The 56,770-nt window shown below is 73.9% G+C and carries 52 protein-coding genes and 1 riboswitch (1 of these 53 cut by a window edge); of the genes, 30 read left to right on the top strand and 22 right to left on the bottom strand.

Annotated features, from left to right (window positions below; all coding sequences use genetic code 11):
* The 9 genes from JHAT_RS14375 to cobI form a co-directional block, all read left to right on the top strand.
* Nucleotides 1-1,002 carry the 3' portion of an inorganic phosphate transporter gene (locus JHAT_RS14375; protein ID WP_077798552.1) on the top strand. The gene continues 252 nt to the left of window position 1, outside the view, so only the last 1,002 of its 1,254 coding nucleotides appear in the window; the start codon falls outside the window, past its left edge; its stop codon occupies nucleotides 1,000-1,002.
* Nucleotides 1,003-1,036: 34 nt separating this feature from the next.
* Entirely contained in the window at nucleotides 1,037-1,258 is a 222-nt protein-coding gene (locus JHAT_RS14370; protein WP_077798551.1) for a hypothetical protein, read from the top strand.
* A gap of 133 nt (nucleotides 1,259-1,391) precedes the next feature.
* Nucleotides 1,392-1,542: riboswitch (cobalamin riboswitch) on the top strand.
* Between the two features lie 113 nt (nucleotides 1,543-1,655).
* Nucleotides 1,656-2,621, top strand: coding sequence for a cobalamin biosynthesis protein (locus JHAT_RS14365; RefSeq protein WP_077798550.1), 966 nt, complete (start codon nucleotides 1,656-1,658; stop codon nucleotides 2,619-2,621).
* Nucleotides 2,618-4,126 (top strand): cobyric acid synthase, encoded by a 1,509-nt coding sequence (locus JHAT_RS14360; protein WP_077798549.1) that lies wholly within the window; start codon nucleotides 2,618-2,620, stop codon nucleotides 4,124-4,126. Before JHAT_RS14365 ends, JHAT_RS14360 begins: the two co-directional genes overlap by 4 nt.
* Entirely contained in the window at nucleotides 4,123-7,776 is a 3,654-nt protein-coding gene (cobN, locus tag JHAT_RS14355) for a cobaltochelatase subunit CobN (protein WP_077798548.1), read from the top strand. The genes JHAT_RS14360 and cobN overlap by 4 nt, the downstream gene beginning before the upstream one ends.
* Nucleotides 7,773-9,785, top strand: coding sequence for a putative cobaltochelatase (locus tag JHAT_RS14350; protein ID WP_077798547.1), 2,013 nt, complete (start codon nucleotides 7,773-7,775; stop codon nucleotides 9,783-9,785). The genes cobN and JHAT_RS14350 overlap by 4 nt, the downstream gene beginning before the upstream one ends.
* Nucleotides 9,785-10,384, top strand: a complete 600-nt coding sequence (gene cobO / locus JHAT_RS14345) for a cob(I)yrinic acid a,c-diamide adenosyltransferase (protein WP_077798546.1) — start codon at nucleotides 9,785-9,787, stop codon at nucleotides 10,382-10,384. Before JHAT_RS14350 ends, cobO begins: the two co-directional genes overlap by 1 nt.
* Nucleotides 10,378-11,760 (top strand): cobyrinate a,c-diamide synthase, encoded by a 1,383-nt coding sequence (locus tag JHAT_RS14340; RefSeq protein ID WP_107481924.1) that lies wholly within the window; start codon nucleotides 10,378-10,380, stop codon nucleotides 11,758-11,760. The genes cobO and JHAT_RS14340 overlap by 7 nt, the downstream gene beginning before the upstream one ends.
* Nucleotides 11,757-12,488, top strand: coding sequence for a precorrin-2 C(20)-methyltransferase (gene cobI, locus JHAT_RS14335; RefSeq protein ID WP_077798608.1), 732 nt, complete (start codon nucleotides 11,757-11,759; stop codon nucleotides 12,486-12,488). Before JHAT_RS14340 ends, cobI begins: the two co-directional genes overlap by 4 nt.
* 11 nt (nucleotides 12,489-12,499) lie before the next feature.
* Here cobI and JHAT_RS14330 read toward each other — a convergent pair whose 3' ends face one another.
* Nucleotides 12,500-13,228, bottom strand: a complete 729-nt coding sequence (locus JHAT_RS14330; RefSeq protein ID WP_077798606.1) for a ZIP family metal transporter — start codon at nucleotides 13,226-13,228, stop codon at nucleotides 12,500-12,502.
* Between the two features lie 86 nt (nucleotides 13,229-13,314).
* Here JHAT_RS14330 and cobM point away from each other — a divergent pair, with 86 nt between their 5' ends.
* Genes cobM through cobC form a run of 6 tightly spaced genes read left to right on the top strand, consistent with a single transcriptional unit; the run spans nucleotide 13,315 to nucleotide 19,650 of the window.
* Nucleotides 13,315-14,181, top strand: coding sequence for a precorrin-4 C(11)-methyltransferase (cobM, locus tag JHAT_RS14325; protein ID WP_375603565.1), 867 nt, complete (start codon nucleotides 13,315-13,317; stop codon nucleotides 14,179-14,181).
* Nucleotides 14,178-15,422 (top strand): precorrin-6y C5,15-methyltransferase (decarboxylating) subunit CbiE, encoded by a 1,245-nt coding sequence (gene cbiE, locus JHAT_RS14320; RefSeq protein ID WP_077798545.1) that lies wholly within the window; start codon nucleotides 14,178-14,180, stop codon nucleotides 15,420-15,422. The genes cobM and cbiE overlap by 4 nt, the downstream gene beginning before the upstream one ends.
* Nucleotides 15,419-17,101: a precorrin-3B C(17)-methyltransferase gene (cobJ, locus tag JHAT_RS14315; protein ID WP_077798544.1), complete on the top strand. Its 1,683-nt coding sequence runs from the start codon at nucleotides 15,419-15,421 to the stop codon at nucleotides 17,099-17,101. The genes cbiE and cobJ overlap by 4 nt, the downstream gene beginning before the upstream one ends.
* Nucleotides 17,098-17,682, top strand: coding sequence for a precorrin-8X methylmutase (locus JHAT_RS14310; protein WP_077798543.1), 585 nt, complete (start codon nucleotides 17,098-17,100; stop codon nucleotides 17,680-17,682). Before cobJ ends, JHAT_RS14310 begins: the two co-directional genes overlap by 4 nt.
* Entirely contained in the window at nucleotides 17,679-18,596 is a 918-nt protein-coding gene (locus JHAT_RS14305) for a sirohydrochlorin chelatase (protein ID WP_077798542.1), read from the top strand. Before JHAT_RS14310 ends, JHAT_RS14305 begins: the two co-directional genes overlap by 4 nt.
* Entirely contained in the window at nucleotides 18,586-19,650 is a 1,065-nt protein-coding gene (gene cobC, locus JHAT_RS14300) for an Rv2231c family pyridoxal phosphate-dependent protein CobC (RefSeq protein ID WP_253195493.1), read from the top strand. The genes JHAT_RS14305 and cobC overlap by 11 nt, the downstream gene beginning before the upstream one ends.
* 155 nt (nucleotides 19,651-19,805) lie before the next feature.
* Here cobC and JHAT_RS14295 read toward each other — a convergent pair whose 3' ends face one another.
* The 3 genes from JHAT_RS14295 to JHAT_RS14285 form a co-directional block, all read right to left on the bottom strand.
* Nucleotides 19,806-20,738 carry an SCO1860 family LAETG-anchored protein gene (locus JHAT_RS14295; RefSeq protein WP_171990891.1) on the bottom strand — a complete coding sequence of 311 codons (933 nt, stop codon included), beginning with the start codon at nucleotides 20,736-20,738 and terminating at the stop codon, nucleotides 19,806-19,808.
* Between the two features lie 187 nt (nucleotides 20,739-20,925).
* Complete coding sequence (locus JHAT_RS14290) at nucleotides 20,926-22,017, bottom strand: amidohydrolase family protein (protein ID WP_077798539.1); 1,092 nt, start codon at nucleotides 22,015-22,017, stop codon at nucleotides 20,926-20,928.
* A gap of 10 nt (nucleotides 22,018-22,027) precedes the next feature.
* Nucleotides 22,028-22,558 (bottom strand): hypothetical protein, encoded by a 531-nt coding sequence (locus JHAT_RS14285; RefSeq protein WP_077798538.1) that lies wholly within the window; start codon nucleotides 22,556-22,558, stop codon nucleotides 22,028-22,030.
* A gap of 169 nt (nucleotides 22,559-22,727) precedes the next feature.
* Here JHAT_RS14285 and JHAT_RS14280 point away from each other — a divergent pair, with 169 nt between their 5' ends.
* The 5 genes from JHAT_RS14280 (at nucleotide 22,728) to thpD (ending at nucleotide 27,491) form a co-directional block, all read left to right on the top strand.
* Nucleotides 22,728-23,858, top strand: a complete 1,131-nt coding sequence (locus JHAT_RS14280) for an alanine--glyoxylate aminotransferase family protein (protein WP_077798536.1) — start codon at nucleotides 22,728-22,730, stop codon at nucleotides 23,856-23,858.
* A 326-nt stretch (nucleotides 23,859-24,184) separates the two neighbouring features.
* The gene (gene ectA, locus JHAT_RS14275) at nucleotides 24,185-24,700 is read left to right on the top strand and encodes a diaminobutyrate acetyltransferase (protein ID WP_077798535.1); all 516 of its coding nucleotides are present in this window, start codon (nucleotides 24,185-24,187) and stop codon (nucleotides 24,698-24,700) included.
* Nucleotides 24,701-24,828: 128 nt separating this feature from the next.
* Nucleotides 24,829-26,100 (top strand): diaminobutyrate--2-oxoglutarate transaminase, encoded by a 1,272-nt coding sequence (gene ectB, locus JHAT_RS14270; protein ID WP_077798534.1) that lies wholly within the window; start codon nucleotides 24,829-24,831, stop codon nucleotides 26,098-26,100.
* Nucleotides 26,101-26,186: 86 nt separating this feature from the next.
* Entirely contained in the window at nucleotides 26,187-26,585 is a 399-nt protein-coding gene (locus JHAT_RS14265; RefSeq protein ID WP_004932953.1) for an ectoine synthase, read from the top strand.
* A gap of 6 nt (nucleotides 26,586-26,591) precedes the next feature.
* The gene (gene thpD, locus JHAT_RS14260; protein WP_171990890.1) at nucleotides 26,592-27,491 is read left to right on the top strand and encodes an ectoine hydroxylase; all 900 of its coding nucleotides are present in this window, start codon (nucleotides 26,592-26,594) and stop codon (nucleotides 27,489-27,491) included.
* 234 nt (nucleotides 27,492-27,725) lie between these two features.
* On the opposite strand, the gene JHAT_RS14255 is transcribed toward thpD, so the two are convergent.
* From JHAT_RS14255 to JHAT_RS14235, 5 genes are all read right to left on the bottom strand, one after another.
* A complete protein-coding gene (locus JHAT_RS14255; RefSeq protein ID WP_077798533.1) occupies nucleotides 27,726-28,811 on the bottom strand; it encodes an aminotransferase class V-fold PLP-dependent enzyme in 1,086 nt (361 codons plus the stop codon).
* A 60-nt stretch (nucleotides 28,812-28,871) separates the two neighbouring features.
* Nucleotides 28,872-29,591 (bottom strand): DsbA family oxidoreductase, encoded by a 720-nt coding sequence (locus tag JHAT_RS14250; protein WP_077798532.1) that lies wholly within the window; start codon nucleotides 29,589-29,591, stop codon nucleotides 28,872-28,874.
* A 77-nt stretch (nucleotides 29,592-29,668) separates the two neighbouring features.
* Nucleotides 29,669-30,172 (bottom strand): GNAT family N-acetyltransferase, encoded by a 504-nt coding sequence (locus tag JHAT_RS14245; RefSeq protein WP_171990889.1) that lies wholly within the window; start codon nucleotides 30,170-30,172, stop codon nucleotides 29,669-29,671.
* A 36-nt stretch (nucleotides 30,173-30,208) separates the two neighbouring features.
* Nucleotides 30,209-30,817: a DUF1349 domain-containing protein gene (locus tag JHAT_RS14240; RefSeq protein WP_077798531.1), complete on the bottom strand. Its 609-nt coding sequence runs from the start codon at nucleotides 30,815-30,817 to the stop codon at nucleotides 30,209-30,211.
* Nucleotides 30,818-30,947: 130 nt separating this feature from the next.
* Nucleotides 30,948-32,477, bottom strand: coding sequence for an aldehyde dehydrogenase (NADP(+)) (locus tag JHAT_RS14235; RefSeq protein ID WP_077798602.1), 1,530 nt, complete (start codon nucleotides 32,475-32,477; stop codon nucleotides 30,948-30,950).
* Nucleotides 32,478-32,596: 119 nt separating this feature from the next.
* Here JHAT_RS14235 and JHAT_RS14230 point away from each other — a divergent pair, with 119 nt between their 5' ends.
* The 9 genes from JHAT_RS14230 (at nucleotide 32,597) to JHAT_RS14190 (ending at nucleotide 40,195) form a co-directional block, all read left to right on the top strand.
* Entirely contained in the window at nucleotides 32,597-33,370 is a 774-nt protein-coding gene (locus JHAT_RS14230; protein WP_077798530.1) for an IclR family transcriptional regulator, read from the top strand.
* 3 nt (nucleotides 33,371-33,373) lie between these two features.
* Entirely contained in the window at nucleotides 33,374-33,844 is a 471-nt protein-coding gene (locus JHAT_RS14225; protein WP_077798529.1) for a GNAT family N-acetyltransferase, read from the top strand.
* 78 nt (nucleotides 33,845-33,922) lie between these two features.
* Nucleotides 33,923-34,147 carry a hypothetical protein gene (locus tag JHAT_RS14220; protein ID WP_077798528.1) on the top strand — a complete coding sequence of 75 codons (225 nt, stop codon included), beginning with the start codon at nucleotides 33,923-33,925 and terminating at the stop codon, nucleotides 34,145-34,147.
* Entirely contained in the window at nucleotides 34,144-35,406 is a 1,263-nt protein-coding gene (locus JHAT_RS14215) for a sensor histidine kinase (RefSeq protein WP_077798527.1), read from the top strand. The genes JHAT_RS14220 and JHAT_RS14215 overlap by 4 nt, the downstream gene beginning before the upstream one ends.
* A 94-nt stretch (nucleotides 35,407-35,500) precedes the next feature.
* A complete protein-coding gene (locus JHAT_RS14210; protein ID WP_077798526.1) occupies nucleotides 35,501-36,163 on the top strand; it encodes a response regulator transcription factor in 663 nt (220 codons plus the stop codon).
* A 65-nt stretch (nucleotides 36,164-36,228) separates the two neighbouring features.
* Entirely contained in the window at nucleotides 36,229-37,686 is a 1,458-nt protein-coding gene (locus JHAT_RS14205) for a penicillin-binding protein 2 (protein ID WP_077798525.1), read from the top strand.
* A 162-nt stretch (nucleotides 37,687-37,848) separates the two neighbouring features.
* Complete coding sequence (locus JHAT_RS14200) at nucleotides 37,849-38,415, top strand: SigE family RNA polymerase sigma factor (RefSeq protein WP_077798524.1); 567 nt, start codon at nucleotides 37,849-37,851, stop codon at nucleotides 38,413-38,415.
* Nucleotides 38,412-39,275 carry a hypothetical protein gene (locus JHAT_RS14195; RefSeq protein ID WP_077798523.1) on the top strand — a complete coding sequence of 288 codons (864 nt, stop codon included), beginning with the start codon at nucleotides 38,412-38,414 and terminating at the stop codon, nucleotides 39,273-39,275. Before JHAT_RS14200 ends, JHAT_RS14195 begins: the two co-directional genes overlap by 4 nt.
* 86 nt (nucleotides 39,276-39,361) lie before the next feature.
* Nucleotides 39,362-40,195 (top strand): pectate lyase, encoded by an 834-nt coding sequence (locus JHAT_RS14190; protein WP_077798522.1) that lies wholly within the window; start codon nucleotides 39,362-39,364, stop codon nucleotides 40,193-40,195.
* Nucleotides 40,196-40,400: 205 nt separating this feature from the next.
* Here the strand turns inward: JHAT_RS14190 and JHAT_RS14185 are convergent, their stop codons facing one another.
* The 13 genes from JHAT_RS14185 to JHAT_RS14125 form a co-directional block, all read right to left on the bottom strand.
* Nucleotides 40,401-41,522 carry a pectinesterase family protein gene (locus tag JHAT_RS14185; protein ID WP_077798521.1) on the bottom strand — a complete coding sequence of 374 codons (1,122 nt, stop codon included), beginning with the start codon at nucleotides 41,520-41,522 and terminating at the stop codon, nucleotides 40,401-40,403.
* A 79-nt stretch (nucleotides 41,523-41,601) separates the two neighbouring features.
* A complete protein-coding gene (locus JHAT_RS14180; RefSeq protein WP_077798520.1) occupies nucleotides 41,602-42,933 on the bottom strand; it encodes a polysaccharide lyase family 1 protein in 1,332 nt (443 codons plus the stop codon).
* Between the two features lie 30 nt (nucleotides 42,934-42,963).
* Nucleotides 42,964-43,764, bottom strand: coding sequence for a rhamnogalacturonan acetylesterase (locus JHAT_RS14175; RefSeq protein WP_077798519.1), 801 nt, complete (start codon nucleotides 43,762-43,764; stop codon nucleotides 42,964-42,966).
* 150 nt (nucleotides 43,765-43,914) lie between these two features.
* Nucleotides 43,915-45,279 (bottom strand): sugar ABC transporter substrate-binding protein, encoded by a 1,365-nt coding sequence (locus JHAT_RS14170; RefSeq protein WP_077798518.1) that lies wholly within the window; start codon nucleotides 45,277-45,279, stop codon nucleotides 43,915-43,917.
* 213 nt (nucleotides 45,280-45,492) lie between these two features.
* Complete coding sequence (locus JHAT_RS14165) at nucleotides 45,493-47,046, bottom strand: glycoside hydrolase 43 family protein (protein WP_077798517.1); 1,554 nt, start codon at nucleotides 47,044-47,046, stop codon at nucleotides 45,493-45,495.
* Nucleotides 47,043-47,888: a PmoA family protein gene (locus tag JHAT_RS14160; protein ID WP_077798516.1), complete on the bottom strand. Its 846-nt coding sequence runs from the start codon at nucleotides 47,886-47,888 to the stop codon at nucleotides 47,043-47,045. The genes JHAT_RS14165 and JHAT_RS14160 overlap by 4 nt, the downstream gene beginning before the upstream one ends.
* Entirely contained in the window at nucleotides 47,885-49,045 is a 1,161-nt protein-coding gene (locus tag JHAT_RS14155; RefSeq protein WP_077798515.1) for a Gfo/Idh/MocA family protein, read from the bottom strand. The genes JHAT_RS14160 and JHAT_RS14155 overlap by 4 nt, the downstream gene beginning before the upstream one ends.
* A 145-nt stretch (nucleotides 49,046-49,190) precedes the next feature.
* Nucleotides 49,191-50,087, bottom strand: coding sequence for a carbohydrate ABC transporter permease (locus tag JHAT_RS14150; protein ID WP_077798514.1), 897 nt, complete (start codon nucleotides 50,085-50,087; stop codon nucleotides 49,191-49,193).
* On the bottom strand, nucleotides 50,084-51,019 hold the full coding sequence (locus JHAT_RS14145; protein ID WP_077798513.1) for a carbohydrate ABC transporter permease: 936 nt from the start codon (nucleotides 51,017-51,019) through the stop codon (nucleotides 50,084-50,086). Before JHAT_RS14145 ends, JHAT_RS14150 begins: the two co-directional genes overlap by 4 nt.
* Nucleotides 51,020-51,164: 145 nt before the next feature.
* Nucleotides 51,165-52,895: an L-arabinonate dehydratase gene (araD, locus tag JHAT_RS14140; protein WP_077798512.1), complete on the bottom strand. Its 1,731-nt coding sequence runs from the start codon at nucleotides 52,893-52,895 to the stop codon at nucleotides 51,165-51,167.
* Entirely contained in the window at nucleotides 52,892-53,800 is a 909-nt protein-coding gene (locus tag JHAT_RS14135) for a dihydrodipicolinate synthase family protein (RefSeq protein ID WP_077798511.1), read from the bottom strand. The genes araD and JHAT_RS14135 overlap by 4 nt, the downstream gene beginning before the upstream one ends.
* Nucleotides 53,797-54,465 (bottom strand): GntR family transcriptional regulator, encoded by a 669-nt coding sequence (locus JHAT_RS14130; protein ID WP_077798510.1) that lies wholly within the window; start codon nucleotides 54,463-54,465, stop codon nucleotides 53,797-53,799. Before JHAT_RS14130 ends, JHAT_RS14135 begins: the two co-directional genes overlap by 4 nt.
* 161 nt (nucleotides 54,466-54,626) lie before the next feature.
* Entirely contained in the window at nucleotides 54,627-55,232 is a 606-nt protein-coding gene (locus JHAT_RS14125) for a TIGR03086 family metal-binding protein (RefSeq protein ID WP_077798509.1), read from the bottom strand.
* 141 nt (nucleotides 55,233-55,373) lie between these two features.
* Here JHAT_RS14125 and JHAT_RS14120 point away from each other — a divergent pair, with 141 nt between their 5' ends.
* A complete protein-coding gene (locus JHAT_RS14120; protein WP_077798508.1) occupies nucleotides 55,374-56,585 on the top strand; it encodes an MFS transporter in 1,212 nt (403 codons plus the stop codon).
* The last annotated feature ends 185 nt before the right edge of the window (nucleotides 56,586-56,770 follow it).

The raw sequence follows: 56,770 nt of genomic DNA, 5'->3' as shown, positions 1-56,770 counted from the left end.
GCGTTGGTCGGCGCGATCCTCTGGAACCTGCTGACCTGGCTGGTCGGGCTCCCGTCCAGTTCCTCGCACGCCCTCATGGGCGGTCTGATCGGCGCCGCCGTCGCATCGGCGGGCGTCGGGGCGGTCCACGGCGACGTGCTCGTCACCAAGGTGCTGCTGCCGGCCGTCGCCGCCCCGATCGTCGCGGGCGTCGCGGCGATGCTCGCCTCCCGGCTGACGTACACGCTCGGCCGCGAGGCCGACGGCAGGGCCGCGGAGAAGGGCTACCGGGCCGGGCAGATCGCCTCGGCCGGCCTGGTCTCGCTCGCCCACGGCACCAACGACGCCCAGAAGACGATGGGCATCATCACCCTCGCCCTGATCGCCGGCGGCTCCCTCGCCCCCGGCTCGAACCCGCCCGTGTGGGTCGTCCTGTCCGCGGGCCTGGCCATCGCGCTCGGCACCTACCTCGGCGGCTGGCGCATCATCCGCACCATGGGCAAGGGCCTGACCGACCTCCAGCCGCAGCAGGGCTTCGCCGCCCAGACCAGCGCCGCCACGGTCATCCTGGCCTCCTCCCACCTCGGTTTCTCCCTCTCCACCACGCACTCGGTCTCCGGCGCGGTCATGGGCGCGGGCCTCGGCCGCAAGGGCGGCGTGGTGCGCTGGTCCACGGCCACCCGCATGTTCGTCGCCTGGGGCCTGACCCTGCCGGCCGCGGCCCTGGTCGGCGCGCTCGCCGAGTGGGTCTGCGGCTTCGGGGACTGGGGCACGGCGCTCGTGGCGGTCTTCCTGGTCGCCTCCAGCTTCGCGATCTGGCGGATCTCCCGGCGTGAGGTCGTCGACCACACGAACGTCATCGCGGGCGACGAGCCGGAGTCCGAGCCGGCCGGTGTGGTGACCACGGCGATCGCCGCCGTGACCCCGCCCCCGGCGGGCGTGGGCGAGGAGCTCACCGCCACCGTCGCGGCCCCGGCCGCCGCCTCCGGCACCAAGGCCCCGTCGGCCGCCACCCCCGTCTGAGCCCGCCCGCCGGACACGAAGGAAGAGAACCGCCATGACTATCGACTGGGCAGCCCTCGGCTCCGTCTTCGGGGTCAGCCTCGTGGCCACCGTGGCCCTGGTGACCCTGTTCACCCTCGGCATCGCCGGCCTGTCCCGCCAGGAGCGGGCCGCCGCCCGGGGCGGTTCCGCGGCGCTCGCGGTCACCGGCGCCTACGCCTGCTTCGCGGCCTGCGCGGCGGCGGTGGCGTACGGGATCTACCTGATCGTCGCCTGACCTGCACGGGAGAGCACGGGGGCGCGGGACGGACTCCACCGTCCCGCGCCCCCGTGCTTTCCCGCGCCGGCGCACACCACCCGCGTGTGGGCCTTCGCACACTCCCCCGGCGCAGGTCAACGGCAAGTTGACGGCTGTTCGCGGACCGTGGTGGACTGCCGGAGCCATGACGGCGACAGGAGAGGAAGCCGGTGCAAGTCCGGCGCGGTCCCGCCACTGTCACCGGGGAGGTACGCGAGTACGGCCCCGGGAGCCAGGAACTCTCATCGCCGATTTCGTCGAACCAGGGCGTGGACACCCTGAGTGAGGACATATCGCCATGCGCGGCTGCCGCTCCAGGCTCACCAGCGACACACCTCCGCTGTCCCTTCCCACGGCTTCCACGGCCGGCTGAGCCGTGCGCGCCGAACGCGTCTTCGCGTACGGCGCCGCCGCCGGCCTCCTCGGTGACCTCCTCCTCGGCGATCCGCGCCGCGGGCACCCGGTCGCCGCGTTCGGCCGTGCCGCCGGTGCCGTGGAACGGGTGCTGTGGCGTGACCACCGGGGCTGGGGCGCGCTGCACACCGCCGTGTGCGCCGGCGGCGCCGCCGCCCTCGGGGCCGCCGCCGCCCGCGCCGTCCGTCCCTCCCCCGCCGCCTCCGTCGCCCTGACCGGCGCCGCCACCTGGGCCGTCGTCGGCGGGACCTCGCTGGCCCGCGAGGCCCGCGCGATCGGACGGGCCCTGGACGCCGGCGACGTCGAGGCGGCCCGGGCCCGGCTGCCGCACCTGTGCGGGCGGGACCCGCAGGCGCTGGACGCCGACGGGATCGCCCGGGCCGTCGTGGAGTCCGTCGCCGAGAACACCTCCGACGCGGTCGTGGGCGCCCTGGTGTGGGGCGCCGTCGCCGGAGTGCCGGGGCTGCTCGGCTTCCGGGCCGTGAACACCCTGGACGCCATGGTCGGCCACAAGTCGCCCAGGTACCGGCGGTACGGCTGGGCCTCGGCCCGGCTCGACGACCTCGCGGGCTGGCCGGGCGCCCGTCTGACCGCCGTCCTGACCACCGTGGCCGGCGACGATCCCCGGGGCGCCGCACGGGCCTGGCGCACCGACGCCGCACGGCACCCGAGCCCCAACGCCGGTCCGGTGGAGGCGTCCTTCGCGGGCGCCCTGGGCGTGCGGCTCGGCGGGACCCTCTCCTACGGCGGCCGGGTCGAGCACCGGCCGGTGCTCAACGGGGCGGCGGGGCGCGCCGTCCGGGCCGGATCCGGCGACATCGAGCGGGCCGTACGGCTGTCCCGGCGCGTGAACTGGCTGGCGCTGGGCGTGTGCGCGGGCGCGCGGCTGCTCGTCCGCGGGATCGGCAGGAAGGGACGTACGTCATGAACGGTGGCCTCCTCGTCGCCGGCACCACCTCCGACGCCGGCAAGAGCGTCGTCACCGCCGGGATCTGCCGCTGGCTGGTGCGGCAGGGCGTGAAGGTGGCGCCCTTCAAGGCGCAGAACATGTCGCTCAACTCCTTCGTCACCCTCGAGGGCGCCGAGATCGGGCGGGCCCAGGCCATGCAGGCGCAGGCGTGCCGGGTGGAGCCGACCGCGCTGATGAACCCGGTGCTGCTCAAGCCGGGCGGCGAGCGGAGCAGCCAGGTCGTGCTGCTCGGCAAGCCGGTCGGGGAGATGAGCGCCCGCGGCTACCACGGCGGCCGGCAGCAGCGGCTGCTCGGCACGGTGCTCGACTGCCTGGCCGAGCTGCGGGGCACGTACGACGCGGTGATCTGCGAGGGGGCCGGCAGCCCGGCCGAGATCAACCTGCGCCGCACCGACATCGTGAACATGGGGATCGCCCGGGGCGCCGGGCTCCCGGTCCTCGTCGTCGGCGACATCGACCGCGGGGGCGTCTTCGCGTCCTTCTTCGGCACGGTGGCGCTGCTGTCGCCCGAGGACCAGGCGCTGGTCGCCGGGTTCCTCGTCAACAAGTTCCGCGGCGACGTGTCCCTGCTGGAGCCGGGCCTCGACATGCTGCACGGCCTCACCGGGCGGCGGACGTACGGCGTGCTGCCCTTCCGCCACGGGCTCGGCATCGACGAGGAGGACGGACTGCGTGTCTCGCTGCGCGGGACGGTGCGGGAGTCGGTCGTCGCCCCGCCGGTCGGCGAGGACGTGCTGCGGGTCGCGGTCTGCGCGGTCCCGCTGATGTCCAACTTCACGGACGTGGACGCGCTGGCCGCCGAACCGGGTGTCGTGGTGCGGTTCGTGGACCGGCCGGAGGAGCTGGCCGACGCCGACCTCGTGGTCGTGCCGGGGACGCGCGGTACCGTCCGGGCGCTTCAGTGGCTGCGGGAGCGGGGGCTCGCGGACGCGATCGCCCGGAGGGTCGCCGAGCGGCGGCCCGTGCTCGGGATCTGCGGCGGCTTCCAGCTCCTGGGCGAGCACATCGAGGACGAGGTCGAGTCGCGCGCCGGGCACGTGGACGGGCTCGGGCTGCTGCCCGTGCGGGTGCGGTTCGCCCGCGAGAAGACCCTCACCCGGCCCGTCGGCGAGGCCCTCGGCGAGCGCGTCGAGGGGTACGAGATCCACCACGGGGTCGCCGACGTCGTAGGGGGCGATCCCTTCCTGGACGGTTGCCGGGTCGGACAGACCTGGGGCACGCACTGGCACGGCTCGCTGGAGTCGGACGGCTTCCGGCGGGCGTTCCTGCGTGAGGTGGCCGCCGCCGCGGGCCGCCGCTTCGTGCCGGCCCCCGACACCTCGTTCGCCGCGCTGCGCGAGGAGCAGCTCGACCGGCTCGGCGACCTGATCGAACAGCACGCGGACACGGACGCGCTGTGGCGGCTCATCGAGTCCGGCGCGCCGCAAGGACTGCCCTTCATCCCACCGGGAGCGCCTGCATGAGCACAGTGTTGTTGTTGTCGACCGCCGACACGGACCTGCTGGCGGCCCGCGCGTCGGACGCCGCCTACCGGATCGGCAACCCGACCCGGGTCGACGTCCGGGAGGAACTGCCGTCGCTGGTCGAGGGCGCCGACGTCGCCGTCGTCCGCCTGCTGGGCGGCAAGCGCGCCTGGGAGGACGGGCTCGCCGCGCTGAAGGCGTCCGGCGTCCCGACCGTGCTGCTCGGCGGCGAGTCCGTGCCGGACGCCGAGCTGATGGCCGAGTCGTCCGTGCCGGCCGGGGTGGTCGCGGAGGCGCTGCGCTACCTGGTCGAGGGCGGCCCGGACAACCTCACCCAGCTCGCCCGGTTCCTGTCGGACACGGTGCTGCTGACCGGCGAGGGCTTCGACGAGCCCCGGAAGATGCCGGAGTACGGCGTCCACGGCTCACGGACGTTCCAGGACGGCCGCCCGACGGTCGGCGTGCTCTTCTACCGCGCCCACCAGCTGAGCGGCAACACCGCCTTCGTGGACACGCTGTGCGACGCGATCGAGGCGCGCGGCGCCAACGCGCTGCCCGTGTACTGCGGTTCGCTGCGCGGCGCGGACCCCGGGCTGTACGAGCTGCTGGGCCGGGCCGACGCCCTGGTCGCCACCGTCCTCGCGGCGGGCGGCACGCACGCCTCGCAGGCCTCGGCGGGCGGGGACGAGGAGGCGTGGGACATCGGGGCGCTGGCCGATCTGAACGTGCCGGTGCTGCAAGGCCTCTGCCTGACCTCCTCCCGGGCCGCCTGGGAGGCCTCCGACGCCGCCCTCTCCCCCATGGACGCGGCGATGCAGGTCGCCATCCCGGAGTTCGACGGGCGCCTGGTCACCGTGCCGTTCTCCTTCAAGGAGCAGGGGCCGGACGAAGTGCCGGTCTACGTGGCCGACCCCGAGCGGGCCGCGCGCGTCGCCGGGATCGCCGTCCGGCACGCGGCGCTCGGGCACAAGCCGAACGCCGACAAGAAGCTCGCGCTGGTCTTCACCGCGTACCCGACCAAGCACTCCCGCGTCGGCAACGCGGTGGGGCTCGACACCCCGGCGTCCGCCGTGCGGGTCCTGGACGCGCTCCGCGACGCGGGCTACTCGCTGACCGAGTACCCCGACGGCGGCGACGAGCTGATCCACCGGCTCATCGAGGCGGGCGGGCACGACGTCGAGTGGCTGACGGAGGACCAGCTGGCCGCCGCGCCCGCGCGGGTGCCGCTGGCCGACTACCGGGCCTGGTTCGAGAAGCTGGACCCGGAGCTGCGGGAGGCGATGACCGAGGCGTGGGGCGAGCCGCCGGGCTCGCTGTACGTCGACGGCGACGACATCGTGCTGGCGTCCCTGCAGTTCGGGAACGTCGTGGTGATGATCCAGCCGCCGCGCGGCTTCGGGGAGAACCCGATCGCGATCTACCACGACCCGGACATGCCGCCGTCGCACCACTACATGGCCGCCTACCGCTGGCTGGACCACAGTTTCGGCGCCGACGCGATCGTGCACATGGGCAAGCACGGCACGATGGAGTGGCTGCCCGGCAAGGGCCTCGGGCTGAGCGCCGGGTGCGCGCCGGACGCCGTGCTCGGCGACCTGCCGCTGATCTACCCGTTCATCGTCAACGACCCCGGCGAGGGCACCCAGGCCAAGCGGCGCGGGCACGCCACGGTGGTCGACCACCTCGTCCCGCCCATGGCGCGCGCCGACACCTACGGCGACCTGGCCAAGCTGGAGCAGCTGCTCGACGAGTACGCGCTCGTCTCCGACCTGGACCCGACGAAGGCACCGGCGGTCCGGGCGCAGATCTGGACGCTGGTCAAGGCCGCCGAGCTCCACCACGACCTGCACGTCGACGACCAGCCGGACGACGACGACTTCGACGAGTTCGTCATGCACATCGACGGCTACCTGTGCGAGATCAAGGACGTCCAGATCCGCGACGGCCTGCACGTCCTGGGCGGCGGACCGGTCGGCGAGCCGCGCGTCAACCTGGTCCTGGCGGTGCTGCGCGCCTCGCAGGTGTGGGGCGGGCGGGCGAACGCCCTGCCGGGGCTGCGGGCCTGTCTGGCCGAGCACTTCGGCCTGGTGGAGAAGGAGCTGCTGGCCGAGCCGGGCGCGCCGGTGAAGGTGCCGGTGGAGCTGACGGACCTGGTGGACGGCCCGGCGCGGTCGGCCGCCGACGCGATCGACCTGCTCGAGCAGCTGTGCCGGCGGATCGCGGAGGGCATGGAGCTGCAGGCGTGGGACACGGCGGCCGTGCCGGGTCTGGTGCGCGACGTGCTCGGTACCGAACTCCCCGACGCGGTCGCGGTGCTGGAGTTCGCCTGCACGGAGGTCGTACCACGCCTCGCCCGGACCACGGACGAGATCGAACACATCCTGCGGGCCCTGGACGGCGGTTACGTCCCGGCCGGTCCGTCCGGCTCGCCGACCCGCGGACTGGTCAACGTCCTGCCGACCGGCCGGAACTTCTACTCCGTCGACCCCAAGGCGATCCCGTCCCGGCTGAGCTGGGAGGTCGGCCAGTCCCTGGCGGACTCGCTGATCCAGCGGTACCTGACCGACACCGGCGCGTACCCGAAGTCCGTCGGCCTCACGGTCTGGGGCACGTCCGCGATGCGCACCCAGGGCGACGACATCGCCGAGATCCTGGCGCTGCTGGGGTGCCGTCCGGTGTGGGACGACGCCTCGCGCCGGGTGACGGGCTTCGAGGTGGTGCCCCTGGAGGAGCTGGGCCGGCCGCGCGTGGACGTGACGGTGCGCATCTCGGGGTTCTTCCGGGACGCGTTCCCGCACGTCGTCGGGCTGATCGACGACGCGGTGCGGGCGGTGGCGGAGCTGGACGAGCCCGCCGAGTCCAACTTCGTGAAGGCGCACGCCGACGAGGACACCGCCGAGCACGGCGACCGGCGCCGGGCCACGTCCCGCATCTTCGGTTCCAAGCCGGGCGCCTACGGTGCCGGTCTGCTCCCGCTGATCGACGCCCGCAACTGGCGCTCCGACGCGGACCTCGCCGAGGTGTACGCGGTCTGGGGCGGCTACGCCTACGGGCGCGGGCTCGACGGGCGGGCGGCGCGCGGCGACATGGAGACGGCGTTCCGGCGGATCGCGGTGGCGGCGAAAAATGTCGACACGCGCGAGCACGACCTTGTCGACGCCGACGACTACTTCCAGTACCACGGCGGCATGGTGGCGATGGTGCGGCACCTGACGGGGGACTCCCCCGAGGCCTACGTCGGTGACTCCGCAACCCCTGACCAGGTGAAGACGCGGACGCTGGGCGAGGAGACGCACCGAGTCTTCCGGGCGCGGGTGGTCAACCCCCGCTGGATGGCGGCCATGCGGCGCCACGGCTACAAGGGCGCCTTCGAGATGGCGGCCACCGTGGACTACCTCTTCGGCTACGACGCCACGGCCGGGGTGGTGGACGACTGGATGTACGAGAAGTTGTCGGCCGAGTACGTGTTCTCGCCCGAGAACCGCGACTTCATGAAGAAGTCCAACCCCTGGGCCCTGCGCGGCATCACGGAGCGGCTGCTGGAGGCGGCGGACCGGGGGCTGTGGGCGGAGCCGGACGCGGGGACGCTGGAGCGGCTGCGCGCCACCTATCTCGAGCTCGAAGGCGACTTGGAGGGCGACGACAAGTGAGTACCCCGTTCCCGTTCACGGCCGTCGTGGGTCAGGACGACCTGCGCCTGGCTCTGCTCCTCAACGCGGTCAGCCCGGCGGTCGGCGGTGTGCTGGTCCGTGGTGAGAAGGGCACCGCGAAGAGCACGGCCGTGCGTGCGCTGTCGGCGCTCATGCCGGAGGTGTCCGTCGTCTCCGGGTGCCGCTTCTCGTGTGACCCCGCCTCTCCCGACCCCGCGTGCCCGGACGGGCCGCACGAGTCGGGCGCGTCCGCCGCACGCCCCGCGCGGATGGTCGAGCTGCCCGTCGGCGCCTCCGAGGACCGGCTGGTGGGCGCCCTCGACATCGAGCGGGCGCTGGCGGAGGGCGTGAAGGCCTTCGAGCCGGGACTGCTGGCCGACGCGCACCGCGGGATCCTGTACGTCGACGAGGTCAACCTCCTGCACGACCACCTCGTGGACCTCCTGCTGGACGCCGCCGCGATGGGCGCGTCGTACGTCGAGCGCGAGGGCGTCTCCGTACGGCATGCCTCGAAGTTCCTGCTGGTCGGCACCATGAACCCCGAAGAGGGGGAACTGCGACCGCAGTTGCTCGACCGCTTCGGCCTCACCGTCGAGGTCGCCGCCTCGCGCGAGCCCGACCAGCGTGTGGAGGTCGTGCGGCGCCGGCTGGCGTACGACGACGACCCGGCCGGGTTCGCCGCGCGCTGGGCCGACGAGGAGGCCGCCGTACGGGCGCGGATCGTGGCGGCGCGGGAGCTGCTGCCGTCGGTGCGCCTGGGCGACGGGGCGCTGCGGCAGATCGCGGCGACCTGTGCCGCCTTCGAGGTGGACGGCATGCGGGCCGACATCGTGATGGCGCGGACGGCGACGGCGCTAGCGGCGTGGGCCGGGCGGACCGACGTACTGGCCGAAGATGTGCGGCAGGCCGCGTTGCTGGCGCTGCCTCATCGGCGGCGACGCAATCCTTTCGATGCGCCGGGCCTCGACGAGGACAAGCTCGACGAGACGCTGGAGGAGTTCGGCGGGCAGGGCGAGGACGGGAACGGGGACGACGATCCCGACCCGGGTCCCGGCGGCGGGCCCGGTGGACAGCCCGAGCCCGATGACGCGCCCCAGGGCGACGGGGACGCGGCCGCGCGGCCCGAGGCCGGGGAGGGCGGCGAGCCGCAGCCGTCCGGTTCCGGTGCCGGGGAGCAGCAGCCGGCGCGGGCCGCCGAGCCGTTCCGGACCAAGGTGCTGAGCGTGCCGGGGCTGGGCGAGGGTTCCGCCGGGCGGCGTTCACGGGCGCGGACCGAGCACGGGCGGACCACGGGCGCCCGGCGGCCGCAGGGGTCCCTGACCAAGCTGCACCTGGCCGCCACCGTGCAGGCCGCCGCCCCGCACCAGCGGGCGCGGGGCCGCAGTGGGCCGGGGCTGGTGGTGCGCCGGGACGATCTGCGGCAGGCGACGCGCGAGGGGCGTGAGGGCAACCTCGTGCTGTTCGTCGTCGACGCCTCCGGGTCGATGGCCGCGCGGCAGCGGATGAGTGCCGTCAAGGGTGCCGTGCTGTCGCTGCTGCTGGACGCCTACCAGCGGCGGGACAAGGTGGGGCTGGTGACCTTCCGGGGTTCGGCCGCCGACGTGGCGCTGCCGCCGACCTCGTCGGTGGACGCGGCGGCCGCCCGGCTGGAGTCGCTGCCGACCGGTGGCCGTACGCCGCTCGCGGCCGGGCTCCTCAAGGCGCACGAGGTGCTGCGGGTGGAGCGGCTGCGGGACCCGGCGCGGCGGGCGCTGGTCGTGGTCGTGACCGACGGCCGGGCCACCGGGGGCCCCGAGCCCGTGGCACTGGCCTCGCGTGCTGCGCGGCTGTTCGCGGCCGAGGGCACCGCCTCCGTGGTCGTGGACTGCGAGTCCGGGCCGGTGCGGCTGGGGCTCGCCGGGCGGCTCGCGGACGAGCTGGGCGGTACGGCGGTGACGCTGGACGAGCTGCGGGCGGACTCGATCGCCGGGCTCGTGAAGGACGTTCAGGGCAGCAGGAGGGTCGCGTAATGCCGCAGGGGAAGCCGAGTGTCGTACCGGACGACGGACTGACGACCCGTCAGCGGCGCAACCGTCCGCTGGTCGTCGTGCACACGGGCGTCGGGAAGGGCAAGTCCACCGCCGCCTTCGGGCTGGCGCTGCGCGCCTGGAACCAGGGGTGGCCGATCGGGGTGTTCCAGTTCGTCAAGTCGGCGAAGTGGAAGGTCGGCGAGGAGAACGCGCTGCGGGTGCTCGGCGCCAGCGGTGAGGGCGGGTCCGTCGACTGGCACAAGATGGGCGAGGGCTGGTCCTGGGTCCAGCGCGACGCGCAGCTGGACAACGAGGAGAAGGCCCGCGAGGGCTGGGAGCAGGTCAAGCGGGACCTGGCCGCCGAGACGTACAAGCTGTACGTGCTGGACGAGTTCGCCTACCCGATGCACTGGGGGTGGGTCGACACCGACGAGGTCGTGTCCGTGCTGCGCGACCGGCCCGGGACCCAGCATGTCGTGATCACCGGGCGGAACGCGCCGGAGAAGCTGGTGGAGTTCGCGGACCTCGTCACCGACATGTCCAAGGTGAAGCACCCGATGGACACCGGGCAGAAGGGGCAGAGGGGCATCGAGTGGTGACCTCCTCCGTTCCCCGGCTGGTCGTCGCCGCGCCCTCCTCGGGCAGCGGCAAGACCACCGTCGCCACGGGGCTGATGGCCGCGTTCGCCGCGCGGGGGCTCGCCGTGTCCCCGCACAAGGTCGGGCCCGACTACATCGACCCCGGGTACCACGCGCTCGCCACCGGGCGGACGGGGCGCAACCTCGACGCGTACCTGTGCGGGCCCGAACTGGTCGGGCCGCTGTTCCTGCACGGGGCGCGCGGGTGCGACATCGCCGTGGTCGAGGGCGTGATGGGGCTGTACGACGGGGCGGCGGGGGAAGGGGAACTGGCGTCCACCGCACAGGTGGCCAAGCTGCTGCGGGCGCCGGTGGTGCTGGTCGTGGACGCGTCGTCGCAGTCGCGGTCGGTGGCGGCGCTGGTGCACGGGTTCGTGTCCTTCGATCCGGAGGTGCGGATCGGGGGCGTGATCCTCAACAAGGTCGGGTCGGACCGGCACGAGGCGCTGCTGCGGGAGGCGGTGGACTCCGTCGGGGTGCCGGTGCTGGGGGTGTTGCGGCGGGCGCCGCAGGTGGACGTGCCGTCGCGCCACCTGGGGTTGGTGCCGGTCGCCGAGCGGCGGACCTCGGCGGTGGAGGCCGTCGCCGCGATGGCGGCACAGGTGGCCGCCGGGTGTGATCTGGAGGCGCTGGCCGGGCTGGCGCGTGGTGCCGGTGCGTTGTCCTGCGGGGTGTGGGACGCGGGTGAGGCCGTGGGGTCCCCGCCCCCGTCGTCTCCGGGGGCGGCCGGCCGGGGTGTCGGAGTCGCCGTCGCCGGCGGGGCCGCCTTCACCTTCTCCTACGCCGAGCACGCCGAGCTGCTCGCCGCCGCCGGGGCCGAGGTCGTCACGTTCGACCCGCTGCGGGACGAGGAGCTGCCCGAGGGCACGCGGGGGCTCGTCATCGGCGGCGGGTTCCCCGAGGTCTACGCCTCCGAGCTGTCCGCCAACGAGGGGCTGCGGAAGTCCGTCGCCGAGCTGGCGCTCAGCGGTGCTCCCGTCGCCGCCGAGTGCGCGGGGCTGCTGTACCTGTGCCGGGACCTGGACGGGCTGCCGATGTGCGGGGTGCTGGACGCCTCCGCGCGGATGTCCGAGCGGCTCACCCTGGGCTACCGGGACGCGGTGGCCGTGAGCGACAGCGCGCTGGCCGCCGCGGGGACGCGGCTGCGGGGGCACGAGTTCCACCGGACGGTCGTGGAGCCGGGGGCCGGGGCGGCGCCGGCGTGGGGGATGCGGGCGCCCGAGCGGCGCGTCGAGGGTTTTGTGGAGCGCGGTGTGCACGCGAGCTATCTGCACACGCACTGGGCGGCCGAGCCCGGTGTCGCCCGTCGGTTCGTGGAGAGGTGCCGGACGTCATGAGCAGCAGGCTGATCGGGGTGGGGGTCGGGCCCGGGGACCCGGAGCTGGTGACCGTCAAGGGGGTCAACGCGCTGCGGGCCGCCGAGGTCGTCGTCGTGCCCGTGATGGACACGGGCGAGCGGGGCCGCGCCGAGGCGACCGTGCTGCACTACGTGGGTGCCGAGAAGGTCGTCCGGGTCGTGTTCGCGCTGAACGAGCGCACCGACCGGGCCCGCCGGGAGGCCGCCTGGGACGCGGCCGGGGAGCGGGTGGCCGGGCTGCTGCGGGAGCACGGGTCCGTCGCCTTCGCGACCATCGGCGACCCCAACGTGTACTCCACGTTCACGTATCTCGCGCAGACCGTCGGCGAGCTGGTGCCGGGCACCGTCGTGGAGACCGTGCCGGGCATCACCGCCATGCAGGACCTCGCGGCCCGCTCGGGTGCGGTGCTGACGGAGGGCACGGAGCCGCTGACGCTGGTGCCGGTGACCGCCGGGTCGGCCGTGCTCAAGGACGCGCTGAACGGGCCGGGGACGGTCGTCGCGTACAAGTTCGGCCGGCAGGCGGCCGAGGTCGCCGAGGTGCTGCGGGAGACCGGGCGGCTCGGCGACGCGGTGTGGGGTTCGGCGCTGGGGCTGCCGGAGGAGTCGGTGCGGCCGGCCGCCGAGCTGGACGGGGCGCCGCTGCCCTACCTGTCGACGCTCATCGCACCGGCGCGGCGCGAGGACGGCCGGGGCGGCAAGCTGTGAGCGCCGGCACCTCACTCGGCGAGGCCCACCACCAGCCAGATGAACGCCGCGCCGGCGACCGTGCACAGCAGGGTCGAGCGGGCGGGGTGCTCGTGGTGGGCCTCGGGCAGGATCTCGGCGGCGGCGAGGTAGAGCAGTACGCCGCCGAAGAGGCCGAGGTACGCGCCGAGGGCGCCCTCCGGGATCGTGAGGAAGAGCGTGGACGCCGCGCCGACGACGGGGGCCAGGGCGTCGGCGACGAGCATGGTGAGCGCCCGGCGGCGGGCGTTCCCGTACAGGCTGGTCAGTGTGTAGGTGTTGAAGCCGTCCGCGAAGTCGTGGGCGACCACGGCCATCGCGACGGCCGCGCCCATGCCGCCGCCGACCTGGAAGGCCGCGCCGATCGCCACGCCGTCCATCGCGCTGTGCCCGACCATCGCGGCGGCCGCCGTCAGGCCCACCTCGGGCGTGCGGTGACCGTGCTCGTCGGCGCCGTGCGCGGCGCGGCGGGCGGCCAGCAGGCGTTCCACCAGGTGGGCGAGGAGGAATCCCGCGACGAACAGCAGCAGTGCCGCCGGGACGCCGAACACCTCGTCGCCGGCCGCCTCCAGCGCCTCCGGCAGCAGGTCGAGGCCGACCACGCCCAGCATCAGGCCGCCGGCCAGGCCCAGGACCAGGTGGCGCCGGTCGGTCACGCGCTGTGCCGTCCAGCCGCCGGCCAGCGTCATCAGGAACGCGCCGAGCGCGACGAGGACCGCCATGGGCCCTTCGTATCCGATCAGCCCGCGTTCACGCGCGTCCGACAGCAGCAACCGCAGTAAATATGCGTAGGAGAGGACCGATTTCCATGGATCCCGTGGCTCCCACCCCCGGTGCCGATGCCGATGCCGCCCCCGGTGCCGGTGCCGGTGCCGGCAAGGTGACCTTCGTCGGTGCCGGTCCCGGCGCCGCCGATCTGCTGACGTTCCGCGCCGCCCGCGCCATCGCCGAGGCCGACGTGGTGATCTGGGCGGCGAGCCTGGTGCAGGCGGAGGTGCTCCAGCACGCGCGGGAGGACGCGGAGGTCCTGGACTCGGCGACGATGTCGCTGGAGGACGTGGTCGCCGTCTACCGGCGGGCCCGGGAGAACGGCCTGAGGGTGGCCCGCATCCACTCCGGTGACCCGGCCCTGTGGGGCGGTACGCAGGAGCAGCTGGACCGGTGCGCGGAGATCGGCATCGCGACCGAGGTCGTGCCCGGCGTCTCCGCCTTCTCCGCGGTCGCCGCGCTCGCGCAGCGGGAGCTGACCATCCCGGAGGTCGCGCAGTCCGTCGTCCTGACCCGGCTCGGCGGCGGCAAGACGCCGATGCCGCCCGGGGAGGAGGTCCGCGAGTTCGCGAAGCACGGCACCACCATGGCGGTCTTCCTGTCGGCGGCGCGCAGCGGACAGCTGGTGCGGGAGCTGCTGGAGGGCGGCTATCCGACCGACACCCCGGTCGTCGTCGCCTACCAGGCGACCTGGCCCGAGGAGCTGGTCGTGAGGTGCACGATCGGCACGCTGGAGGAGACCGTCAAGGAGCACAGGCTCTGGAAGCACACCCTCTTCCTGGTCGGCCCGGCGCTCGACGCGCACGGCACCCGCTCGCACCTGTACCACCCGGGGCACTTCCACGGCTACCGCAGGGCCGACCCCGAGGCCCGCAGGGAGCTGCGCGCGCGGGGTGCGAGCACGTGATCACGGTGGTCGGGGCGGGGACCGGGTCCCCGCTGCCCGAGGACGTGGCCGACGGCGCGGAGCTGGTCGTCGGCGGGCGGCGCCACCTGGACGCCGTACGGCTGCCCGAGGGCGCCGAGCGGGTCGTCCTGGGGGCGTTGGCGCCGGCGCTGGACACGGTCGCGCGGTACGTCGCGAAGGAGCGGCCGGTGCTCGTGCTGGCCTCCGGCGACCCGGGGTTCTTCGGGATCGTGCGGGCGCTGGCCGAGCGGTTCGGGCCGGGGCTGCTCGACGTGCGGCCCGGGGTGTCGTCGGTGGCCGCCGCGTTCGCGCGGGTGGGGCTGCCGTGGGACGACGCCGTGGTGGCCAGCGCGCACGGGCGGGACCTGCGGACGGCGGTGAACCTGTGCCGCGCCCACCCGAAGGTGGCCGTGCTGACGGGGCCGGGGGCGGGTCCGGCGGAGCTGGGGGCCGCGCTCGCGCAGGACGGGCGGGTGCTGGTCGTCGCCTCCGCGCTCGGCTCGGACGAGGAGCGGCTGGAGCGGGTGACGCCGGTCGAGGCCGCCGCCCGGGACTGGGGCGCGGCGGTGAGCGTGGTGCTGTGCCTGGACGAGGCGCGGGCGCTGGGCCCGGTGCGCTCGGTGGCCGGGCCGCGGCCGGGGCCCGCCGGATGGGCGCTGGACGAGGCCGCGTTCGCCCACCGCGACTCGATGATCACCAAGTTCGAGGTGCGGGCGCTGGCGCTGGCCCGTCTCGGACCCCGCCCCGGCGACCTGGTGTGGGACGTCGGCGCGGGCTCGGGGTCCGTGGCCGTGGAGTGCGCGCGGCTCGGCGCCGCGGTCGTCGCCGTGGAGAAGGCGCCGGACGGGGTCGGGCGCGTGCGCGCCAACGCCGCCGCGCACGGGGTCGACGTCCGGGTGGTGCACGGCGCGGCGCCCGCGGTGCTGTCGGATCTGGACGATCCCGACGCCGTGTTCGTCGGCGGCGGCGGGCGCGAGCTGCCCGCGGTCGTCTCGGCCTGCGCGCGGCGCGCCCGGCGGTCCGTGGTCGTCGCGATGGCCGCGCTGGACCGGGTGCCCGCGGCCCGCGCGGCGCTGCTCGACGCGGGGCTGGAGTGCGACGGGGTGCTGCTGCAGTCGTCGCGGCTCGCGCCGCTGCCGGGGGACGTGACGCGGCTGGCGGCGACCAATCCCGTTTTCCTGCTGTGGGGCGTCAGGCCCGGCAGCCGTACCGGAGAAACCGAAGAAGGAGGGGCCCAGTGATCGGCCTCATTTCCGCCACCGCGGCGGGGGCTGTGGCGCGGGACCGGCTGGCCGCGGCGTGGCCGGACCGCACGCGCGTGTACGGGGGTCCCGTCGCGGACGCCGTGCGGGCCGCGTTCGCCGAGTGCGAGCAGCTCGTGTGCTTCCTGGCCACGGGTGCCGTGGTCCGGCTCGTGGCACCGCTGCTGGACGACAAGCGGACCGACCCGGGTGTGGTGTGCGTCGACGAGGGCGGACGGTTCGCCGTGTCGCTGGTCGGCGGGCACGGCGGCGGCGCCAACGAGCTCGCCCGCGCGGTGGGCGGGGTGCTGGGCGCCGAGCCGGTGGTGACGACGGCGACCGACGCGGTGGGCCTGCCGGGCCTGGACACGCTGGGGCTGCCCGTCGAGGGCGACGTCGCCGGGGTCTCGCGGGCCCTGCTGGACGGGGAGCCGGTGGCGCTGCGGGCCGAGGTGGCCTGGCCGCTGCCGCCGCTGCCGCTCGCCGCCGAGGGGGCGTACGCGGTGCGGCTGACGGACCGTCTGGTGGAGCCGGCCGAGCGTGAGGTCGTGCTGCGTCCGCCGTCTCTGGTCGTCGGCGTCGGTGCCTCCAGGGGGGCGCCGGTGGACGAGGTGCTGGGGCTGGTGGAGGCGGCGCTGCGGGACGCCGGGCTGTCGGCGGCGTCGGTCGCCGAGCTGGCCACCGTGGACGCCAAGGCCGGGGAGCCCGGCATCGTCGGCGCGGCCGAGCGCCTCGGGGTGCCGCTGGTGACGTACCCCGCCGGGGAGCTCGCGGGCGTCGAGGTGCCCAACCCCTCCGAGGCCCCGCTCGCGGCCGTCGGCACCCCGTCGGTCGCGGAGGCGGCGGCGCTGGTGGGCGGGGGCGAACTGCTCGTTCCCAAGCGCAGGTCCGAGGCCGTTCCGGCCATGGCGACCTGTGCCGTCGTACGGCGCCCGGGGCGCGGGCGGCTCGCGGTGGTCGGGCTCGGGCCGGGCGCCCGGGACCTGCTGACGCCGCGGGCGCTGGCGGAGCTGCGGCGGGCGTCCGTGCTGGTCGGGCTGGACCAGTACGTGGACCAGATCCGCGATCTGCTGCGGCCCGGCACCCGGATCCTGGAGTCGGGGCTCGGGGCGGAGGAGGAGCGGGCGCGGACGGCCGTCGCCGAGGCCCGGCGCGGGCAGGCGGTGGCACTGATCGGCAGCGGGGACGCGGGCGTGTACGCCATGGCGTCGCCGGCGCTGGCCGAGGCGTCCGACGACATCGACGTGGTCGGGGTGCCGGGCGTGACGGCGGCGCTGGCGGCCGGGGCGATCCTGGGCGCGCCGCTGGGCCACGACCACGTGTCGATCAGCCTGTCCGACCTGCATACGCCGTGGGAGGTCATCGAACGGCGGGTGCGGGCGGCGGCCGAGGCGGACCTCGTCGTGACGTTCTACAACCCGCGCAGCCGGGGCCGCGACTGGCAGCTGCCGAAGGCGCTGGCGATCCTCGCCGGGCACCGGGAGCCGACGACGCCGGTCGGTGTCGTGCGCAACGCCTCCCGCGCCGACGAGTCCAGCCGCCTGACCACGCTGGCGGCGCTGGACCCGGCGAGCGTCGACATGATGACGGTCGTGACGGTGGGCAACACCGCGACCCGCGAGATCGCGGGGCGCATGGTCACCCCGCGCGGCTACCGCTGGCAGGAGGCCTCCCGGTGAACCGTGTGGTCCATCCCATCGAGGAGGAGTCCTACCGGCGGCTGCGCGCCCGCCTGGACACCTCGCACTTCCCGCCGCTGACCCGGTCGGTGGTGGAGCGGGTCATCCATTCCGCCGCCGACCTGGAGTACGCCACCGACCTCGTCATGGACGAGGGCGAGCTGGAGAGGGCGCACGCGGCGCTGCACGCCGGGGCGCCCGTCGTCGTGGACGTCGAGATGGTCGGCGCGGGCATCACCCGGCGGGAGACCGTCTGCCGGCTGGGGGACGCCGTCGCCGGGCCGGGACTGACCCGCTCGGCCCACGGCATCCGGCTGGCGTACGAGCAGGTCGGGCCCGGCGCCCTGTGGGTGATCGGCAACGCGCCGACCGCGCTGGAGGAACTGCTGACGCTGGACGCCTCCCCCGCGCTCGTCGTCGGGCTGCCCGTCGGTTTCGTCGGGGCGGCCGAGTCGAAGGCCGCGCTGCGCGAGAGCGGGCTGCCCGCCGTGAGCAACGTGTCCGAGAAGGGCGGGTCGGCGGTGGCCGCCGCCGCGCTCAACGCCCTGCTGTACCACCCGATTTCCGAGGAGACCCTGTGACCACCCCGCCCGCCCTGCTCATCGCCGGCCACGGCACCCGGGACGACGCCGGAGCGGAGGCGTTCCGCGACTTCGTGCGCGAGCTGGGCCGCCGCCACCCCGAACTGCCCGTCGCGGGCGGCTTCATCGAGCTGTCCCCGCCACCGCTGGGCGAGGCGGTCGCCGAGCTGGTGGAGCGGGGCGTACGCCGGTTCGCCGCGGTGCCGCTGATGCTGGTGTCCGCCGGGCACGCCAAGGGCGACATCCCGGCGGCGCTGTCCCGCGAGAAGGAGCGCCACCCCGGCATCTCGTACACCTACGGGCGCCCGCTGGGCCCGCACCCGTCGCTGCTGCGGGTGCTGGAACGGCGGCTGGCCCAGGCCGTCGACCCGTCCTGGGACCCCTCCGAGGTGACCGTGCTGCTGGTGGGGCGGGGCTCGACGGACCCGGACGCCAACGCCGAGGTGTTCAAGGCGGCGCGGCTGCTGTGGGAGGGCCGCGGCTACGCCGGTGTGGAGACCGCGTTCGTGTCGCTGGCGCAGCCGGACGTGCCGGGCGGCCTGGACCGGTGCGCGCGGCTGGGCGCCGGGCGGATCGTGGTCCTGCCGTACTTCCTGTTCACCGGCATCCTCCCGGACCGGGTCCGGCGGCAGACCGAGGAATGGGCCGCCGCGCACCCGGAGACGCAGGTGCGGTCGGCGGACGTCATCGGGCCCGAACCGGAGCTGCTGGACCTGGTGTGGGAGCGGTACGAGGAGGCGGTGAAGGGCGATCTGCGGATGAACTGCGACAGCTGCGTGTACCGGATCGCGCTGCCCGGCTTCGAGGACAAGGTGGGGCTGCCGCAGCAGCCGCACTTCCACCCCGACGACGACGGTCACCACCACCACGGGCACCCTCACGGGCATGGACACGCACACTCCCATGCGCACTGAGGCCGGGCACGATCTGCGGCACCACGGGGACGTGGAGGTCCGGGACGACGGCTCCACGCTGGTGGACCTGGCGGTGAACGTCCGCGCGGACACGCCCCCGGCGTGGCTGCGCGAGCACGTGGCCGCCTCGCTCGGCTCCCTCGCGGCCTACCCGGACGGGCGGGCCGCGCGGGCGGCGGTGGCGGCGCGGCACGGGCTGCCGGTGGAGCGGGTGCTGCTGACGGCGGGCGCGGCGGAGGCGTTCGTGCTGCTGGCGCGGGCGCTGGAGGTGCGCCGGCCGGTGGTGGTGCACCCGCAGTTCACGGAGCCGGAGGCGGCGCTGCGGGACGCGGGGCACACGGTCGGCCGGGTGCTGCTGCGGGAGGCGGACGGCTTCCGGCTGGACCCGGCGGCCGTCCCGGAGGACGCCGACCTGGTGGTGATCGGCAACCCGACGAACCCGACGTCGGTGCTGCACCCGGCGGACGCGATCGTGGAACTCGCCCGTCCCGGGCGGACGTTGGTCGTGGACGAGGCGTTCATGGACGCGGTGCCGGGTGAGCGGGAGGCGCTGGCCGGGCGGACGGACGTGCCCGGGCTGGTCGTGCTGCGCAGCCTCACCAAGACGTGGGGGCTGGCGGGCCTGCGCATCGGGTACGTGCTGGCGGCCCCGGACGTGATCGCGGGCCTGGAGCGCGCCCAGCCGCTGTGGCCCGTGTCGACGCCCGCGCTGGTGGCGGCCGAGGCGTGCGTGGCGCCGCGCGCGCTGGCGGAGGCGGCTCACGCCGCCCACCGCGTCGCCGCGGACCGGGAACGTCTCGTCGCCGGGCTACGGCGGTTCGCTCCCGCCGGACTCCGGGTCACCGAGCCTCCCGAGGGCCCCTTCGTCCTGGTCCGGCTGCCGGACGCGGCGACCGTGCGGTGCCGGCTGCGGGACCTCGGGTACGCGGTCCGGCGCGGGGACACGTTCCCGGGGCTGGGCGGGGAGTGGCTGCGGCTCGCGGTGCGGGACCGGGCCACGACGGACGGCTTCCTGGCGGCGCTGGAACGGGCGGTGCGGGCGCCGGCCGTCTGAGGCGGAGGACCCGGGCCCGGCGGCACCCGTCCGGGCCCGGCGGAACGGGACGGTCACGTGCTCCGGGCAGCCGGTTCTCCCCCGGGCCCCCGTCCCGGTTCCTCCCCCGTCCGGTTCGTGCGCCGCGCGGTGCCCCGTCGCCGTCCGTCCCTCGGTCAGCCCCGCCTGCGGCGTGCCACGACCAGGGCCCCGCCGCCCGCCAGGACCAGCGCCACGGCGCCGGCCGCGAGGTACGGGGTGGTCGAGCTGCCGCCGGTCTCGGCCAGGTCGGCCTTGGCGGGGGCGCCCTGGGGTTTCACGTCCGCGGCCGGTCCGGCGGACGGTTCCTCCGCCTTCGCCGGGGGCTGCGCGGCCTCGGCCGGCGGAGCCGCCGGCGCCTCGCAGGTGGCGCTCGCCAGGGTCAGGGTGCCGTCGACCTCGGCCACGCCCAGGTCGAGCGGGTCGACGTGCACCGTGAGTGCGAGCGCGGTCGCGGCGGCCGTGCGCGAGGTGGTCTCCGTCCTCGACAGGTCGAGCCGTACCTCGCCGACCCCGGGCACCTTCACGTCCGTCGTGCCGCCGGTGGTCAGCGTGACCTTCTTGCCGAGGACCGTGACCGCGCCCAGCAGGTTCGAGGAGGCGACGGGCTTCTTCCCCGCCTCGCAGGTCGCCGTGGAGGTGACCTGCCCGATCTCGACGACCGACAGCAGCGGCAGGCCGGGGACGTGGATCCTGGCCCGGGCCAGGTCGGTGCGGCCCTCCGCCCTGTCCGCGGTCGTCGTCGCCTGCGCGTCGGCCACGTCGGCGCGCAGGACGCTGAAGGGCCTGCCGCCGTCGACGCCGTCCAGCCGGGCGGTGAGCGCGGTCTTCCGGGCGCTCTCGGGCGCCCGGACCTCGTTGAGGGTGACCGTGAGCGGGACGTCCACGGTCTTCTCGAGCAGGGAGACGTCGAGGTCGGTGCGCAGGACCGAGGCGCTCGCGCGGCCGTGGTCGTCGGTCGCGTGGGCGGTACCCGCGCCGGCCAGGACGGCGGGCCCGGCGGCCAGGGCCGTGGCCGCCGTGACGGTGACGAGGCGGCGTGCGGGCATGCGGAAGGTGGTGCCGTTCACGGTGGTGGGACCCCCAGAAAGACATGCGTGCGGAACACGCATGAGCGACGTGCTCGGGACCCGGAAAGGATGTCCCCCGTCCGGGCCCGACCGTCAGCGATCCAGGGCCACTTCACCCCTTCGTGGGGTTTGCGCGAAACTTTTCGAATACTCCGGCACGCCTGTTCCCCGGCCTCACCCGTGTCGGCTACCCGACGACCCGTCCGTTCAGCACCACCCGGCGCGGAGCGCCGAGCACGCGCACGTCCGCGCGCGGGTCCTCGTCGTACACCACCAGGTCCGCCGGCGCGCCCTCGTCGAGGCCGGGCCGGCCGAGCCAGCGCCGGGCGGCCCAGGTGGTCGCGGCCAGGGCCTCGACGGGCGGGATGCCGGCGGTGACCAGTTCGGCGACCTCCGCCGCCGCCAGGCCGTGGGCCAGGGCACCGCCCGCGTCGGTGCCGACGAAGACCGGGACCCCGGCGTCGTAGGCGTTCCGGACGGTGTCGTAGCGGCGGGCGTGCAGCCGGCGCATGTGGTCCGACCAGCGCGGGAACCGGGCCTCGCCGCCGTCGGCCAGCGCGGGGAACGTGGCGATGTTGACCAGGGTGGGCACGATGGCCACGCCCCGCTCGGCGAAGAGCGGGATCGTGTCGTCCGTCAGGCCGGTCGCGTGCTCGACGCAGTCGATGCCGGCCTCGACCAGGTCGCGCAGCGAGTCCTCGGCGAAGCAGTGCGCGGTGACGCGGGCGCCCAGGCGGTGGGCCTCGGCGATGGCCGCCTCGACGGCGCCGCGCGGCCAGCAGGCGGACAGGTCGCCGAGGTCGCGGTCGATCCAGTCGCCGACCAGCTTCACCCAGCCGTCGCCGCGCCGGGCCTCCTGGGCGACGTACGCGACGAGGTCCTCGGGCTCGACCTCCCAGGCGTAGTTGCGGATGTAGCGGCGGGTGCGGGCGATGTGCCGGCCCGCGCGGACGATCTTCGGGAGGTCGTCGCGGTCGTCGATCCAGCGGGTGTCGGAGGGGGAGCCCGCGTCGCGGATCAGCAGGGTGCCCGCGTCGCGGTCGGTCAGCGCCTGCTTCTCGGCGACGTCCTCGGGCACGGCGCCGTGCTGGTCGAGTCCGACGTGGCAGTGCGCGTCGACCAGCCCGGGCAGCGCCCACCCCTCGACGGTGCGGACGTCGCCGGTCCCGGCGGGACGGTCGTACGAGATCCGGCCGTCGACGACCCACAGCTCGTCGCGGACGTCCTCCGGGCCGACGAGCACCCGCCCCTTCACGTGCAGCACCGTGCGATCGCTCATGCCCCGCACCTTAGACGGGGTCGCCGGGGCCGTTCGAGTGCCCGGTGACCGGCCGCCGTTCCGCGCGGGCGCGCAGCTCGGTCGCGCATCCGGCCGCGACGGCGCTCGCGACGGCGGTCAGGGCGAGGACGGCGGCACCGGGGTTGACGTAGCCGGGGACGTCGGCGGAGGCGTAACCGTCGCCGTCGCCGGTCTCGCAGCGGAACCGGAGGGGCAGGTAGGAGACCGAGTAGTCGACGACCCGTCCGGACACCTCCGGGGCCACGCCGGTACGGCAGGGCCGCATCGGCGAGGAGCCCGCGCCGCCGTCCTCCGCCTCCATGACCGCGGATCCCACGCACAACGCGCCCCAGACGTAGAGCAGAGCGGCGGCCCCGCCGGCGACCGCGGCGACGACGCGGAAGGGGGCACCCGGTCCGCGCGGCGCGGAGGCGCCCGGAGGGCCCGTCGCCGTGCGGGGGTGGCGGGGGTACGTTCCGGTGCCCCGGCCGAGGGCGACGGCCGTCACCACCGCGACGAGGACCAGCAGGAGGACGATCACGGGGTCGAGTCCATCACCCGGCGATCACCCCTGACTGTGTCGGAGGCCACAATTCCGGGCGTGGGGGCGTCGCGACGGACGGCCTCCCCCGCGAGTCGCGCCGGGAGCCGCGGTTACTCTCGACTCCGTACGCGTCGTACACCTGACCGTGAGTGAAGAGAGCACCGCTGTGACCCACCCCTTCCTGGACCTCGCCCCGCTGAGCGCCGCCCGTTTCGCCGCGATCGAGGACCGGGTGGCGCGCCTGCTCGGCACGCGGCAGGACGTCCTGATCACGCAGGGCGAGGCACTGCTGCCGCTGGAGGGCGCGATCCGCGGGTGCGCCGGGCCGGACACCGTCGCGCTGAACGTCGTCACCGGGCCGTACGGGCAGACGTTCGGCGACTGGCTGCGGGACTGCGGCGCGACGGTGCACGACCTCGCCGTGCCGTTCCACACGGCCGTGACGGCCGACCTGGTCCGGCGGGCCTTCGCCGAGCACCCGGAGATCGACTTCGTGTCCCTGGTGCACGCGGAGGCGGCGACCGGCAACACCAACCCGGTCGCGGAGATCGGCGAGGTGGTGCGGGAGCACGGCGCGCTCCTCTACCTGGACGCGGTGGCGTCGGTGGGCGCCGAGCCGGTGCTGCCGGACGCGTGGGGCGTGGACCTGTGCGTGATCGGCGCGCAGAAGGCGATGGGCGGTCCGGCCGGGGTGTCGGCGGTGTCGGTGAGCGAGCGGGCGTGGGCGCGGATGGCGGCCAACCCCGGGGCGCCGCGCCGGTCGTACCTGTCCCTGCTGGACTGGAAGGAGCGCTGGATCGACGGCGGGCGCAAGGCGCTGCTGCACGCGCCGGCGCAGCTGGAGATGCTGGCGCTGGAGGCGTGCGTCGAGCGCATCGAGGCGGAGGGTCTGGAGACGGTGATGGCGCGGCACGCGTCGGCGGCGGCGGCCACCCGGGCCGGGGCGCTCGCGCTGGGCGGCGGTCTGGAGCCGTACGTGCACGAGGCCCGCGAGGCGGCACCGGTGGCGACGACGCTGCGCGTCCCCGCGGACCTGGACGCCTCGGAACTGGTGGCCCGGGCGCTGGAGTCCGAGCCGGCGCTGCCGCTGGCCGCGGGCGGCGGTGCGCTGGCCGCGGAGATGATCCGCGTCAACCACTACGGGCCGGACGCGACGCGCGGGGTCGTGGAGGGCTGCCTGGCGGCACTGGGTGCCGCGCTGGCGGACACGGGCCGCACGACCGACCCGGCGGCGGCCCGCCGGGCCGTCGAGGACGCCTGGGAACGGCCGTCCGCCGACGGGTCTGCGGGAATGTGAATTCACGGTAATTGCCGAGGTTCACGGAAAGCAAATCAAATAATTATCCCGATAGGCTCCCGGTATTCTCCTGCCCGGTTTTCCCGGTCCTAAACCCACTGATTTCACGAAGCCCGAGCATCGGGTCCGGAGTACCTCGCAACGGGTTACATGATTGTGACCCGTTGCACATGGTGACCGTTTTGCTACTTATACACCGGTCATTTACCCCCAAATCGTCGCCGTCTCGCGCGGAAGCACGCGCCCGCGTGATAACACACGAGGCGCCCACACGTAACCCCTTTCGGCGATGCATTTTTTAATTCCACTGGGTAAATTGAATTTGCATGACCGCCGTGCAAGCAGACCTGCGAATCGATCGCCCGGAAGTGGCCGACGGAGCCGCCTTGTGGCGGATAGCGAGGGATTCCGAGGTCCTCGACCTGAACTCGTCCTACAGCTATCTGCTCTGGTGCCGTGACTTCGCCGCCACGTCGGCCGTCGCCCGCGACGGGCACGGCGTGCCGGTCGGCTTCGTCACCGGCTACCTGCGGCCGGACCGGCCGGACACGTTGCTCGTGTGGCAGGTGGCGGTGGACGAGGCTTACCGTGGACGCAGGCTCGCGGCCTCCCTGCTCGACGAGCTGGCCGCCCGGACTGTCGCGGAGTGCGGGACGGTGACCCTGGAGACCACCATCTCACCCGACAACACCGCCTCCCAGCGGTTGTTCACCTCGTTCGCCGAGCGGCACGACGCCCGGCTGGAGCGCGAGGTGCTGTTCGGGACGGACCTCTTCCCCGACGGACCGCACGAGCCCGAAGTGCTGTACCGCATCGGCCCCCTCTCCGCCGTCGGCGACTGACCGAACGGCGCCCGGGCGTCCCGGCTCCCCGGCCGTCCGGCCCTCACACTTCCCGGCGCAGACCGCTCCGGTCCCCGGATCCGTACGACCTTCCCCTCCCACCCTCACCCCACGAGGAGCGATTCGTCGTGACCATCACCCAGCCCGACCTCAGTGTCTTCGAGACCGTCGAATCCGAGGTGCGCAGCTACTGCCGCGGCTGGCCCACCGTCTTCGACCGTGCGCACGGCAGCCGCATGTACGACGAGGACGGCCACGAGTACCTCGACTTCTTCGCCGGAGCGGGTTCGCTCAACTACGGGCACAACAACCCCGTCCTGAAACGGGCGTTGATCGACTACCTGGAGCGGGACGGCGTCACGCACGGTCTCGACATGTCGACCACCGCCAAGCGCCGGTTCCTGGAGACGTTCCAGAACATCGTCCTGCGGCCGCGCGACCTGCCGTACAAGGTCATGTTCCCGGGCCCGACGGGCACCAACGCCGTGGAGTCCGCGCTGAAGCTGGCGCGGAAGGTGAAGGGACGCGAGTCGATCGTGTCGTTCACCAACGCCTTCCACGGCATGTCGCTGGGCTCGCTCGCCGTGACCGGCAACGCCTTCAAGCGGGCCGGCGCCGGCATCCCGCTGGTGCACGGCACGCCCATGCCGTTCGACAACTACTTCGACGGCACCGTCGAGGACTTCCTCTGGTTCGAGCGGCTCCTGGAGGACCAGGGGTCCGGCCTCAACAAGCCGGCCGCCGTGATCGTCGAGACCGTGCAGGGCGAGGGCGGCATCAACGTCGCCCGTCCCGAGTGGCTGCGCGCCCTGTCGGAGCTGTGCGCACGCCAGGACATGCTGCTCATCGTCGACGACATCCAGATGGGCTGCGGCCGCACCGGCGCGTTCTTCTCCTTCGAGGAGGCGGGCATCACGCCGGACATCGTCACCGTCTCCAAGTCGATCAGCGGCTACGGCCTGCCCATGTCGCTGTGCCTGTTCAAGCCGGAGCTGGACGTCTGGGAGCCGGGCGAGCACAACGGCACCTTCCGCGGCAACAACCCCGCCTTCGTCACGGCGACCGCCACGCTGGAGGCGTACTGGACCGACGGGTCGGCGATGGAGAAGCAGACCCGCGCCCGCGGTGAGCAGGTCGAGCAGCACCTGATCGCCATCACCGAGGAGAACCTCTCCGACGTCAAGGAGTACCGGGGCCGCGGCCTGGTCTGGGGCCTGGAGTTCCACGACAAGGACCGCGCGAGCCGCGTCGCCGGGCGCGCCTTCGAACTCGGGCTGCTCATCGAGACGTCCGGCCCCGAGAGCGAGGTCGTCAAACTGCTGCCGGCGCTCACCGTCACGCCCGACGAGGTGGACGAGGGCATGAAGACCCTCGCCCGCGCCGTGCGCGAGACCGCCTGACCCCACCCCTTCCGGCGCCTCGGGCCCGCGCGGCCGTGGGCGCCGGGGACCCTGCACACCCTTCACCTAGGAGGCATCGCAACACCGTGATCGTCCGTTCGTTCAAGGAGATCGAAGGTACCGACCGGCACGTGAAGTCGGCGTCCGGCACCTGGGAGAGCAAGCGCATCGTCCTCGCCAAGGAGAAGGTCGGCTTCTCCGTGCACGAGACGATCCTGTACGCGGGCACCGAGACGGACATGTGGTACGCGAACCACATCGAGGCCGTCGTCTGCACCAAGGGGGACGCCGAGCTCACCGACCGCGAGACGGGGAAGACCTACCACATCACGCCGGGCACGATGTACCTCCTGGACGGCCACGAGCGCCACACGCTCAAGGTCAAGGAGGACTTCCACTGCATCTGTGTCTTCAACCCGCCCGTGACCGGACGGGAGGACCACGACGAGAACGGCGTCTACCCGCTGCTCACCGAGGAGGTCTGAGTCATCGTGACCCTCACGACCACGAACATCACCGATCTCTACCCCACCCGCGGTGCCACCGAGGTGGCCACCCCCCGACAGGACCCGGTGGTCTGGGGCGGCCCCGACACGCCCGGCCCCGTGTCGGCCGGTGACCTCCAGGCGCTGGACCGCGACGGTTTCCTCGCCGTCGACCAGCTCATCGGGCCGGACGAGGTCGCCGTCTACCAGCGGGAGCTGGAGCGGCTGACGAGCGACCCGGCCATCCGGGCGGACGAACGCTCGATCGTCGAGCCGCGGTCCAAGGAGATCCGGTCCGTCTTCGAGGTGCACAAGATCAGTGAGGTCTTCGCGAACCTGGTGCGCGACGAGCGGGTGGTCGGCCGGGCCCGGCAGATCCTCGGCTCGGACGTCTACGTCCACCAGTCGCGGATCAACGTCAAGCCGGGCTTCGGGGCCAGCGGCTTCTACTGGCACTCGGACTTCGAGACCTGGCACGCCGAGGACGGCCTGCCGAACATGCGCACGATCTCGGTCTCGATCGCGCTCACCGAGAACTACGACACCAACGGCGGTCTCATGATCATGCCGGGGTCGCACAAGACGTTCCTCGGGTGCGCGGGGGCCACGCCGAAGGACAACTACAAGAAGTCCCTGCAGATGCAGGACGCGGGGACCCCGTCCGACGAGGCGCTGACGAAGATGGCCTCGGAGTACGGGATCAAGCTGTTCACCGGCAAGGCCGGCTCGGCGACCTGGTTCGACTGCAACTGCATGCACGGGTCGGGCGACAACATCACGCCGTTCCCCCGCAGCAACGTGTTCATCGTGTTCAACAGCGTGGAGAACACGGCGGTCGAGCCGTTCGCGGCACCGGTCCGGCGACCGGAGTTCATCGGGGCTCGGGATTTCACGCCGGTGAAGTGAGTCGACCCGGCCGGGCCGGGGGTCCGGGGGTCGCCCCCGGGAGAACACAGCATCGGGGCTCGGGATTTCACGCCGGTGAAGTGAGTCGACCCGGCCGGGCCGGGGGTCCGGGGGTCGCCCCCGGGAGAACACAGCGTCGGGGCTCGGGATTCCACGCCGGTGAAGTGAGCCGCGTCCGGGCCCCGGGCAGGGGCCTCCTCGTTGTGGGACGGGAGGCCCCTGCCCGATGCCGTATCAGCCCGCCAGGACGTCCAGCAGGCGGTCGACGTCCGCCGCCGTGTTGTAGAGGTGGAACGCGGCCCGCAGATTGCCCGCCCGGTCCGAGACCTGCACACCCGCCCGGCTCAACTCGCCCTGTCGGTGGCCGAGTCCGGGCACGGACACGATCGCCGACCCCGGCGCGGGGACCACCTCGTGGCCCAGTGAGCCCAGTCCCTCGCGGAACCGGTCGGCGAGGGCGGTGTCGTGGGCGTGCACGGCGTCCACGCCGAGCTCCTCGATGAGCGCGAGGGAGTGCCGGGCGCCCGTGTAGGAGAAGAGCGCGGGGCTCTCGTCGAAGCGCCGCGCGGAGTGCGCGAGTTCCTCGACGGGGCCGTAGCAGCTGTCCCAGGGGTGCTCGCCCGACGCCCACCCGGCGAACAGCGGCGTCAGTCCGCCGAAGTCCTCCGGGACGACGAGGAACGCGACGCCGCGCGGGCAGAGCACCCACTTGTAGCCGACGGCGGCCACGTAGTCGAAGTCGTCCGCGGCCAGCGGCAGCCACCCGTTCGACTGGGAGGCGTCGACCAGCGTCCGCGCGCCGTGCGCCCGGGCCGCGTCCCGCAGCGCCGCGAGGTCGGCGATCCGCCCGTCGGCCGACTGCACGGAGCTGACCGCGACCAGCGCGGTGTCCGGGCCCACCGACTCGGCGATCCGCTCCAGCGGCACGCTGCGCACCTTCAGATCGCCGCGCGTGTACAGCGGGTTCACCAGGGAGCTGAAGTCGGCCTCCGCGGTGAGGACTTCGGCGCCCGCGGGCAGAGAGGCCGCGACGAGCCCGCTGAAGGTGGCGACCGACGCGCCCGTGGCCACCCGGGAGGCGGGGACCTCGAGGAGGCGGGCGAAGGCGGACCGGCTCGCCTCGACGTCGGCGAACATGTCGAGGGGCTGCCCGGCCGCCGCGGACTCGGCCGCGTCACGCATCGCGGCGAGGGTCCGGGCGGGCAGCAGGCCGGTGCTGGCGGTGTTCAGGTACGTGGTCTTCGGGTCGAACTCGGCACGGACGAGGGTCTCGAAGCTCTCCATGGCACCACTGTGCGGCCCCGGAACCTCCCCGTCCATTGCGTATTTCTGCGCGATGTCCCCAAGGACTGCTTATGCGAGCCGTGCGACCTGGGGTTTTCAGTTCCGGGGCACCACGCAGCCGTCCGGGCCGCACGCGTCGGCGGACGCGCCCCCGGCGTCGACGAGCGCGAGCGGCGTGCGCTCGCCCCACGCCTGCGCCAGCGCCTGGGCGAAGACCTCGACGGGCTGGGCGCCGGAGACGCCGTAGGTCCGGTCGAGCACGAAGAAGGGCACCCCGGTGGCCCCGAGCTGCGCGGCCTCGCGTTCGTCGGCGCGCACCCCGTCGGCGTAGGCGGTGGGGTCGGCGAGCACCCCGCGGACGGTGTCCGCCTCCAGCCCGGCGCCGACGGCAAGGTCCACGAGCCGTTCGTCGTCGTCGAAGACGGAGCGCTCCTCGGCGAAGTTGCCCCGGTAGAACGCGTCCAGCAGCGCGTCCTGGCGCCCCTCCTCCTTGGCGAGGTGCAGCAGCCGGTGCATGTCGAAGGTGCTGCCGTGGTCACGGCCGCGGGTGCGGTAGTCCAGCCCCTCGGCGGCGGCCTGCGCGCCGAGGTTGTCCTCACCGGCCTGCGCCTGGGCCTCGCTCATCCCGTACTTCGCGGTGAGCATCGTCAGCACGGGCTGGACGTCGCCCTTGGCGCGACCGGGGTCCAGCTCGAAGGACCGGTGCACCACCTCGACGCCGTCCCGGTGCTCGAAGGCCGCGAGCGCCTTCTCGAAGCGGGCCTTGCCCACGTAGCACCAGGGGCAGGCGATGTCGCTCCAGATCTCGACGCGCATGTGTCGGCTCTTCTCCAGGTCGTACGGGTGCGGAGGCCTCTCCTCCGCCGCGTACGTGAACGTTCAAGCGTCGCGTCTCATTCCCCGGGCACGTCGAAGCGCAGGTACAGGTGGTGGTCCCCCTCGGCGGGCGGGTTCTCCGGGTCGGGGAACCAGCCCCGGCGGGCGTAGAAGGCCTGGGCGCGCCGGTTGTCGACGTGGACGTCCAGGACGGCCGTGCGCCTGCCGTCGGCCCGCCACCGCTCGACGCAGGCCGCGTGCAGGGCGGTGCCGATGCCGGAGCGCCAGTGGTCGGGGTCGACGTGGAACTGGTACAGCTTGACCGTGCCGGCCGGGGCGTCCTCCGGGACGCGGAAGGAGGCGAGGGCGACGATGCTCCCCCGCTCCACGGCGCACAGCACGTGTCCGTCGGGCCGCTCGACCGCGGTGCGCCAGGCGGCGGCCCAGTCGTAGCCGTCGTCGGGGAGCCCGTCCGGGTAGTACGTCGCCCGGGCGCGGGCGTGCAGCGCGGCCACGGTCCGCGTCTCGGAGGGCAGGACGGTGCGGATCACCAGGTCCTCGGTCCCGCGTTCGTCGATCATGCGGAGCAGGACGCGTGGGCCGGGCTTCCGGTTGCGTCAGCCGCCGTCGCGCAGGTCCGCCGGCCCGCCCGTCCGGAACTCCAGGTGGTCGTACGTCACCACGCAGCCCTCGCCCGTCGGCGACTGGACCAGGAAGCCGGCCAGGGCCGCGCCCGTCTCCTCCTGGTCGCCCAGGGTGAACACGCGGACGAAGGTCCAGCGTTCGCCGTCGCGGGAGGCGTGGAAGGCGAACGCCCGTCCGGTGCGGCTGACGCGCAGCCACACCGAATTCCCGTCCACGGTGAAGGAGTTGCAGTCGTCGGAGTGTCCCCGGGTGACCACCGTGCAGACGGTGGGCACGTCCGGGGAGTACTCCAGGCACAGCTTGGCCCAGGCCCGCTCGCCGACGTGCACGTACAGCACCCCGGCGTCGAAGGCGGCCTCGAAGCCGACCGTGACGCGGGCGATCAGCTGGAAGTCCCCGTCGGGGGCGCCCAGCAGCCGGGGCGCGTCGGAGGCGGGCTCCAGCGCCTCCCCGCCCGGCGGCACGAACCGGTCCTGCCGCGCCCCGGCCCGCCCGGTGAGCACCCCGTCCTCGTAGGACCAGTCGCCGTCGGGTCCGTGGGGACGGAGGGGGAAGGGCAGTTCGGGAAGTTCGATGTCCATCCGCTGATTCTCTCCGGTCCGGTACGGGTGCCCAGGGGCGCGGGGCGGTGTCGGCAGGCGGCTCCGCCGCGCGGGCGCGACCGGTCACGACGGCGCGGCACCCCGCACACGCGCCGCGCCCCCGACGGCGCTACCGCTCGAGAACCCCGTTGAACCGCCGGGGAAGCCCCAGCGGATTGTCGTCCCGCAGCTCCGGCGGCAGCAGCGCCTCGGGCGTCCCCTGGTACGCGACCGGCCGCAGCCACCGCTCGATCGCCGTGCCCCCCACCGACGTGGACGTCGACGTCGTCGCCGGGTAAGGCCCGCCGTGGTGCTGGGCCGCGGCCACCGCGACCCCCGTCGGCCAGCCGTTGACCAGCACCCGCCCCGCGAGCGGCGTCAGCTCCGCGAGGATCTCCGCCCCGCGCCCCTGCCCCGCCGCCTCCTCGGCGGAGAGCTGCACGGTCGCCGTGAGGTTGCCCGGCAGCCGGGACAGCACGCCCCGCACCTCGGCCTCGTCGTCGTAGCGGGCCACCACGGTGACCGGCCCGAAGCACTCCTCCAGGAGCAGGTCGTGCTCGCCCTCGGCGGTCAGCCGCCGGGCCGGCACGGTCAGGAAGCCGGGGCTGACGGTGTGCTCGCCGCCCGAGCCCGGCGTCACCGGGGACTCCACGTCGGGCAGGGCGGCGCGCTCGGCGACGCCCGCGACGAAGTTGTCCCGCATGCGGTGGTCGAGCAGCACCCCGGCGTCGGTGTCGCTGACGGCGTCCGTGAGGGTCTTGACCAGGCCGTCGCCCGCGGCGCCGGACGGCACCAGGACCAGACCGGGCTTCACGCAGAACTGGCCGACGCCCAGCGTCATCGAGCCGGCGAGCCCGGCGCCGATGGCCTCGGCCCGCTCGGCCGCCGCGGCCTCGGTGACGACGACCGGGTTCAGCGAGCCCAGTTCGCCGTGGAAGGGGATCGGCACGGGCCGGGCCGCCGCCGCGTCGAACAGGGCGCGGCCGCCGCGGACCGACCCCGTGAAGCCGGCCGCGGCGACCAGCGGGTGCCTGATCAGCTCGAGGCCGGCGTCGAAGCCGTGCACCAGGCCGAGGACGCCCTCGGGGATATCGTGCCGGGCGGCGGCCCGGCGCAGCACGCTCGCGACCAGTTCGGACAGGGCCGGGTGGTCGGGGTGGGCCTTGACGACGACCGGGCAGCCGGCCGCCAGCGCGCTCGCGGTGTCGCCGCCGGGCACGGAGAAGGCGAAGGGGAAGTTGGAGGCCGAGTAGACGGCGACGACGCCGAGCGGCACCTTGTAGCGGCGCAGGTCGGGCACGGGCGGGGTGGCGGTGTCGTCGGGGTGGTTGATGACGACGCCGAGGAACTCGCCCTCGTCGACGATGTCGGCGAAGGCCCGCAGCTGGTAGCAGGTGCGGGCGAGTTCGCCGGTGAGCCGGACCGGACCGAGCGCGGTCTCGGCGTCGGCCACCTCGACGAGGCTGCTCTCGGCCGCCTTCAGCTCGTCGGCGGCGGTGCGCAGGAAGGCCGCGCGGACGGTGCGGTCGGCGAGGGCCCCGCGCGCCGCGTGGGCGGCGCGGACGGCGACGTCCACCTCCTGGGCCGTGGCCTCCACCGCGACCTGTTCACGCTGCTTCCCGGTACGGGGGTCGACACTCCAGACTGGTGCTGCTGCCACCGCGGGTCCCTCCACGTGCTCTGCGTTCTCCGCATCGGGCTCGTTCGATATACTGAACGCTGTCTCCGATGATGAATACGGTGGACATTATTTCCCGTCGAACGAAGGGGTCAAGGGCGATGTCGGCTGGCGAGACGGGGGGCGGAGCGCAGGTCAAGTCCGCCGTGCGGACGGTGGAACTGCTCGAGTACTTCGCCGGACGCCCCGGCATGCACTCCCTCGCGTCGGTCCAGGAGGCCGTCGGCTATCCCAAGTCGAGCCTGTACATGCTGCTGCGCACGCTGGTCGAGCTGGGCTGGGTGGAGACGGACGCGACGGGCACGCGGTACGGCATCGGCGTGCGGGCGCTGCTGGTCGGCACGTCGTACATCGACGGCGACGAGGTGGTCGCGGCGGCCCGGCCGACGCTGGACCGGCTCTCCGACGACACCACGGAGACCATCCACCTCGCCCGGCTGGACGGCACGAACGTCGTCTATCTGGCCACCCGCCAGTCCCAGCACTACCTGCGGCCCTTCACCCGGGTCGGCCGCCGGCTGCCGGCGCACTCGACGTCGCTGGGCAAGGCGCTGCTGAGCACCTACAGCGACGAGCAGGTGCGCAAGATGCTGCCCGAGACCCTGCCGGCGCTGACCGAGCACACCATCACCGACCGGGAGAAGCTCATCGAGGAGCTGCACCAGGTGCGGGAGCAGGGCTTCGCGGTGGACCGCGAGGAGAACACGCTGGGGCTGCGCTGTTTCGGCGTGGCGATCCCCTACCGCACCCCCGCGCGGGACGCGATCAGCTGCTCGGTGCCGGTGGCGCGGCTGACGCCGGCGCACGAACAGACGGTGAAGGACGCGTTGTTCGACGCGCGCGACCGGCTGGCGCTGGCGACGCGTAGGCTCTGATCCATGCACATCGCACTGCGCGAGGTCCACGACAGCGATCTGCCCGTCTTCTTCCGGCAGATGAACGACCCCCAGGCACTGCGCATGGCGGCCTTCACCCCGCCCGACCCGGCCGACTGGGACGCGTTCGCGGCGCACTGGAACACGATCCGGGCATCGCGCGACGTCGTGCGGACCATCCTGGGCGACGGTGACGTCATCGGCAGCGCCGCGGTGTACGGGGAGCCGGGCGAGCGCGAGGTGACGTACTGGGTGGACCGGGCGTACTGGGGCCGGGGTGTGGCGACGGCCGCGCTGCGGGCGCTGCTGGCGGAGGTGCCCGACCGCCCGCTGTACGCGCGGGCCGCGGCGGACAACGCCGGGTCGCGGCGCGTGCTGGAGAAGTGCGGCTTCGAGACGAGCGCCCGGGCCCGGGGCTTCGCCCCGGCGCGGGGCGAGGTCATCGACGAGGTCGTCCTCCACCTGGCGGACTGACGTCCTCGGCCTCGCGGCGGAGGCGGATCGTCGGCGCGCAGGACGTGCCGGTGGGTGTGCGCGCGGGAGCGTGGTGCCATGACGCGGACGCTCGCACCCACCCCGCCCGCCGTGGCCGACGGCCCCACGCGGACCCGCCGGCCGCCGCTCGGCCCGCTCGCCGTGCCGGACGATCCCGCCGACGGCCCGACGCGGCCGACGCTCCTCGTCTACGCTGCCCGGGTGATCGTCGGCCTCCTCCTCGCCACCGTCGGCGCCCGCCTCCTCGCCCTGCGGCCGGCCGCGGCCCGCGTCCGGCCGTGAGCGCCCTCGCCCGGTTCCTGTTCGGCCGGCGGGCCCGCCTGCGGTGGATCCACCTGATCCTCGGCGGCGCGCTCGCCGTGCCGTACGTCCTGGTCGGCTCCGTCGTCGTCGGTCCGCTCACCGGCTCCGGCGACGTCTTCGGCTCCCTGACCCTGCAACTCACCTCGTTCGCCGTCGGGTTGCCGCTCGCCGCCGTCACCTCGCTGTTCCCCCCGACCCGGCCCCTGGAGGCCGGCGTCGTGCGGTGGCTGTGCGGGATCGAGGCGGACCGGCTCGCCTACGGGCCCGCCCGGACGAAGGGGGAGAAGGGGCGTACCTCCGCGTGGTTCACGCTGCACCTGGGCATCGGCGGGATCGTCGCGGGGATGTCGCTGGCGGTGCCGCCGTTCGCGGCCGCGCTGATCGCCCTGCCCTTCGTCCCGGCCCTGCGCGAGAGCCCCTTGGAGCCGTCCGGCCTCTTCGGTCACGGCCGGGTGCTCGCGCTCGCGCCCCTCGCGGGTGCCGCGATGCTCGTCGCGCTCGCCGGGTGCGCGGCCGGCTGCGGGGCGCTGCTGGCCCGCTGGGCCCCCGTGCTGCTCGGTCCCTCCGCCGAGGACCGGGTAGCGGCTGCCGAGGCGCGGGCCGCCGACCTCGCCGTCCGCAACCGGCTCGCGCGGGAGCTGCACGACAGCGTCGGACACGCGCTGAGCGCGGTCGGGCTCCAGGCGAGCGCGGCCCGGCGGGTGCTGGACACCGACCCGGAGTTCGTCCACGAGGCGCTCGCCGCGATCGAGGAGACCACCCGGCGCACCGTCGGCGAACTCGACGCCGTCCTCGGCGTCCTGCGGGACGGCGACGCGCCCGGCACCGCGCCGGCGCCCACCCTCGCCGCCGACCTCGACGGGCTGCTGCGCCGTACCCGCGCGGGTGGTTCCCGGGTCTCGGCCACCGTCCTGGCCGACCGGCGGGCGCTGCCGCCGCCGGTGTCCCGCGAGGCGTACCGCATCGTGCAGGAGGGGCTGAGCAACGCCCTGCGGCACGCGGGCGCACGGGTCGCCGTGGAGCTGCGGATCGACGTGGTGGACGACCATCTGCGCATCACCGTCGAGAACCCGCTCGGCGAGGCCGGCCGGACCCCCCGCGCCCCGCGCCCCGGCGGCGGCCACGGCCTGCGCGGCATCGCCGACCGGGCCCGCCTGCTGGGCGGCACCGCCGAGGCGGGCGGCGCCGACGGGGTGTGGCGGCTCCACGTCCGCCTGCCGCTCAGGGGGCCCGCGTGAACCGGAGGCACCGGCACGACCCACCCCCTGAAGAGACCCGCACGACCCACCGCCCGAAAAGACCCCGCACGACCCACCGCCCGAAGGGACCCGCATGACCCGCCCGCCGATCAGGGTCGTCCTCGCCGACGACGAGCGCATGGTCCGCACCGCCCTGCGCGCCATCCTCGGTGCCGAGGCGGACCTGGAGGTCGTCGGTGAGGCGGCCACCGGCGCCGAGGCCGTCTCCGTGGTGCGCGAGACCCGCCCGGACGTCGTCCTCATGGACGTCCGCATGCCCGAGGTCGACGGCATCCGCGCCACCGAACGGATCCTCGCCACGCTCGCCGAACCGCCGCGCGTCCTCGTGGTCACCACGTTCGAGAACGACTCCTACGTCTACGACGCCCTGCGTGCCGGAGCCGCGGGCTTCCTGCTCAAGCGCGCCGACGCCGACACGCTCGTCCAGGCCGTACGGCTGCTGGCGCGCAGCGACACGCTGCTGTTCCCGGCGGCGGTGCGGGCGCTCGCGGCCGAGCACGCACGCGCGAACCCGGCCCCGCCGGCCTGGGCGGCGCGGCTCACGGAACGCGAGGGCGAGGTGCTGCGGCTGATGGCGACCGGGCTGACGAACGCCGAGATCGCCGGGCGGATGGGCGTGGGACCGGCCACGGTGAAGACGCACGTGGCGTCGGTGCTCGCCAAGACCGGTTCCCGGGACCGCACCCAGGCCGTCGTCCGTGCCTACGAGGCCGGCTACACGAAACCGGTTTCATGAACGGATGATGAGAAAACGGGGCGCATGGGAACGATCCGCCTCCGCCCGTTCGTCCTGTGACCGGGATGAACAAGACGATCAGGCGCGCATCGGTCTTCACGCTGCTCCTGGTGTTCGCTCTGCTGGTGCGGGCGACCTGGGTGCAGTTCTACGACGGCCGGGCGCTCGCGGACGACAAGGACAACCGGCGCAACGCGATCGAGACGTACGCGGAGCCGCTCGGGAACATCATCGTGGCCGGACGGCCGGTCACCGGCTCGGCACGGACGGAGGGCGGCGACCTCGCGTACAAACGCACGTACACGGACGGAAGGCTGTACTCGGCGGTGACGGGCTACGCCTCGCAGGCGTACGCGCCCACCCAGCTGGAGGGCATCTACCAGGACCTGTTCAACGGCACCGACCCCCGGCTGAAGACGGTGATGGACACGGTCACCGGGAAGCGGCCCGATCCGGGCAACGTGATCACGACGATCGACCCGGCCGTGCAGAAGGCCGGGCTCGAGGCACTGGGCGACAAGAAGGGCGCCGCCGTCGCGATCGACCCGAGGACGGGCCGGATCCTCTCGGTCGTGTCCACCCCGTCGTACGACCCGTCGTCGCTGACCGACGCCAACACCGCGGGCGAGGCGTGGAAGAAGCTCACCGGCGACCCGGACAAGCCGCTGACCAACCGGGCGCTGCGCCAGCCGCTGCCGCCGGGCTCGACGTTCAAGCTCGTGGTCGCGGCGGCCGCGCTGGAGAACGGGCTGTACGGGTCGGTGGACGAGCCGACCGACAGCCCGGACCCGTACCGGCTGCCGGACACCCTGACGGACCTGTCGAACGAGAACCCGAACGCCCCCTGCGAGAACGCCACGATCCGCACCGCGCTGCAGTACTCGTGCAACAACGTCTTCGCGAAGATGGCCGTCGGCCTGGGCCAGGACAAGCTCCGGGCGATGGCCGAGAAGTTCGGCTTCAACGACGAGACGCAGGACGTGCCGGTGCGGGCCTACACGAGCGTGTACCCGAAGGACATGAACCGGCCGTCGACCGCCCTGACGGGCATCGGCCAGTTCGACGTGACGGCGACCCCCCTCCAGATGGCCATGGTGTCCGCGACCATCGCCAACGGCGGCACGCTGGTCTCGCCGCACATGGTGTCGCAGATCACCGACAGTGACGGCAACGTGCTGGAGGACTACGACGACGCGGCGGGGACGAAGCGGGTCGTCAGCTCCTCCACCGCCGAGCAGCTGGAGTCGGCGATGCGGACGGTCGTCGAGGAGGGCACGGGGTCGAACGCGCGGATCCCCGGCGCGACCGTGGGCGGCAAGACGGGCACGGCCCAGCACGGCGAGAACAACAGCAAGACGCCGTACGCCTGGTTCACGTCCTACGCCAAGTCCGACTCGTCGGACCGGGAGGTCGCCGTGGCCGTTCTCGTCGAGCAGTCCGACGCGGCCCGTTCCGAGGTCAGCGGCAACGGGCTGGCGGCCCCGGTGGCCAAGGCGATGATGGAGGCGGCGCTCGAGGGATAGAACCCCCACCCGGCCCGAACTCCCCTCCTCCTCCGGTTCGGTCGGCCATACGGTGTTCGACGCACCGTACGGTCGGCGCGGCCGACGCTGCTACAGTTCCGGATTCCGGCCCGGCGCACGGCTGTTCGACGCCGGGGAAACCGCTGCGAGGAGAGTCCGCCCGTGGGCACAGTCGTCGACGACGCCGCCTCCGAGGAGTTCCACGCCTTCTTCGAGCGCCACTACGCCGAACTCTCCCGGCTCGCCCGTCTGCTGACGGGTGAGCCGGACGCCGCCGACGACCTGGCGGCGGACGCCCTGCTCGCGCTGTGGCACCGCTGGGACCGGGTACGCGCGGCCGACCATCCGGTGGCGTACGCGCGCGGTGTCGTCGCCAACCTCGCCCGCAGCCGGATACGCAGCGCGGTGCGCGAGCGCCGGCGCGTCGCCCTGTTCTGGTCGCAGCGCGAGGAGGGGACGGAGAACCCGGACGTGGCGGGCGTGGTGGACGTGCAGGAGGCGTTGCGCGCCCTGCCGTTCCGCAAGCGGGCGTGCGTGGTGCTGCGGCACGCGTTCGACCTCTCCGAGAAGGACACCGCGCTCGCCCTGGGCGTCTCGGTCGGTACGGTGAAGAGCCAGACGTCGAAGGGGATGGCCGAACTGCAGCGGTTGCTGGGCACACGGGACGCGCCGCAGCGGGTGCACGCGGCGATCGCGCGCACCGGTGAGACCGCGGGAAGGAAGCGATGACCGGGCGGCGGAACGTGGACGAGGAGCTGCGTGCCCGGCTGCACGAGGCGGCCGCGGCGCACGAGCCCGACCGTGCGCGCATCCTGGCCCGGGTCGAGCGCGGCATGTCGGGCCCGGAGCGCCTCGGGCACCGAGCGGCGCGGCCGCCGCTGCTGGGCTGGGCCCGGGCGGCCGGCGCGTCGGCGGCGGTCGCGGGGATCCTCGCGGTCGGCGGGTACGCGGTGGCGTCCGCGGTGAAGGACGACCCCGCCCCGCAGCGTCCGGTCGCCGCCTCCCCCACGCCCACGCCGTCGGCGGCCGGCCCCACCGAGCGCGCACCCGAGCCGCCGCCCGCCCGCCCGGCGCCGAGCACCCCGCCGGAGACCGGGCCGGCGACCCCGGACCCGTCCGCGCCCTCGCCCTCGCGGACACCCGCCGGCACCGCGACCGCCACCACCCGGCCGCCGGCCGCCGGCGTCGAGGACGGCCCGCTGTGGTCGGACGGCTCGGTGGACCCGCACAGCAACGACTTCTGGGCGCAGAGCAACGTCACCCTGAAGACGCGCGCCCCGCTGACCGCGCTCACCGTCGAGCTGAGGGTGGCGCAGACCGGCTCGGTCGCCTCCACCGGCGCCTGGCGGTCGCTGCCCGAGGACGACTTCACGTTCACGCTCGAGGAGCGGGACGGTTTCCTCGTCCACCGGTGGACGCTCAAGGAGGGCCGTACGGTCCCGGCGGGCGAGTGGGTGTTCGCCGGCCAGTACGACCACGCGCGCGGCGGCCGGGACGCGTACGGCGACAGCTACGCGGCGACGGCCACCGCCGGCGCCGAACGGCTGTCGGTCGAGGGGGACTTCGCGCCGCGCGGCAGCGGTTCGTGAAAAAAGATCAGGAGACACGGCAACCCATCGCCCACGCGTGGCGACAGGAGGGCGAAAGGTTCCCCTCCCCACGCAAGGACACGAGCATGACTGCAGGAGCTGCACAGCGGGTCCGCCACCGCCGCCGGGTCACCAGGCGCCGGGCGGTGATCGCATCGGCCGCCGCCTTCGGCGTCACGGGCGCGGCGATCGTCACGACGACGATGCTGTCCACGGCCGGCGCCGCGTCGTCCTGGCCCTCGGACACCGGCAGCAAGCCCGTCTCGTCGACGATCCCGGTCTCCGGCACCTACGACGGCAAGATGAAGAAGTTCTACGGCACCGGCGCCCTCGGCACCTCCGGCCAGGACGAGGACCAGGGCCCGATCTTCGAGCTGGCGGACGGCGCCGTGCTGAAGAACGTCGTCATCGGCACCCCGGCCGCGGACGGCGTCCACTGCAAGGGCTCCTGCACGCTGCAGAACGTGTGGTGGCTGGACGTCGGCGAGGACGCCGCCAGCTTCAAGGGCACCTCGTCGTCGGCGGTGTACAGCGTGCAGGGGGGCGGCGCGAGGAACGCCGACGACAAGGTGCTCCAGTTCAACGGCGCGGGCAAGCTCGTGGTCAGCGACTTCCGGGTCGAGAACTTCGGCAAGCTGGTCCGCTCCTGCGGCAACTGCAAGAAGCAGTACAAGCGCACGATCGTCATCGACGGGGTGGACGTCACCGCGCCCGGCAAGGCCATCGTGGGCATCAACGAGAACTACGGCGACACGGCGACGCTGCGCAACGTCCGCATCCACGGCGACGGCAAGAAGAAGATCAAGACCTGCGTCCGCTTCCAGGGCAACAACACCGGCAAGGAGCCCAAGGAGCTCACGCCGGCCGGCCCGTACGGCAAGGTCTGCAACTTCACGGCCTCGGACGTCACGTACGAGTGACCCCCGGCGCGCCGGCCCGCCCCCCGGGCCGGTGCGTGCCGTCCGGGCCCCCACTCGGCCGGCACACCGAACGCCCCCGCCGGTGACGACCGGCGGGGGCGTTCCCCTTCCCGGCTCCTTCCGGAACCAGAACGTCCCGGCCGTTCCGTCGTCGACCGGGCCGTCGTCCGGCTCGTGCTCGAGCGCCCGGTGGGAGCCGGGCGGGTCACCGGTGGCGGGCCCACGGGCGCCAGTCGCCGAGGTACGCCTCCCTGGTGTGCGCGGCGGCCTCGGCGCGGGTCAGCTGCGGCCGGTTCCCGGGGACGGTGACCGCCGCGCCGGGGCCGGTGTTGCGGTACTCGCGAAACCGCTGTTCCTGCCACGGGTACGCGTCCCGCATGTCGGCGTAGGGCGCGGCCTCGTCGATGCCCGCGCCGAGGTGGGTCTCGCGCACGGTGAGCATCGGGCGGGCGGTGGTGTCGGAGCTGGGCACCCAGGGGCGGGCCAGCTTGTAGGAGCCGTCGGGGGCCTCGCTGCTGACGCGGCCCCGGGTCACGAGGTAGCCGCGCGGGTTGGCGCCCGCCGTGGACGGTGCGAACACGAAGCCGTAGGGGGCGGCGGCGAGGTCGGTGCGGACCAGGGTGCGGAAGTGGCAGTGCTCGTACACGGCCGTCGCCCGGCCGAAGACGAAGTCGACGTCGCCCTCGACATAGCAGTGGGCGTAGTACTGGCGGGCGAAGTGGTCGAGGGCGCGGGTGTCGGCGTAGAGGGTGTCCTGGTGGCCGAGGAAGCGGCAGTGGTGGAACGCCGTGCGGTCGCCCTGGGCCTTGAGGGCGACGGCCTGGGTGCCGGTCCAGCCGGGGTGGTCGGCGCGCAGCCAGTCGTTGGCGAAGGTGATCCGGTGGGCGGTGAAGCCGTCGGCCTGCACGGTGACGGTGGCCGAGCCGCTGGTGCCGTAGGTGCCGGAGCCGTCCGGTTTGGGGGTGCCGGCCGCGTTGTCGTACACGATGACGGTGTCGCGCGGGTCCCCGGAGGCGCCGATCCAGGTGGTGCCGGTGCGGGTGGCGTCGACGGTGACCGTCTCGCGGTAGGTGCCGGGCGCGAGGACCAGCGTCCAGCCGCTGCCGGTGGCGGCGGTGACGGCGGCCCGGACGGAGGTGAAGTCGCCGCGGCCGTGCGGGTCGACGTACAGGGTCTTCGGGGTGCGGCGGGCGGACGGTGAGCCGTGGCGGCCGAACGGACGGGGGCGGCCGGCCGCGGGGGCCGGGCCGGCGGCGAGGCCGACGGCGGCGCCCGCGGCGGCCGTCGCGAGCAGGAAGCCTCTGCGGGACGGGGCGGGACGGGGCATGCGCGTGCTCCTTCGGGAGGATGGCGGGGCCGGGGTGGGCCGGGGCGGTGCGGGCGCCCCGGCCCGGTTCGGGTGGGCGTCAGCGCAGGCGGCCGGCGCCCGCGCCGCGGTCGACGACGTGGGGGACCACCGCGGCCGGGAGGACCACGGTGCGCAGGGTGGGCGTCCAGCCCGCGCCGGTGCGCAGGGTCTCGGCGGGGATCTCCGCGTTGTGCACGGCGATCAGGTCGACCGTGCGGCCGTTGACCCGGTTGTGCGCGGCGGTGACCGGGGCGTCGTTCCACTTCTTCAGGACCTTGGCGGGGCCGACGCCCTTCGGGAGCGTGAAGGCGTTGTGCTCGGCGACGAGCGCGGACTCCTTGCCGACGCCGAAGCTGTAGGCGTAGTCGTCCGAGGCCACGAAGTGGTTGTTGTAGACGTCGACCTGGCCGAAGCGGACCCGGGGCGCGCGCTCGACGAGGTTCTTGAACAGGTTGTGGTGGAAGGTCACCTTGAGGTGGCCGCGGTCGCCGGCGGCGGTGGACTCGCTGTCGCTGTTGCCGATGAGGATCGTCTTGTCGTGCTCGGTGAAGACGTTCCAGGAGGCGGTGACGTAGTCGGCGCCCTTGACGACGTCCAGTTGGCCGTCGTGCTGCTGGTAGAGCATGCCGAAGTGGGTGGGCGCCGCGCTGTCGGGGTGCTCGCCGTCGGTGAAGGTGTTGTGGTCCAGCCAGACGTGGGTGGAGCCGTACACGACCGCGCTGTCGTACTCGGAGTTCCAGTTGCCCTTGTCCCCGTCCGTGGGGTCCCACTGCGGGAAGCAGTCCACGGGGCTCTCGAAGGCGAGGTTGCGGACGATGACGTTGTCCACGCCCTTGATCTGCAGGCTGGCGCCCTTGAACCCGGCGTTCCGGCCGACGCCGATGATGGTGGTGTCGGCGGGGACGTTCGCCTTGACCGACCGGTCCTGCCGGGCGGCGGAGGCGCGGCGCAGGCCCTCGGGGCTGTCGTCGGGCTCGGCGCTCAGGTCGGTCTCCAGGCCCCAGTTCTCGGGCGAGTACTTCTCCAGGTAGGCGTCGAAGTCGTAGCCGGGGGCGGCGAAGGCGTCGCAGCCCTCGGAGACGGCGTCGATGGTGCCCTTCACCTTGATGATCCTCGGCGCGTCGCCGCCGGCGGCGAGGGCGGCCTTGAACTCGGCCCAGGTGGTGACCGTGTACACGTGCTCGGCGTCGGCGGCGGCGCCGCCGGTGGTGCCGGTGCCCTGGGAGGCCCAGCCGTCCTTCGCCGGCAGCGTCTGCCGGGCGACGTCGTGGGGGTGGTGGCCGGGGCGGGCCTGGGCGGTGGCGGCGGTCAGACCCAGCACGAGGGCGGTGCAGCCCACCAGCGCGGCCGCTCTCTTGCTGGCATGCCCATGCCATATCCGTGTGCTCATGGTGCGGCTCTCCTTCTCCGGTACGGGGGGTTACGCGGTGGCCGGTTGCGGCCAGCCGATCCAGGACGCGGGAATCTCCTCGTCCAGCCGGCGCACGTCCCGGTGCGCCAGCACCCGGGTGCGCAGCAGCTCCCGCGCGACCAGCCGGGCCACCTCGATCGCGCCCGGCGGGTTGAAGTGGGTGTTGTCCTGCTCGGTGGCGGTCCAGTTGAAGTACGTCTTGGTCTCCTCGACGCCGAGCCGCTGCCACAGCGCGAGCGACAGCGCCTGCACGTCGAGCAGGGCCACGCCCTCCTCGGCGGCCAGCGCCCGCATCGCCGCCGGGTACGCGCCGTGGCTGGGGACCGCGTCGCCGTCCGCGTCGAACCGGCGCCGCTCGACGGGTGTGGCCAGCACCGGCCGCGCCCCGCGGGCCCGGGCGCCGTCGACGTACCGGCGCAGGTGGTCCCGGTAGGTCGTCCAGGGCTCGGTGTAGCGGGCGGGGTCCTCGCGCTTCTCGTCGTTGTGCGCGAACTGGACGAGGAGCAGATCGCCGGGCCGGACGGCGTCGAGGAGCGCCTCCAGCCGCCCCTCGTCCACGAAGCTCTTGGAACTGCGCCCGTTCACGGCGTGGTTGGCGACGGGGAGGTCCTTGCGGAGGAAGAACGGCAGCGCCATGCCCCACCCGGTCTCGGGCGCGGCGTCGGCGTACTTCTGCGCGGCGGTGGAGTCGCCGGCGATGAAGAGCGTGCGGGAACGACGCCCGCCGGCCCGTGCGGTACCGGCGCCGGCGAACGCCAGCGGAACGGCGGCGACGACCGCCGCGGTGACGTGCCTTCGGCTGAGTGACACGCTGGTCGACCTTTCGTGAAGGGGGAGTACTCGCCTCGGGGGCGCGGGGCCGCATCACCGTGCGGCTCCACCGCGCGGGTGCGACGGGCCGGGGACGGCCGGCGGTCCGCGGACCACGGGCCGTCCCACGGCGATGCCGGGCCCGGGCTCTCAGCCCGTCTGCTCGTTCCACTCGGCCTGCGCCTCGTTCAGCTGGTCCGCCATCGTGTCCAGGAAGTCCTTCGCGCTCATCTTCCCGAGCAGCACCTTCTGGAAGTTCGGCTCGTTGTCGGCCTTGGAGATGGTGTTCCAGTCCGGCAGGTAGTACGGCAGCTGGACGATGGTCGTCGACCCGTCGTTCAGCGCCTCGGCGGCCAGCTTCGTCGGCTCGGCCTTGCCGATCCACGCGTCCTTCGCGGCCTCCGTGTTCGACGGCACCTGCCCGGCCGACTCGTTGAACTTCGAGTTCTGCTCCTTCGAGGTGGCGAACTCGATGAACTTCCAGGCGGCCTCCTTGTTCTTGGAGCTCTTGAACAGGCCGAGCCCGTCGACCGGGTTGGACACCTGGACGCGCTTGCCGGAGGCGCCGACCGGCTGCGGGATGCCGCGGAACTTGTCGGCGCCGAGCGCCTTCACGTGGTCCTGGTAGGAGCCCAGATTATGGTTGAGCATGCCGATCGTGCCCGAGTCCCACTGGGCGACCATCTTGGCGAAGTCGTTGTTGACGTCGGCGGCCGGCGTGACCTTCTTGTAGAGGCTCGCGTACTTCTCCAGCGCCTCGACGTTCTTCGGGTCGTTGAGGGTGGTCTTCTTCTTCTCGGCGTCCCAGAACGAGGTGATGCCGGACTGCCCGTACATCGCGTCGAGGGCCTGGGCGATGGAGCCCGAGCCGCCGCGGATGGTGTAGCCGAACTCGTTCCTGCCCGCGTCGGTGAGCTTCTCGGCCGCCGTGTAGAAGGCGTCCCAGGTCGTCGGCGCCTCGAGGCCCGCCTTGTCGAACAGGTCGGTGCGGTAGTAGAGGACGCCGTTGTTGGCCGAGGTCGGCACCGAGTAGAGGCGGCCGTCACCGCCGCCGGCGGCCCGCAGGGACTCGATCATGTCCTTGTTGACCCTGCCGTTCAGGGACGACCCGGTGAGCCGGTTGTCCAGCGGCTCCAGCGCGTTCTGGGCGGAGAACCCGGCGAGCATCGCCGCGCCGACGCCGCCGACGTCGGGCAGGCCGCCGCCCTGGATGGCGGTGTCGACCTTGGACTGGTACTCGGTGGCGGCGATGCCGACGTACTCGACGTCGATGTCCGGGTTCGCCTTCTCGAAGTCGGCGATGATCTCCTTCCACACGGCCGTGCGGATGCCGCCGTTGTTGTCCCAGAAGACGATCTTCCCCTTGCCGTCGCCCTCGGCGCCCTTGTCGCCGCCCGCCCCGCTGCCGTCGTCACCGCAGGCGGTGGCGGTCAGCGCGAGCACGGCCCCCAGGGCGACGGCGACGGTCGTCCGGCGCCCGGCGGTGCTTCTGTTGCTGCGCATGCTGATCTTCATTGGTCGGCTCTCTTCTGCTGGATCCAACGGTGCGGTGCTGAACGACGTGGGGGGCGATCAGTGGTGCTGCGGGCGGCTCGGTGGGTGCCGAGCTGCTTCTGCGGTCCCGAGGAGCGCTTCACCGGCGGCGGCGAGGGTTCCGCCGGCTCCCGGCAAGCGCTTGCTCCGGGGATGCGTCATTGCGGCTCTCACCAGGCGTACGGATGGGGTCTGTCACTGGGGCGTGATCCGGAAGTGCGTGAACTCGGCGGTGCCGGCGTCCCCCCGGCCGGTGGGCGCGAGCGCGAACAGGCCGAGCAGGGCGCCGACCCAGCGCCACGGCGTGGCGGCGAAGACCTGGCCCGTGGGCCGGAAGCCGTCGCCGAGGTCGCAGGAGAAGCGGCAGCGCGCCCCCGGCGCCGTCTCGATCCGCAGCCGTACCCGTGCCCCGGGTGCGACGCGGGGGTGGTCGGCGTCCCGCTCGGCCTCCGCCACCGGCTCGGCGAACCGGTGCACCAGGTGCACCGCCCCGTCCGCGCCCCGCTGGAGCCCGATCCAGCGGTAGGCGTCGCCGAGCACCGCGAGACCGGCGCGGGCACCCGGCTCCGTGCTGTCCAGGCGCAGCTCCACCTCGACGGCCGACGGCAGGCCGGGCAGCCGCTGGGTGAGGACGTTCGGCAGCTTGCGCAGGTCGTGCGCGTCGGCCGTGCGGACGCAGGCGAGCCTGAGTCCGTCCCCGGAGTGCCGGACGGCCCAGCCCTCACCCGGGTTGGCCGTCCACGACCACTGGCGTCCGTACCGCCCGCCGGGGAAGTCGTCGTCGGTCGCGGGCGCGGCGGGCGGCTGCGGCGGCAGCGCGGGACGCGGGTGCTCGGTGACCGGGGCGCCCTCGTCACCGAGGACCGGCCAGCCGTCCGTCCCCCACCGCATCGGCTGGAGGTGGACCACCCTGCCGTACGCGCCGCGCTGCTGGAAGTGCAGGAACCAGTCCTCGCCGGCCGCGGTGCGCACCCAGCCGCCCTGGTGGGGGCCGTTGACGTCGGTGTCCTTCTGCTCGAGGACGACCCTCTCCTCGTACGGTCCGAAGAAGTCGCGGGAGCGGAAGGCGCCCTGCCAGCCGGTCTCCACTCCCCCGGCGGGCGCCAGGATCCAGAACCAGCCGTCGTGCCGGTAGAGCTTGGGGCCCTCCAGGGTGAACCATCCGGGGATGCGGTCGGCGTCGACGATCACCTTGCCCTCGTCGAGGAGCCCGGTGCCGTCGGGGCTCATGCGGTGGCCGGTGAGGCGGTTCTTGATGCCGGAGCGCGAGCGGGCCCAGGCGTGCACGAGGTAGGCCTCGCCGGTCTCCTCGTCCCACAAGGGGCAGGCGTCGATCAGGCCCTGGCCGGCCTTGACCAGGTGCGGTTCGGTCCACGGGCCCCGGATCTCGGGGGCGTTGACCTGGAAGACGCCCTGGTCGGGGTCGCCCCAGAAGATCCAGAAGCGGTCGGCGTGGTGGCGCAGGGACGGGGCCCAGACGCCGCAGTCGTGCCGGGGCCGGGCGAAGACGTCCGCCGGTTCCAGGCGGTCCAGGGCGTGGCCGACCAGGGTCCAGTTGACCAGGTCCCGGGAGTGCAGCAGCGGCAGGCCGGGGGCGCGGCCGAAGCTGGAGGCGGTCAGGTAGAAGTCGTCGCCGGCGCGGACGACGTCCGGGTCGGACCAGTCGGCGTTCAGGACGGGGTTGGTGTACGTGTCCGCGGTCTCGGGGGTCCCAAAGGCCCTGGGGGTCACGGAGGTCTCGGGGGTCACGGGCTCACCGCCTTCCGTACGAGGGTCGCCGCGGCGCCGGCGTCGAGGCGGCCGTCGGCGACGACGGTGACGATCCGGCGGACGAGGGTGTCGCCGGGGGCGACCGCCAGCCGTTCCTCGTGGGCCAGGGAGGATCCGACGCCCGGGTACTCCTCCGTGCGCACGAACCACGGGTCGCGCCGGGTCCGGTCGGTGGCTCCGGCGAACACCAGCGTCCAGGTGTCGCCGGTGAGGGCGAGCCAGTCGGCGGGGCGGCCGTGGACGTCCTTCTCGCCCTCGCGGTCGGCGGTGAAGACGTGCGGGGCCGTGCTCCCCTTGCGGGCCCGCCAGAAGAAGCCGCCGTAGGCCGCGCCGGGGCGCCCGTTGGTGGCGGGGCTGCCGATGGTGAGGGGGTCCGCGGTGACGTTGGTGAGGGAGAAGGTGAAGTCCAGCGCCCAGGCGGCGTCCGTGAGTCCGGTGGCGGCGACGGTGCGGCGTTCGCGCAGCAGCTCGGTGCCGGCGGCGACCCAGCGCAGCTCCTCGACGAAGCCGTCGGGGTCGCGGAGCTGGAAGGCGATGTGCCGCTGGGCGCCGTGGTTGTCGAGTTCGGTCGGCCCCCGGTCGCGGACGTAGGTGCGTCCGCCCCAGAAGTTGTGGCCCTCGACGTCGGGAACGGCGACACCGACGCCGAGGTGATGGAGGTGGTCGGCGGGGTTGAACTCGGTGACCACGGTGCCGGCCAGGGTGGTGACGGGGTGCAGGTGGGGGCGCGGGGAGAGGCGGGCGGGCAGTTCGGGCCGGACGACGTACCGGCCGACGGGGCGGCCCGCCACGCGCAGCACCGGGGAGTCGGTGCCGGTCATCGGGTGCTCACCTCTTTCAGGGGGTGCTCCGTGCGCGGCGCCCACGGGGCGCCCAGTTCGGAGTACAGGGAGAGGGTGTCGGCGGCGGCGGCCACGAGTGCGTCGACGCCGGGGACCACGCGGCGGTCCTCGCCGGGGACGCGGTGCCAGGCGCCCTCGGGCAGCGGCTCGGGGTCGGGGGCCCGGCGGATCGCCTCCACGACCTTCATGAACGCGCCGGTCCCGTCCGGCGGCACCAGCAGCGCGGCGCCGGTGGTGAGGTGGCCGACCAGGTTCTCCAGCAGGTCGGTGCGGCCGTGGTCGTACTCCTCGGGTCCGTGGCCGGCGCGCTGGAGCAGGACGCGGTCCTGCTTGTACCAGAAGGTGATCCGGCCGCTGCTGCCGTGCACCAGGACGTACGGCTCGCCGGCCCGCTCCGCGCACAGGGTCGCGGCGACGGTGACGCGGTGGCCCCGCGCGGTGGTGATCCGTACGCAGGAGGTGTCGTCGGCCTCGATGTCGTTGGCGTGGCCCAGCTCGGTCTCGATGCCGGCGACGTCCTCGGCGCGGGCGGTGCCGCCCAGCGCGAGGGCGGTGGCGACGGCGTGCGCGAGGGGGTTGGTCAGCGCGCCGTCGATCACGTCGGCGCCGTCCAGCCGCCGCCGGCCCGCCCAGGGCGCCCGGCGGAAGTAGGCCTCGTCGCGCACCCAGGCCCCGGCTCCGCCGACGCCCGTCACCTCGCCGATCGCGCCCTCGGCGATCAGCGCGCGGATCGCGGGCACGGCGTGCGAGCCCAGCGACTGGAACCCGATCTGGCAGGCGACGCCGGCCTCGGCGACCCCGTCGGCCATGCGCCGGAACTCGGCGTACGACGGTGCCGGGGGCTTCTCCAGGAGCAGGTGCACACCCCGGCGGGCGGCGGTCAGGGCGAGGTCGGTGTGGGTGGGGATCGGCGTGCAGATCACGGCGATCCGGGCGCCGGTGGAGTCGAGCAGGGCGCCGAAGTCGGCGGACTGCTCGGGGAGTTCCCCGCCGGCCTCCTCCTCGGTCAGCGGGGACAGCTCGCAGATGCCGGCCAGGCGGACCAGGCCCGCCCGCTCCAGGCGGCGGATGTTGGCGACGTGCCAGCGGCCGTGGCCGCGGGCACCGGCGAGGACGACGGGCAGCGGAGCGTTCATCGCGGCCTCCCCGCGCCCGCGTCCCGCGCCGCCGCCCGGTCGTCGTCCGGGGCGAGGGGGTCGTGGCCGACGTCCCGTGCGCCGTCGGTGCGGGCGGGGACGCGGAGTGGGGCCGGGAGTCCGGCGGCGGCCGTGTGTCGCAGTCTCAACCCTTCACCGCCCCCGCGCTGAAGCCGGTGATCAGCCACTTCTGGATGAAGGCGAAGACGATCACGACGGGCACGGCGGCGATGATGCCGCCGGCGGCGAGTGCGCCGAGGTCGACGCTGTCCGCGCTCATCAGGGTGTTGAGGCCGACCGGGACGGTCTGCTTGCCCTGGTCGTTGAGGAACATCAGGGCGAACAGGAAGTGGTTCCAGGAGTGCACGAAGGCGAAGGAGCCGACGGCGATCAGGCCGGGGCGCAGCAGCGGCAGCACGACGATCCGGAAGGCCCGGAACCGTCCGCAGCCGTCGACCCAGGCGGCCTCCTCCAGGGAGTACGGCACGTTCTTGATGAAGTTGCTGATCAGGATCATCGACAGCGGCAGCTGGAAGACCGTCTCGGCGATGATGACGCTGCCGAGCGAGTTGATCATCTTCAGCTCGGCGAAGATCTCGAACAGCGGGACCAGCAGCAGCGCGCCGGGCACGAACTGGGAGCAGAGCAGGGCGAGCATGAAGCCCCGCTTGATCTTGAAGTCGAACCGGGCGAGGGCGTAGCCGCCGGCCAGGGCGACGAGCGTCGTCATGACCAGGGTGGCGAGACCGACCAGCACGCTGTTCTGGAAGAAGGTGCCGAAGGCGCGGTCGGTCCACACCTTCTCGAAGTGCTCGAAGGTGATCGGCCAGGGCACGAGCGAGGTCGAGCCGGCCGGGCGGAGCGCGAAGAGCAGGATCCAGTAGAACGGGATCAGGGTGAAGACGAGGTAGACGCCGAGCGGCAGGTAGATCTGCCAGCGGGGGACCTCGTCCCAGGCGGGGCGCTTCTTCGCGGGACGCGGCGGTTCGTGGCCGGCCCGCACGGGCGCGGGGGCGGGCGCGGGGGCCTCCTTGGTGATCACTTGTTCTCGCCTCCGAACTTGCTCAGCCGCAGGTAGACGATCGAGCAGAAGAGCAGGATCACGAACGCGACCGTGGTGAGGGCCGACGCGTAGCCGAAGTTGTGCGCGTCGACGCTGGTGTTGGCGATGTAGAGGGGCAGGGTCGTGGTCTCGCCCGCGGGTCCGCCGCCGGTCAGGGTGTAGAGCAGGTCGACGTTGTTGAACTCCCACACCGCGCGCAGCAGGGTGGACAGGACGATGGCGTCCTTCAGGTGGGGCAGCGTGATGTGCCAGAACTGCTTGACGCGGCCGGCCCCGTCGACCTCGGCGGCCTCGTAGAGGTCCTTCGAGACGGACTGGAGGTCGGCGAGGATGAGGATCGCGAAGAAGGGGACACCGCGCCACAGGTCGGCGACCACCGCGGCGGAGAACACGGTCGAGGTGTCCGACAGCCAGCTGGTGCCGTACGAGCCGATGCCCATGTCGGCGAGGTAACGGGTGATGCCGGTCTGGGAGTTGTAGAGCAGCACCCAGATCGCGGAGGTCAGCACGCCGGAGACGGCCCACGGGGAGAAGACCAGGGCGCGCCCGATCCCCCGGCCCACGAAGGTCTGGTTGACGATGAGTGCCAGCGCCAGGCCGAAGAGCAGTTGGAGCCCGACCTCGACGAAGACCCACTTGGCGCTGAAGACGAGGGTGTCCCAGAACTGGGGGTCGTCGGTGAAGATCCTGACGAAGTTGTCGAGGCCCGCGAAGCCGTTGCGCCAGGGCTTGGTGGGGTTGTAGTCCTGCAGGCTGTAGTAGAAGACGCTGACGACCGGGTAGGCGATGAAGCCCAGCATCAGCAGGGCCGCCGGACCGATCAGCAGGTACGGGAGCCTGCGCGGCGTGGCGGAGGCACGGCGCCGCCTCGGTGGCGCGGGCGGTTTCGCCACGGCTGCGGCTTGGGCCATGACAGTTCTCCGTTCTGGTACGTCGTGCGTGGGTGGTGCGCGTACGGGGCGCCTGCGGCGCGGCGGTGCGGCGGTGCGGCGGTGCGGCGGTGCAGGAAGCGCTTTCTCCAGGTGCGTGGGTGTGCGGTGTCCCGCTGCCGCGGGGTCAGCCGGCGTAGGGGTCCTGCACCGTGCCCGGGCGGGCCAGGAACTCGAAGTCGCAGCCGGTGTCGGCCTGGGTGATCTGTTCGTTGTAGAGGGCGCCGTAGCCGCGTTCGTAGCGGGCGGGCGGTGGCGTCCACGCGGCCCTGCGGCGCTCCAGCTCCTCGTCGTCCACGTCCAGGCGGAGGGTGCGCGCCTCGACGTCGAGGACGATCGTGTCGCCGGTGCGCACCAGCGCGAGCGGTCCGCCGACGTACGACTCGGGCGCCACGTGCAGGACGCACGCGCCGTAGCTCGTGCCGCTCATCCGGGCGTCGGAGATCCGCACCATGTCGCGCACGCCCTGCTTGAGCAGGTGGTCGGGGATGGGCAGCATGCCGTACTCGGGCATGCCCGGTCCGCCCTTGGGCCCGGCGCCCCGCAGCACCAGCACGCTGTCGGCGGTGATGTTCAGGGAGGGGTCGTTGATGGTGCGCTGCATGGTCCTGTAGTCGTCGAAGACGACCGCGGGACCGGTGTGCCTGAGCAGGTGCGGTTCGGCGGCGATGTGCTTGATGACGGCGCCGTCCGGGCAGAGGTTGCCGCGCAGGACGGCGACCCCGCCCTCGCTCGCGACCGGGTTGTCGCGGGGCCGGATGACGTCGTCGTCGTGCACCTGGGCGCCGGCGATCTGCTCGCGCAGGGTGTCGTGGGAGACGGTGGGGCGGTCCAGGTGGAGCAGGTCCGGGATCCGGGACAGGAACCCGGGCAGGCCGCCCGCGAAGTGGAAGTCCTCCATCAGGTACGTCTGTCCGCCGGGGCGGACGTTGGCGAGCACCGGGACGGTGCGGGCGATGCGGTCGAAGTCGTCGAGGGTCAGCTTGACGCCGGCTCGGCCCGCCATGGCGATCAGGTGGATCACGGCGTTGGTGGAGCCGCCGAGGCCCAGGACCGTGGTGACGGCGTCCTCGAAGGCGTCGGCCGTGAGGATGTCGCTCAGCTTCCGGTCCCTGTGGACCAGTTCGACGATGCGCAGTCCGGCCGCGGCGGCCATCCGGTCGTGCCCGGAGTCGACGGCCGGGATGCTGGAGGCGCCCGGGACGGTGACGCCGAGGGCCTCGGCGGCGGCGGTGAGCGTGGAGGCGGTGCCCATGGTCATGCAGTGGCCGGGCGAGCGGGCCAGGCCGCTCTCCAGTTCCTGCATCTCGCAGTCGCCGATGAGGCCGGCCCGCTTGTCGTCCCAGTACTTCCACATGTCGGTGCCGGAACCGAGGGTCTCGCCGCGCCAGTGCCCGGGGAGCATGGGACCGGCGGGCACGAACACGGCCGGCAGGTCGACGCTGGCGGCGCCCATGAGCAGGGCGGGCGTGGACTTGTCGCAGCCGCCCATCAGGACGGCACCGTCGACCGGGTAGGAGCGCAGCAGCTCCTCGGTCTCCATCGCGAGCAGGTTGCGGTAGAGCATCGGGGTCGGCTTCTGGAAGGTCTCGCTGAGCGTGGAGACCGGGAACTCCAGCGGGAAGCCGCCCGCCTGCCACACGCCCCGCTTCACGGCCTGGGCGCGGTCGCGGAGGTGGACGTGGCAGGGGTTGATGTCGGACCAGGTGTTGAGGATCGCGATGACCGGCTTGCCGAGGTGCTCCTCGGGCAGGTAGCCGAGCTGGCGGGTGCGGGCGCGGTGGCTGAAGGAGCGCAGGCCGTCGGTGCCGTACCACTGGTGGCTGCGGAGCTGTTCGGGGGACTTCCGGGGCTTCATATCGCCCACCCCGCGGCGATGGCGGCGACCTCGGCGCGCTCGTCCTCCGGCAGCGGCTTGCTGGGCGGGCGGACCTCGCGGCGGCACAGTCCGAGGGAGGCGAGGGCCTCCTTGACGACGGTGACGTTGTTGGCGGAGCCGTTGGCGGCGCGCAGTTCCTCGAAGCGGCGGATCTGCTCCCAGACCTTCATGGCGGCCGGGTAGTCACCCGATCGCAGCGCTTCGATCATGTTCAGCGAGACGGCGGGCGCGACGTTCACCAGGCCCGAGGTGAAGCCGGTGGCGCCGGCGGAGAAGTAGGAGGGGGCGTACGGCTCGGCGAGCCCCGCCACCCACACGAAGCGTTCGAGGCCGGCGTCGCGGGCGAAGGCGGCGAACCGGGCCGCGTCCGGGACGGCGTACTTCACGCCGAGGACGTTGGGGCAGTGGTCGGCCAGTTCGGCCAGGCGGGAGCCGGGGAGCTGGGGGTTGCGCAGGTAGGGCACGACGCCCAGGTCGGGCACGGCCTCGGCGATCGCGCGGTGGTAGTCGACCCAGCCGGCCTGGGAGACGTAGGGGTGGACGGGCTGGTGGACCATCACCATCCGGGCGCCCGCCTCGCGGGCGTGCCGCGCGGAGGCCACCGCGGTCGGCACGTCGTGTCCGACGCCGACCAGGACGGCGGCCCCGTCGCCGGCCTCCTCGACGGTCAGCTCGGTGACGAGGCGGCGCTCGGCCGGGGTGAGGGCGTAGAACTCGCCGGTGTTGCCGTTGGGGGTGAGGGTCGTGATGCCGGCGTCGAGGAGACGACGCAGCAGGGCCCGGTAGCCGGCCGGGTCGACGGAGCCGTCCTCGGCGAACGGGGTCACCGGGATCGCCACCACGTCGGCCAGGGCCGCCCGCTGGGTCTCGAACGTCGTTGTCATGCCTGACCGACCTCTTCCTGGGCCTCGGCTCCCGTGTGCGGGAAGGCCCGTTCGACGAACGACGCGATATGGGCGTGGAGGGCGCGTGCCGCGCCGTCCGCGTCGCCCGCGAGGGCGAGGCGCAGGATCTCCTGGTGCTCGCCGGCCTCCCGTTCCCAGGAGGGTTCGGCGGCCCAGGCGACGGCCGAGACGAGGGCCGCCTGGTCGCGCACCTCGTCGAGCATCCGGCCGAGCAGCGGGTTGCCGCACGGTACGTACAGGGCGCGGTGGAACTCGCGGTTGGCGAGCGACCGTTCGGCCGTGTCCGTGGCCTGGTCGGCCCGGGACAGCGCGTCGCGGGCCGCTTCCAGGGAGGCGCCGCGGCGGACCGCGCGCCTGAGGGCCTCCGGCTCCAGGAGCAGCCGCACGTCGTAGACCTCGCGCGCCATGTCCGCGTCCACCATGCGCACGGTGGCGCCCTTGTACTGGCTCATCACGACCAGTCCGGTGCCGGCCAGGGTCTTGAGCGCCTCGCGCACCGGTGTCTTGGACACCCCGAACTGCGCGGCGAGGTCGGTCTCGACCAGGGCCTGACCGGGTGTCAGGCGTCCGGTGAGGATGCGGCGTTTGATCTCCTCCAGCACGTACTGCGTGCGGGAGGGGATCGGCGTGGGCACAGAGGTCATGCGCGCCTCTCGGAATCTCGCGTCGACCGCGCGAACAGATCTCGGATATCTGATCTCGCGTATCGCGTCTCATATATGACGTACGGAGTACGACGCGTTGAAGGTAAGAGCGGCGCGGGGCTGCGTCAATGCTTCTGACAAAGGAAGTCGAGGTTCTGCCGTCACTCCTCGGCGGGCGGTGTCCAGCGCGGGTCGCGTCCGCTCAGGCCCACCGTCCGGTCCAGCAGCGGTGCGTCGGCGGGGAGGGCGACGACCGGCCCGAACATGCCCCGGTCCCGGTCGGACCGGTCCGCGGCGGCGGCGAGCAGGCCGTGGGCCGCCCGCAGGGCCGCGGGGTCGGGGGTGTACTCCTGGCCGGTCGCGCGGGCCAGGTCCCAGCCGTGGATCACCAGTTCGTCGGCGACGACGGCGCCGGCGGTCTCGCCGGACAGGTCGATGCCGCCGGCCCGGGTCATGCCGGTCCACGCCCCGGGGTCGCGCCACGCTTCGGCGAGTTCCCCGAGCACGGTGGCGAGCTCCTCGCGCCAGCCGGGCCCGATGTCCGGCACGCGCGCCTCCGGGCTGGTGTCCGTGGCGGGCCCCCGGTCCTTGCGCGCGGCGTCGCGGAAGGCGACGGCGAGACCGGTCAGGTGGCCCAGCAGGTTGCGCACCGCCAGGTCGGGGCAGGGCGTCGGGTCCGCGAGCCGGTCGTCGCGCACGCCGTCGGCGAGGCGGGCGAGGATCCGTGTCTGCGGTCCCAGGTCGAGGGTGGTGGTGTCGGTGGTCATCTACTGCTCCTGGGGATGTGCGGGGCCGGCTCTCTCGGAAGGTGGACTCGTCGCACCGGCGAAACTCATCGGTCGCCGGGACGATGGATAAGGCACCTGCCCGATGCCCGCACCCCGGCCTTAGGGCCACGCTGACCAGGTATGACGAAGGAAGGAACGAAGAAATCCGCAGGACCGCACGGACACCGGCCCCTGATCCGCGTCCTGCGCGACCGCAACGCGGGTCTGTTTCTCGCCGGGGTGGTGGTGTCCGGCTTCGGCACCTCGGCGCTGTGGCTGGCGGCCGGCGTGTGGGTGAAGGACCTCACCGGCTCGGACGGGCTCGCGGCGCTGTCCATGCTCGCGATGTGGGCGCCGACGCTCCTGGGTCCGGTGCTGGGCACCCTGGCGGACCGCGTCCGCCGCAGGCCGCTGCTGATCGCCACCGGCCTGCTGCCGGCCTGCCTGCTGCCCACCCTCTTCGCCGTGGACTCGCCGGACGCGCTGTGGCTGCTCTTCGCGGTGCTCCTCGTGTACGGCGCCGCGGGCGTCGTCCAGGACGCGGCCGAGTCGGCGCTGGTGACCGCCGCCGTCGACCCGGGACTCCTCGGCGATTTCAACGGCCTGCGCACGACCGCCGGCGAGGGCGTGAAACTGGTGGCACCGCCGGCCGGGGCGGGTCTGTACGCGGCGTACGGCGGACCGGGCGTGGCGCTGCTGGACGCGGCGACGTTCGTGGTGGCCACCGGCGTGTACGCCGCCCTGCGGGTACGGGAGACGCCACCGCGGCGCCCCGCGGCGACCTGGTGGCGGCACACGGCCGAGGGCGCCCGGCACCTGTGGGGGCACCCCCGCCTGCGCCCGCTCGTCCTCGCGGGCGGCGTCACGATGCTGTGCGCGGGCGTCAACGGCGCCACGACCTACGCCGTCGTCGACGCCCTCGGGCACTCCCCCGCGTACGCCGGCGCGCTGTACGCCGTCCAGGGCGCCGGGTCGGTGGCGGTGGGGGTGCTCGCCGGGCCGGCCGTGCGGCGCCTGGGCGGACGGCGCTTCGCCGCCGCGGGTCTCGCCCTGTTCGCGGTGGCGGTGACGGTGCGGGCGGCACCGTACGACGCCGTGGTCCTGGCCTCCGGCGCGGCGATCGGCGCGGGGCTGCCGGCGGTGCTGATCGCCGCCCTGACCGCCGTCCAGCGCGAGACGCCGGACGCGCTGCTGGGCGGGGTGACCGCGACGGCCGGCTCCCTGGTCCTCGCCCCGAACGTGCTCGGGCTGGCCGTGGGTGCGGCCCTGGTGGACCTCGCCGACCTGCGGCTGCTGCTGCCGGTCGTGGGCGCGGTGCTGCTGGGGACGGCGACGGCGTTGCGCTCGCCGTGACCTTCCGGCCGCCCGTCCGTCCGCGGTGCGCTACGGCCACGCCGCGCCGGCCTCGCCCCTCGCGGGGCCCGTGCCGACCTCCCGGGCCTGCGGCCGGGCGTCCGCGGCCCCGCGCACGCGGCGCTCGGCACGGTGGCGCGCCCCGGACCTCACGTGCCCCGGGCCTCCCGCGCCCCGGGCCTCCC

Origin of the sequence: Streptomyces sp. JHA26, from assembly GCF_002005565.1 — a bacterium.
GTDB lineage: Bacteria > Actinomycetota > Actinomycetes > Streptomycetales > Streptomycetaceae > Streptomyces.
Note: the sequence above shows the minus strand (reverse complement) of the source record. Positions and strands in the feature narration are given on the sequence as shown.

Bases quoted from the DNA above. Each gene is read 5' to 3' on its own strand.
- JHAT_RS14370 (WP_077798551.1), top strand. From the start codon at position 1,037: ATGACTATCGACTGGGCAGCCCTCGGCTCCGTCTTCGGGGTCAGCCTC.
- JHAT_RS14360 (WP_077798549.1), top strand. From the start codon at position 2,618: ATGAACGGTGGCCTCCTCGTCGCCGGCACCACCTCCGACGCCGGCAAG.
- cobN (WP_077798548.1), top strand. From the start codon at position 4,123: ATGAGCACAGTGTTGTTGTTGTCGACCGCCGACACGGACCTGCTGGCG.
- cobO (WP_077798546.1), top strand. From the start codon at position 9,785: ATGCCGCAGGGGAAGCCGAGTGTCGTACCGGACGACGGACTGACGACC.
- cobI (WP_077798608.1), top strand. From the start codon at position 11,757: ATGAGCAGCAGGCTGATCGGGGTGGGGGTCGGGCCCGGGGACCCGGAG.
- JHAT_RS14330 (WP_077798606.1), bottom strand. From the start codon at position 13,228: ATGGCGGTCCTCGTCGCGCTCGGCGCGTTCCTGATGACGCTGGCCGGC.
- cobM (WP_375603565.1), top strand. From the start codon at position 13,315: ATGGATCCCGTGGCTCCCACCCCCGGTGCCGATGCCGATGCCGCCCCC.
- cobC (WP_253195493.1), top strand. From the start codon at position 18,586: ATGCGCACTGAGGCCGGGCACGATCTGCGGCACCACGGGGACGTGGAG.
- JHAT_RS14290 (WP_077798539.1), bottom strand. From the start codon at position 22,017: ATGAGCGATCGCACGGTGCTGCACGTGAAGGGGCGGGTGCTCGTCGGC.
- ectA (WP_077798535.1), top strand. From the start codon at position 24,185: ATGACCGCCGTGCAAGCAGACCTGCGAATCGATCGCCCGGAAGTGGCC.
- JHAT_RS14255 (WP_077798533.1), bottom strand. From the start codon at position 28,811: ATGGACGGGGAGGTTCCGGGGCCGCACAGTGGTGCCATGGAGAGCTTC.
- JHAT_RS14250 (WP_077798532.1), bottom strand. From the start codon at position 29,591: ATGCGCGTCGAGATCTGGAGCGACATCGCCTGCCCCTGGTGCTACGTG.
- JHAT_RS14245 (WP_171990889.1), bottom strand. From the start codon at position 30,172: ATGATCGACGAACGCGGGACCGAGGACCTGGTGATCCGCACCGTCCTG.
- JHAT_RS14240 (WP_077798531.1), bottom strand. From the start codon at position 30,817: ATGGACATCGAACTTCCCGAACTGCCCTTCCCCCTCCGTCCCCACGGA.
- JHAT_RS14230 (WP_077798530.1), top strand. From the start codon at position 32,597: ATGTCGGCTGGCGAGACGGGGGGCGGAGCGCAGGTCAAGTCCGCCGTG.
- JHAT_RS14225 (WP_077798529.1), top strand. From the start codon at position 33,374: ATGCACATCGCACTGCGCGAGGTCCACGACAGCGATCTGCCCGTCTTC.
- JHAT_RS14220 (WP_077798528.1), top strand. From the start codon at position 33,923: ATGACGCGGACGCTCGCACCCACCCCGCCCGCCGTGGCCGACGGCCCC.
- JHAT_RS14210 (WP_077798526.1), top strand. From the start codon at position 35,501: ATGACCCGCCCGCCGATCAGGGTCGTCCTCGCCGACGACGAGCGCATG.
- JHAT_RS14205 (WP_077798525.1), top strand. From the start codon at position 36,229: ATGAACAAGACGATCAGGCGCGCATCGGTCTTCACGCTGCTCCTGGTG.
- JHAT_RS14195 (WP_077798523.1), top strand. From the start codon at position 38,412: ATGACCGGGCGGCGGAACGTGGACGAGGAGCTGCGTGCCCGGCTGCAC.
- JHAT_RS14190 (WP_077798522.1), top strand. From the start codon at position 39,362: ATGACTGCAGGAGCTGCACAGCGGGTCCGCCACCGCCGCCGGGTCACC.
- JHAT_RS14185 (WP_077798521.1), bottom strand. From the start codon at position 41,522: ATGCCCCGTCCCGCCCCGTCCCGCAGAGGCTTCCTGCTCGCGACGGCC.
- JHAT_RS14180 (WP_077798520.1), bottom strand. From the start codon at position 42,933: ATGAGCACACGGATATGGCATGGGCATGCCAGCAAGAGAGCGGCCGCG.
- JHAT_RS14170 (WP_077798518.1), bottom strand. From the start codon at position 45,279: ATGAAGATCAGCATGCGCAGCAACAGAAGCACCGCCGGGCGCCGGACG.
- JHAT_RS14160 (WP_077798516.1), bottom strand. From the start codon at position 47,888: ATGACCGGCACCGACTCCCCGGTGCTGCGCGTGGCGGGCCGCCCCGTC.
- JHAT_RS14155 (WP_077798515.1), bottom strand. From the start codon at position 49,045: ATGAACGCTCCGCTGCCCGTCGTCCTCGCCGGTGCCCGCGGCCACGGC.
- JHAT_RS14145 (WP_077798513.1), bottom strand. From the start codon at position 51,019: ATGGCCCAAGCCGCAGCCGTGGCGAAACCGCCCGCGCCACCGAGGCGG.
- araD (WP_077798512.1), bottom strand. From the start codon at position 52,895: ATGAAGCCCCGGAAGTCCCCCGAACAGCTCCGCAGCCACCAGTGGTAC.
- JHAT_RS14135 (WP_077798511.1), bottom strand. From the start codon at position 53,800: ATGACAACGACGTTCGAGACCCAGCGGGCGGCCCTGGCCGACGTGGTG.
- JHAT_RS14130 (WP_077798510.1), bottom strand. From the start codon at position 54,465: ATGACCTCTGTGCCCACGCCGATCCCCTCCCGCACGCAGTACGTGCTG.
- JHAT_RS14125 (WP_077798509.1), bottom strand. From the start codon at position 55,232: ATGACCACCGACACCACCACCCTCGACCTGGGACCGCAGACACGGATC.
- JHAT_RS14120 (WP_077798508.1), top strand. From the start codon at position 55,374: ATGACGAAGGAAGGAACGAAGAAATCCGCAGGACCGCACGGACACCGG.